The organism is Lacibacter cauensis (assembly GCF_007830055.1).
In the GTDB taxonomy this organism is placed as follows: domain Bacteria; phylum Bacteroidota; class Bacteroidia; order Chitinophagales; family Chitinophagaceae; genus Lacibacter; species Lacibacter cauensis.
Window position 1 is genome coordinate 172158 of record NZ_VLLE01000005.1, and the last position, 57671, is coordinate 229828.

Consider the following 57671-nt stretch of genomic DNA (forward strand, 5'->3'; position numbering starts at 1 on the left):
ATTTCCTTTTCTTGAACAAAACAGGTTGATCAGCCTTTTAATTGAACGGAAGAAGGGTGCACATAATCTGCAGGATGAAAAAGTATTGGCTGCCGGTATTTTTGAAGCATTGCATAACTGTTTGCAAAGTATTATCTGGATCAAAGAGCATCGCAGGAGTATTGGTACAAGCCTTGCAGAAACATTTTTGCTTACACGTATGGAGCAGCATGTAGAGCGTATGCTGTTAATTTTAGATGCAGTTGATAACGATAAACGTTTTGATATTGACAGGTTCATTACTTACTTTATAACTGTTGTTCGTAATCAAAACAGGAAAAACAGTTTGGGTGAATTTTTGTCGCAGAATATGGGCTTGTTGGCTTACCAGATTTCTGAACACGGAGGGAAAAAAGGGGAGACATTTATAACCAAAACAAGGGCAGAGTTCAACCGGATATTTTTAAGTGCAATGGGAGGGGGCTTTATCATTTCCTTTATTGCCATCACCAAAAACCTGCTCGGTAAAATAACATTGGCTCCCTTTTGGCAGGGAGTTGCTTACAGTACTAACTATAGTCTTGGTTTTTTAGTAATACAGTCTACCGGTTCAACACTCGCAACCAAACAGCCGGCGTTTACAGCATCATCTGTTGCAAGCTCGCTCGACAGCTCAAAAATTAAAGGACGGCCCGATCTGGATAATCTCGCCGTAACCGTTGCACAGGTTTCAAGAAGCCAGATTGCATCCTTCATTGGTAACCTCATTATTGTTTTTCCGTTAACCTACCTGCTTGCCATGTTATTTTACAAAGTAACAGGTGTTATGATTGCTGAGGGCGATGCAGCTGTGGCATTATTACAGGCGCAACATCCGTTTAAAAGCCTGGCTTTGTTATTTGCATGCTTTACAGGTTTCTTTTTGTTTTTAAGCGGATTGATTGCAGGTTGGGTAGAAAATTATGTGGTGTATGCACAATTGCCGCAACGCATTCAACAGCATCCTGCTTTGCACCATAGCCTCGGAAAAAAACAATTGAACTGGCTGGCAAGTAAAGTTGAAAATAATCTGGGCTCAATTGCAGGTAGTGTGTCGCTTGGTTTCTTTTTAGGCATGGCTTCGTTTATTGGAAAAATATTTGGTATCCCCTTCGATATACGGCACATCACAATTTCTGCAGGTAATACTGCTATTGGTTTTTTTGGAATGGATAAACCTGTAGATTGGGGCTACATGGGCATCATTATTCTTGGTGTAGCGTTGATTGGTTTCCTTAACTTCTTTGTAAGTTTTGGTTTTGCATTTTTTGTGGCAGTTAAATCGAGAGGTATTAAGCTGAAAGATTATCCGGAGTTTTTAGGTATACTGTGGCGATACTTTAAAAAGAATCCGCTGGACTTTTTGCGACCTCCCAAAAAATAATTTCAAATATTTTTTCATTTTTTTTTGGCTGTATAAATCGTCCCCTTATCTTTGCACTCCCAATCAAGGAAGCATAGCTCAGTTGGTTCAGAGCATCTGCCTTACAAGCAGAGGGTCCGCGGTTCGAGCCCGTGTGCTTCCACAGAAAGCCTTCGAAATTTCGAAGGCTTTTTTTATGTCCTTATCTTTCTGCAAGCAGGAGAATTCAACTAAATACGAAAGGATAATTACTTGAAGTAAAATTGTTGTAGGTACAGCTTAAGTTTCGTTTATTATGATAGCCGGTAACGAATTGCCAGCGCTTGCAATTGCTGCGAAATGTTTTCTGTAAGCATACCTCCATGATAGCAGATGAGTTGTTTTGCAGGATAAGATGCCAGTTTATCTATGCTGTTTACTGCTTCCTCTAAATCGAGTGTAAACTGCGGATTGGCAATATTTAGTTCTCCTTTTTCAATTACAACCGCATCTGAAGTTATGATCGTTTGTATGGAAGGGATGTAGAACGAAATATGTCCCGGCATATGCCCGGGTGTGTGAATAATTTCTACACCGGGTAATAAAGGCCATGGGCCTTGTAACGGAACCGTTTCATCTACTTCAACAGGCGCAATGGCTTGGTGTGCCGCAATAAATGCGCTTGCCCAAGCTTTGTATTCAGGCGGCATCCTGTCAAACATATCTTCTGCCTGTTGTTGCCGCAATGATTTTTTTGAACCATTAATGTAGGGTTTTTCAATTGCAGTTGCATAGACCTTTAAAGAAGGAAGCAATTCTTTTAATTCTTTCAATGCACCGAGGTGATCAATGTCGTGATGTGTAATAAGGATGCCTGTTAATTGAGAAAAGGCTAAGTGTTTTTCTGTAAAAGCAGTTTTCAGTTGTGTTAAAGCGCCTGCATAGCCGCAATCAATTAAAATAAGTTGTTGCTTTGTTTGCAAAACAACCGGGTGCAGCAATTGCTCAACGTTGTTTTGCAAAACAGGAACTGTAAGTGTATGGAGTTGCATATTGTAAAACTGTGCATGTAAAATAGCAGTTTTTTAGATATGTTAAATGCTGTTCGCTGTTTCTGTTTTGTATGTATTATTGTTACGGATCAATCAACATGACTGACTTAACGCAAATTTCTGCAATGGAGCTCACGCCCTTTTTTGAGCTTACACCTGACCTTGTTTGTATTGCCGGTAAAGATGGGTACTTAAAAAAAGTAAATCAATCGGTAATTGATAAACTGGGTTATACCAAAGAAGAATTACTGTGCCGACCTGTAAATGAATTTATACATCCCGACGACAGGAGTACTACTGCTGCAGAACGAGAGAAATTAATTAAGGGTCAGCCGCTCCTTAATTTTCAAAACAGATATATCACAAAAGAGGGTGCAGTCATCTGGCTCGAATGGACTTCGATCTATTTCTCAGCCGAAGATGTGGTGTTTGCTATAGCAAAAGATATCACTGTACGGAAAATGGCTGAGCTTGATGTTGAAGCAAAGTATCACAGGGTTAAAAGCCTCGTTGGCCATTTTAAAGGTAATATTGAGCGGGAGCGTAAATACCTGTCTGTTGCCTTACACGAAGAGCTGGCGCAGTTATTAGCTGTGTTGAAAATTGATATTGAATGGATCAGAAATAAAGCACTAAACTTACCAGAGCCGGTAACAAACAGGTTGGAACATGCAGTAGCAGTAACTGATTTGCTGATGCAGACCATTCAACGGATTTCTTTTTCGATCAGCCCGGGTATGTTACAGGATCTGGGATTGGTAGAAACGTTACGATGGCATTGCAATGAGTTCAGCATTATCAGCCCCGTTGGTTGCAGTGTGGTTGGCAGCTTTGATGAAAGCAGTTTAACGAAAGAAGTACAACTCGATCTGTTTCGCATATGCCAGGAAGCATTACACAATGTCATCTATCATTCAGAAGCAACCACTGCTACCGTAACGATTACAGAAAGCGATAATGCAATTCTTATAAGTGTAACTGATAACGGAAAAGGGTTTGATGTACAGCAGCATTTGCGAGGGCCGGGATTACAGATCATGCAGGAAAGGGCCGCATCCATTAATGCCGTACTTGCACTTGAAAGTAAGCCGGGTAATGGAACCGTTGTAAACGTTACTGTAAAGAAATAGCGTTGCTGTTATTTTTTAAACTGAGCCGACAGGTCTTTAATCCGGATGTTGCGAAAGTCGATCGGTTGCCCCTCGCTTTGCAACGCAATAAAGCCACTGCTCAATAATTTCCCATCCTGTTTGATTTTAGGATCGAAACGGTTAACGACGCCGCCACCAATTTGTGGTTTTGAATATTGCAGTACCGTATCACCGTTGATAATATGCGTAATCAATGAATCGCCTAACACAATCAATTCTGCACTTACCCATTGCTCGCCATCATATGTTTTAGAAGAAGAGTTGATGCAGTGCGATGGCACAATCGTTCCCTTCTGTACCACCTCTGTGCCCGGCGAACACATATTTCCTGTTGGTCTTGGTTTGCCATCGCCTAGTCCACCGAGGAACTGCATCTCTACCGAAATGGGCCAGTCTTGTTCTTTCGGCATGGTATGCGGATCCTGCGAATGAAACATTACACCGCTGTTGCGCAGGGTATAAGAAGGTGCTGTTTTGAACCATTCGCCTACGAAACGATATTCGAGTTTCAAATGGTAATAAGAATAAGGCATTTTATAATAAAGATGACCAAACTGCTCATTGAATTGATCGTACTGGTCGTAACGCACTTTGATCATATTATCTTCTACACGAAAAGTATTGCCAAAATTTACACCAACACCGTGATGGTGAATTTTAACGATCCAGTCGTTGATGTCTTTACCGTTGAAAAGTGAAACCCAATCGCCCGATTTGTTGGATTGTTTTGAAGAACGGCAGCTACACATAATTGATGCAGCAACAAGTATGGAGAAGAGTAAATAGCGACGCATGTGTTGATGTATGAATTTCGAAGATAGTGGAAAGAAGCTAATCGTATATGGCCATACGATTGCACAGGTAACCGGTATTCAGCTTTTGTTTAATTGCCGGGTCTGTCCTGGTAGCCCCAATGTTGGTCTTCGGTAAACTCTTTTCCCTTGTAGTTGCCATAGCGGAGAATACTCCACATTAAGGTTATAACTACAATTGGCGAGCATAAAAAAAGCAAATGCACAAGGTTGATGAAAACATTGAGCTGAATGAAGATGACAAAGACCAGCAGGTAAAGACTGGCAAAAAGGGTCATATAGTTTGGATGTTTCAGCATAAACAATAGCTGTGTAACAGTACTTGCCTTGTTTGAAAGCTACCGAATAGTGTTTAACTTACCGATATAAAATTACGCAATGAAACCTTTATCATTTATTTTTCTGTTACTGCTTTCGTTACAGAGTTGTGAAAAAGAAAAGGCAAACGAAAACGAGCAGTTGTTGGGATCCTGGTTACGCACAGGAGCTACGGGCACAGAGCCTGCTGCAATCTTGATTTTTTCTAAAAATAACGGGCAATATAAGTTAGACTTTACCAGTACAGGTTCTCCGGGGCCGGGCTATCCGGCAACAGCATCTACCAACTATTCACTCTCAAAAGGGGTGTTATCGTTTGGCAATTATGTAGCACCTGCGAGTGGTATGATTATAGCCGACAGTTTTAAGTGGGTTGCGAAAGGAAAAGAATTTGAAATCAAACTACGTCACCTGTTGTTTTACATGTCGGCAGATTATACTGTTCGCTATACAAAAGCAAATTAACAATCGGGTTATTGGTAAAAACGAAAAGCCCTGCAATTGCAGGGCTTTTCGTTTTATTGTGGGGAGTTTTATTTCTTAAAACTTTTACTCACCACCAATTCTTTACTTCCGGCTGCGTAGCTGTAAAAACCTTCGCCAGTTTTAACACCTAACTTGCCTGCAGTAACCATGTTTACCAGCAACGGACAAGGCGCATATTTCGGATTGCCAAATCCATCCTGCAGCACACGCAAAATAGCAAGGCAAACATCCAAACCAATAAAGTCGGCTAACTGCAAAGGACCCATCGGGTGCGCCATCCCTAATTTCATTACTGTATCAATTTCTTCCACGCCGGCAACACCTTCGTATAAACTATAAATTGCTTCATTGATCATGGGCATTAAAATACGGTTGGCAATAAAGCCCGGATAGTCGTTTACAACACAAGGCACTTTACCAAGCTGTTTGCTAAGCTCAACAATTGTATCAGTTACTTCCGGTTTTGTAGCATAACCGTTGATGATTTCTACCAGTTTCATTACAGGAACTGGGTTCATGAAATGCATACCGATGACCATGCCCGGACGTTTTGTTACCGCTGCAATTTTTGTAATGGAAATAGACGATGTGTTGCTTGCAAGAATACAATTGGCAGGTGCGGCTTTATCAATCTCTTCAAAAATATCCAGCTTCAGCTCAATATTTTCTGTGGCAGCTTCCACTACTAATTCGGCATCGGTAACACCATCAAGCAGATCGTGTGTGGTGGTAATGTTCTTTAATGTGCTTTGTTTTTGTTCTTCGGTAAGTACGCCTTTTGCAACCTGGCGGTCTAAATTTTTTGTAATGGTTTCTTTGGCTTTTACCAACTGACCGGGATTAACATCAATCAGCTTTACAGTAAAACCGTTTTGGGCAAATACGTGTGCAATACCATTACCCATGGTACCTGCACCTACTACAGCAATCTGTTTCATTTCTATGCTTTTTTATTGCGTGCAATATAAGCAAAGCACATTGTTGATTGAATGACATGAATTGGAAAAAATGCTGATGGAAGACAAAGTAATTTGCCACGAAGTCGCAAAGGCACTATGGACACAAAGAAAACACCATGAACATTGCGTAGACAACGAACTTGACACACCGAGAAGCAGATACATACAAAAAGATGCACTTCGTTTCTTCGTTGTGCATCGTTATCTCTTCGTGTCTTCGTGGCAGGAAATTACTTTTTACTCTTAAAATCTCCCCGTTTCCAAGCCTGTATAAATTCGTTCCAGGCTACCGGGTTAAAGATGTTTTGCGGACGGTACTGGCCACTGTAGAATTGCTGTTGCGAAGCCTGCCGTTGTACATAACGTGAGTTTTCACTGCCATCTCTCGGCAGCGATTGCATCAATATTCTCGATTGTGCCGTTTTTGTATTCTGGCGGGCTATTTCAATTTTATCGGCAGGCACATCTGCATTCACAAACTCCCGTTCAAACTGTTCACGTCTTGGTCTTGCTTTAATAATGGTTGCAGGCAAATAAACCGTATCAACAACCATCAGCTGAATAACACTAAACGAGTTGCCTTCAATGTTTGCCGGTATCAGCACTTCTTTTGGTTTAAAACCAACGTAGGTAAAGTCGATGATATCACCTTTCATTACCACAATGCTGAACACACCTTGTTCGTTGGTGTAGGTGCCCCTGTTTTGGTTACGCACTTTTACCGTTACGGCGGGGAGGCCACGCAGGCTGTCGGCCGTCATCACCACACCATACAATTGCACAACCGAGTCTTTAAACGATTCAAATTGGGCTTTTACAGCCATGGGGGCAAACAATCCGGTCAGGAATATAAGGAGTAGAAATTTCTTCATCTGCTTCAAAAATAAGCTGAAAACATGATTTGCCTCATCTGTTGAAACCGATCTATGGTTAATTTTGCGCTTCGATCCACTTTTTTAACAAATACTACTACACATGACAAAGGAACAAGTGCTGCAGGCATTGAGTAATGTACAGGAGCCCGACCTTGGTAAAGACCTGGTTACGCTGAATATGATCAAAGACATTGAAATCGATGGCAATAAAGTGTCGTTTACGATTGTATTAACCACTCCGGCCTGCCCGATGAAGGATATGATGGGCCATGCAGCTACCAATGCTGTTCAGTTATTGGTGAATAAAGATGCAGTGGTGATTGTGAACTTTACATCGAACACAAGCAGTAACCGGAAAGATCCGAAATCGGTACTTCCCAATGTAAAAAATATTATTGCGGTTGTAAGTGGTAAAGGCGGTGTGGGTAAGAGCACCGTAAGTGCAAACCTCGCATTGGCACTGGCACAAAACGGCGCAAAAGTTGGTTTGATGGATGCTGATATTTACGGACCAAGCGTACCTATTATGTTTGGCGTTAGAGGCGAGCGTCCGAAAATGACAGAAGTAAACGGCAAAGCCATGATTGTGCCAATGGAAAAATATGGCATTAAATTCATGAGCATTGGTTTATTGGTGAACGAAAAAGATGCCATTGTTTGGCGTGGACCCATGGCCAGCAGTGCCATTCGTCAGTTTGTAACCGATGTGTTGTGGGAAGACCTGGATTATCTTGTAATTGACATGCCTCCCGGCACCGGTGATATTCATTTAACCTTGGTACAAACTGTTCCTGTAACCGGCGCAATTGTGGTTACCACTCCACAGGATATTGCTTTGGCTGATGCGAAGAAAGCGGTTGCCATGTTTGGTCAGGCACAGATAAAAGTGCCGATTATTGGTTTGGTGGAGAATATGGCTTACTTCACACCGGCTGAATTGCCAAATAACAAGTATTACATTTTTGGTAAAGACGGCGGTAAGCGTTTGGCTGATGAGTTTGATATGAATTTCCTCGGACAAATTCCGATTGTGCAAAGCATTCGTGAAGGTGGTGATAACGGCAAGCCTGTGATGGCAACCGATGAAGCCATAACTAAAAAAGCATTTGAAGAATTTACAGCAGCAGCTGTAAGAAGCATTTCGATGCGTAATGCAGAAATGCCTGCAACACAGTTGCTCGAAATTGTTTCGTAAACGAATTTGATAGTTTATACAATGGCGGACTTTTCGGTCCGCCATTTTTTTTGGCACGATAATTTTATAACAGCAGCTGACAGGATTTTATTCAATCAATTTAAAACACATTGTATGGAAATTATTGTCACGCTGTTAATTGGTGCCATAGCCGGTTGGCTTGGCGCACAAATTTTTAAAGGCCACGGACTTGGTTTACTTGGAAATATTGTTGTAGGTATTCTTGGCAGTATTGTTGGTTACTGGGTGTTGGGAAAGCTAGGAGTAAGCTTTGGTGCCGGCTGGATAGGGGCTATTTTAACAGGTGCACTCGGCGCCGTTATAATACTTGCAATTATTAACCTGGTGTTTCGAAGTGCAAAGTAACCATAGCGGTTAGTAGTTGATGGCGGACATACTTGTCCGCCATTTTTTTTATAACAAACTCTGGTTTAGGCAGAAGCTTACCTTTGAGGCATGTACAGTTCAGCACAGTTCAAAGAAGAAGACCAGCAACAGGTGATTGCGTTTATGAAACAGCATCCGTTTGCGATGTTGATTGGTAACAGCAATGGCCGTGCAGTTGCCACACAGGTTCCGTTGATGATTGAAGAGCGGGAGGGGAAGTTGCTGTTGCTCGGGCATATTACACGCAAACAGGATCATCAGTTGGTGTTTGAAGAAAATGCAGAAGCACTGGTTGTTTTTACCGGTGCACATGCGTATGTAAGTGCTACATGGTACGAAAACCCGCAAATGGTAAGTACCTGGAACTACAGCAGCGTGCATGTACGTGGAAAGCTGTTATTTTTAAATGAAGAAGGGTTGATTGATGCCTTGCGCAAACTATCGCTGCATTATGAAAAACAGAATACACAATCTTCAACCATCTACGATAATTTGCCGGCAGAGTACGCAGCAAAAATGCTGAAAGCAATTGTTGGGTTTGAAATAGAAGTTACATCGATTGATCATGTGTTTAAGCTGAGCCAGAACAGAGATGAAAAAAGTTACGATAACATCATCAGTCATTTGAAAGGAGAAGGAAGCGAAGCGGCGGCAGTAGCAAAGACTATGGAAGAACGGAAAGATAAAGTATTTAAGCAATGAAAAGCTGTTATAGGTTTATCCTTGTTATATTATTAAGCAGTTGTTCAAATATGAAGACGATTACAAACACCCCTTCAAGGGATGGGGGCTTCGATAAACAAGGTCATCGTGGCTGCAGAGGTTTGATGCCGGAGAATACCATTCCTGCTATGCTGCATGCATTGGAGTTGAATGTTACAACGCTGGAGCTGGATGTGGTGATTACAAAAGACAAACAAGTGGTGTTGTCGCATGAACCGTTCTTTAATCATGAAATTGCAACAAAGCCTGATGGAGCTTTGGTAACAGAGGCAGAAGAGAAGAGTTTGAATATCTTTCATATGCCCTATGATGAGGTAAAACGCTTTGATGTAGGATTACGGCCACATCCCCGTTTTCCTCAGCAGCAAAAAAACGCAGCTTATAAACCGTTGCTCCGTGATTTGTTTGATAGTATTGCCGTTTATCTGCAATCGCATAAACGTCCGCAACCTTATTTCAACATCGAAACAAAATGTTTACCTGTAACAGATGACATCTTTCATCCAAAGCCGGAAGAATTTGTTGAACTGCTGATGGCGGTGATCAGAGAAAAGAAAATGGAGCAGTGGGTTATTATCCAGTCGTTCGATTTTCGTACACTGCAATATCTGCATCAGCATTATCCCAACATCAAAACAGCGATGCTTATTGAAGATGACGATCAACGTGGAATAGAAAAGCAAATAGAGTCGTTGGGTTTTATGCCAACCATCTACAGTCCGCATTATTCGTTGGTGAATAAACAATTAATCAGTTATTGTCATCAGCGAAAGATCAAAGTAATTCCGTGGACAGTAAATACAAAAGAAGAAATAGAACAATTGAAAACAATGGGTGTTGATGGTATTATCAGCGATTACCCGAATTTATTTTAAATCCGTCTGACGCCCTCGTCTGACGGATTCATTAGTTATATAAATTGGTCCGAAGAGGGCGTCAGACCAAAGGACAAATATGAACTTTCAACCAACGCTTGCATTTGCACAACAACTCGATGAACAGGATGCATTAAAAAGCTTCCGCAGCGAGTTTCTTATTCCAACTGAAAACGGAAGCCAGCAATACTATTTTTTGGGCAATTCGTTAGGTCTGCAACCCAAACGCACAAAGGACAAACTACAAACCATTCTGGATGATTGGGCAAAGCAGGGAGTAGAATCATTTTTCCATGCTGAGCAACCGTGGATGGATTATCATGATCGCTTAACAGGTCCGTTGAGTAAAATTGTCGGCTGTTTACCCCACGAAGTAACGGTGATGAATAACCTTAGCGTAAACCTGCATTTGATGCTGGTGAGTTTTTATCGTCCGCAAGGGAAGCGTTGCAAAATTTTGTGCGAGGCCAAAGCTTTTCCCAGCGATCAGTACATGATGGAAACACATGTACGCAATCATGGGTACGATCCTGCCGATGCCATCGTAGAAATTGCTCCACGCCCCGGCGAGCATACACTTCGTAACGAAGATATTCTGCAAAAGATCGTTGAGCTGCGTGATGAGCTGGCATTGGTTTTATTCGGCGGGATTAACTATTACAGCGGTCAGGTATTTGACATGCAAACCATTACCCAGCTGGCACAAAAGGCCGGTGCAAAAGTTGGGTTCGATCTGGCACATGCTGCCGGTAATATTGAAGTGGAGCTGCATAACTGGAATATTGATTTTGCCTGCTGGTGCAATTACAAATATCTCAACGGTGGTCCGGGCGCCATTGCTGCAGCGTATATTCATGAACGTTATCATAACGATGCTTCGTTGCAACGTTTTGCCGGTTGGTGGGGGTATGAAAAAGCTACTCGTTTTCAAATGGAGAAAGGCTTCAAACCTATTCAAACAGCAGAAGGCTGGCAGTTAGGTACGCCGCCGTTGTTGTTGTATGCATCGTTGCTGGCATCGCTGGAAGTGTTTGAGGAAGCAGGATGGAGCAACATCAACACAAAGCGGAAACAGTTAACGGCTTATCTCTGGTATATACTCGATGAAGTGAACAAGGCGCAAACAAAGCCAATTATTGAATTCACCACTCCTCGTGCCGAAGCAGAGCATGGCTGCCAGGTAAGTATGAATATGCTGCAACGTGGAAAGGAAATTTATACAGCATTAATGAATGCCGGCTATTTTGTTGACTGGCGGGAGCCTTCGGTGATTCGGTTGGCGCCAGTACCTTTGTACAATACGTTTGAAGAAGTGTGGAAGTTTGGGGAGGAGTTGAAGAAGATTGTAAGTCAGTAAAACAGATAGTCCGTAAGTCCGAAAGACGGAAAGTTAGAAGGCTTTATTCTCTTCGTTTTGCGGAGTGATTCTTCCGGACTTTCCGACTACAGACTTCCGACTTTCTTTTATCTTCGCCGCATGACAAGGCAGCAACTCGTAGAACAGATTCAGCAAAAGCAATCGTATTTATGTGTAGGGTTAGATACCGATCTTACGAAAATTCCTAAGCATTTACAATCGCATCCAGATGCGATCTATGAATTTAATAAAGCGATCATTGATGCTACATTGCCGCATTGTGTAAGTTACAAAATCAATACTGCGTTTTACGAAGCAATGGGTTTGAAGGGTTGGGAGGCGATGGAGCGTACTGTGAATTATATTCCTGATACACATTTTAAAATTGCCGATGCCAAGCGTGGCGATATCGGTAACACCTCTACACAATATGCCCGTGCTTTTTTTGAAGCCATGAATTTTGATGCCGTTACTGTAGCCCCTTATATGGGCGAAGACAGTGTGCGGCCTTTCCTGGAGTATGAAGGCAAGTGGGCCATTGTACTTGGATTGACTTCAAATAAAGGTGCCAGTGATTTTGAATTAAAACAACTGGTGAGCAGTAATGGCGAAGAACATTTGCGTGCTGAGTTTTTGTATGAGCGTGTATTACGTACCGTTGCAAAATGGGGCACTCCTGATAACTTAATGTTTGTTGTTGGTGCTACACAGCCCGAAGAGTTTATTAATATCCGCAGTATAATTCCCGATCATTTCCTGTTAGTGCCTGGCGTAGGTGCACAGGGCGGCAGCTTGAAAGATATTTCAGAGAAGGCAATGAATAATGATTGCGGACTTCTTGTAAATGCAAGTCGTGCAGTCATCTATGCATCGGGTAAAGAGGATTTTGCAACTGAAGCAAAAGCCATTGCAGAGCAGTACCAGTTTGAGATGAAGAGTTATCTCTGTTGATTTAAATCTTGTTAAAATATCATTCGTCTCTATTCGTTGGTTTGCAGATAAGATTTCCGTTGTTATCTTGTTTGCAAATACAACGTATGAAATACATTCTTCCTTTGCTGCTGTTGATTTTCTGCAACAATACATTTGCACAATCAGCTGAAACTATTTTAAAAGAGGCATCAGTAAAAGCAAAAGCAGAAAACAAAAAGATCATTGTTCTTTTTCATGCAAGCTGGTGTGGCTGGTGTAAGAAAATGGATATTTCAATGAACGATCCGGTATGTAAAAAGTACTTCGACGACAATTTTATTACCGTTCATCTTACGGTAGATGAGTCTGAAGGGAAAAAACATCTTGAAACACCAGGAGCTGACCTTATTAAGAAAAAATACAAAGGTGAAACAGCCGGTCTTCCGTTCTGGCTTATACTTAATGCCAAACAAGAATTACTGGCCGACAGCTACATGCGAAAGCCCGGTGTGTCGAAGGACGAAGCCGGTGAGAATATCGGTTGCCCTGCCAGCGAAGAAGAAGTGGCTACCTTTATTACTATACTTCAGCAAACAACAAAACTAAAAGCAGAGGAATTAGCCATTATTGCTGAGCGCTTCAAGAAAAATAAATCCTGATCACTTAATAATTTTCAACATCTGTTCGGCGACAAGTTTCGCCCAGCGTGCATAATCTTTTGCAGATGGATGCAAGCCATCTGCCGCAACCAATGTTATATCAGTTGCCGCTTCTCTTGTAAACGGTGTAATGTTGATGTAATGTACCTTGTATTTCTTTGCAATGGTTTCATTGATGGCATTAAAGGTATCAATCTCTTTTGCAATTTTGCTTCTGTCCCTGTCTTTAGCAAAAGCTGTTACGCCCCAATCGGGAATACTCAGCACAATTACATGATTGGCTTTATCTCCGGCATATCCAATTGCCTGCTGCAGTAATTCTTCAAACTGTTGTGCGTATTCTTGTTCACTTCTGCCACGGTATTGGTTGTTAACACCAATCAGCAGTGTAACAAAGTCAAACGGTACAGCCAATCGTGTACGGCTGAGTTGTTCCTGCAGTTCATCGGTTGTCCATCCTGTTTTGGCAACAATTCCCGGTTCGTCGATGTTGATCTTTTCTTTTCGTAACAAATCCACTACCTGGTGCGGAAAGTTTTTGTTTTCAGGAACACTTTCGCCAATGGTATAACTATCGCCAAGGGCGAGATAAGTATATTTTTTTTGTGTATCGTTGGTAGACATTTTACTGCTGTTGCATGAACTGGTGAAAACTAAAAATAAAATAACAGAATAAACGAATTGCATATTGAATAGTATAAGATCGTAAAATAATGATGGACATTGTTTGCATAGCCTGTTTTAGTTTGCAGGAATTCCCGTTTTAAAACTGCCGCTGCCCATGGTCCACCACGGACGAATATCGTAGGTTAAACGACCAGCAGCAACTGCAGGATCTGTTTTCACTAATGCTTCAATTTCTTCTTTTGTTTTACAGCCAGGAGCCGATGCATCAAAGATGAATAAGCCAACCCAGTCGCCTTCATCACCAAATGGTCCGGCTACTTTCAACTTTCCTTCTTTGTGCAGGCGTGCCATATTGGCCATGTGGCCTTGCTGTATTTTAGCCGCAGTAACAGAATCCTGCGAACGGTTTGCACCTTTCAACAACATCACAAACCAGTAAGGTTGAATTTTTTCTTTTGGTTGTTCAGTTGTTTGTTGTGCAAATGCCGAAAGCGATAAAAGCAGCAAGCCAAAGAATAGTAATTGTTTCATACTTGAAGTTTAACAGGCTGAAAAAGTACAACTTTTTCCCTTGTGTGTGCCAGCCCATACGTACATTTGTTAACCTTAAATGAATGATGTTGCTATGTCAGTAAAACAAGATCTCTTCCAGAGCCCCGATTATTTTTTAGTGGATGAACTGTTGACCGATGAACATAAAATGATTCGTGATGCAGTACGTACGTATGTGAAAAAAGAAATTTCTCCCATCATTGAAGACTATGCACAAAAGGCTGAGTTTCCACAGCAAATTGTACAGCAAATGGGCGAGTTAGGCTGCTTTGGTCCCACTGTTCCTGTTGAATATGGCGGTGGTGGTTTAGACTATATCAGTTATGGATTGATGATGCAGGAACTGGAGCGTGGGGATAGTGGTGTGCGTTCAACTGCAAGTGTGCAGGGGAGTCTCGTGATGTACCCCATTTATGCTTACGGCAACGAAGAACAACGCAAAAAATATTTACCCAAGCTTGCAAGTGGTGAGTGGCTGGGCTGTTTCGGATTAACAGAGCCCAATCATGGCAGTGATCCCAGCAGTATGCTCACGAATATTAAAGATGCAGGCGATCATGTTATCCTCAACGGTGCAAAAATGTGGATCAGCAATGCACCTTTTTCGCAGGTAGCTGTTGTATGGGCAAAAGATGAAGAAGGTATTGTGCGTGGTGTAATTGTAGAACGTGGTATGGAAGGATTTTCTACACCAACTACACATGGTAAATGGAGTTTGCGTGCAAGTGCAACGGGTGAGTTAGTGTTCGATAACGTAAAAGTGCCGAAAGAAAATATTCTGCCGAATGTGCAGGGATTAAAAGGTCCGCTTGGTTGTTTAACCAAGGCACGTTACGGTATTGCATGGGGTGTGTTAGGCGCTGCCATGGATTGTTACGATACAGCATTGCGTTACAGCAAACAACGTATTCAATTTGGAAAACCTATTGGCGCTTTTCAGCTGCAGCAAAAAAAGCTGGCAGAAATGATTACTGAAATTACAAAAGCACAATTACTCAACTGGCGTTTAGGTGTATTGATGAGTGAAGGCAGAGCAACACCGCAACAGGTGAGCATGGCCAAGCGTAACAGCTGCGAAATTGCTACGAATATTTGCAGAGATGCACGGCAGATGCTCGGTGGTATGGGTATAACCGGTGAATATTCGATTATGCGCCACATGATGAATCTTGAAAGCGTAATTACCTACGAAGGCACACACGATGTACATCTGCTCATTACAGGTATGGATGTAACAGGTTTCAATGCCTTTAAATAAGCATCAACTTTTTTAAATGAGAAGGACATCTCCTAGAGATGTCCTTTTTTTATGTCCTGTTTTTTTCGAACTGACTGATTATTAGACGAAATTAAATTTCGGCAAGGCAACCATTTTTTTGTGGCATCCATCTTGCAAGTGTTCCGCAGGAAAAGTTTATCCTGCCTGTACTCCCTGTAAACTAACTGAGTGTTAACCCCGATTTTCTGAATTTTAAAACCTATTCGTATGGTAACAGTTATTATTCCGGTATTGAATGAAGCAGAAACAATTGCGAGTGTAGTGAAGTTCGCATTTGCAAATAAACATGTAACGGAAGTTATTGTAGTGGATGATAAATCGTTTGATGATACAGTATCAATAGCAACGGCTGCCGGAGCAAAAGTAATTACGAGTACTAAATTAGGAAAAGGTGCATCTATGAAAGAGGGGATGCTTTGTGCATCGAATGATATTTTAATTTTTCTTGACGGTGATATTAACCCTTATCCGCCAAATACTATTTGTAATCTTACCGATCCGATCATAAACGACACACACGATTTTGTAAAAGCAACATTTGAGCGAAATGCAGGTCGTGTTACGGAGCTTGTTGCAAAACCGTTACTCAATATTTTGTTTCCCGATTTGTCGGAGTTTGAACAACCACTGAGTGGTATGATAGCGGGAAGAAAAAAGTTTTTTGAACAGATTGATTTTTATGATGACTACGGTGTTGATATCGGTATTCTCATCGATATGTATCTTCAAAAAGCACGCATTACAGAAGTAAATATCGGCTACATCGATAATAAGAGCAAACCCTGGCAAGCGCTTGGTAAAATGAGTAAAGAAGTATCACGTGCCATTATTCAAAAAGCCATGCAGCAGAATAAACCAAATGCAACACTGGAAGAGCTGCAGTCTTTTTCTGAAATACGTGATCAGATGGAGTTTGCTATCCGTGAGAGTTTAAAGGGGCTCGATAAGATTGCTATTTTTGATATGGACGGAACAATTCTGCGTGGGCGTTTTATTGATACCTGTGCGAGATTGTATGGTTTTGAAAAGGAATTGCTCAACATTCGTGCAGCAGGTGCAGACACTGCCAGTACAACAAAAAATATTGCAAAGCTGCTGAAAGGGCTTGATCTGTCGCAGGTACTTGCCGTTGCAGATGGTATTCCGTTAGTGCACGATGCGAAAGATGTTGTAACAGAATTAAAAAAGCGAGGTTATGTTGTAGGTATCATCAGCGATAGTTACGATGTTGTTACCAATCATATCAAAACAAAAATTGGTGCCGATTTTTCTCTCGCCAATGAGCTGGAATTTTCAAAAAGTGTGGCAACAGGCGAAGTAAAACTGCCTTCTTTCTTTTTTAATCATACAGAATCGATTTGCAAGCATGCCATGTGCAAAACAAATGCAGTACAGCATATTCTGAAACATTACAACATCGATATCAACAATGCTATTGCAGTAGGTGATGGAGAAAACGATTTGTGTATGATCAAGCATGTAGGTGTTGGTGTATCTTTTTGTTCATCGAATGAATTATTGAATTACCTTGCCGACCGGCAAATTACCACTCCGGGTTTTCAAGAAATACTGGAATTTGCCTGATGTTCATGTCGCTAAGGAATGTTATTCGAAATATTAACCGTTACAGAGTTGCACGCATCAGCGATCGTAATTTTTTACTCATTGCCAGTATTATTGTAGGTGTGGCAATGGGTTTTGTTGCAGTGTTGCTTAAGAAAACCGTGCATGCTGTGCAGCATTTTCTTGGAGGATTTTTCCAGGACAATTCGTGGCAATATCTTTTTTATCTGCTTCCTCTCATTGGCATCTTACTCACTGTTTTTTATGTGCAGAAGATTCGCAAAGGAAAAATAGGAAGCGGTATCAGCAACATCATTCAGTCGGTATCAAAACGTCATGGAAACGTATCGCCCGATAATATGTATACGCATATGGTGGGTAGTGCAATTACTGTTGGCTTTGGTGGTTCGGTTGGTTTGGAAGCACCCATTGTTACCACAGGATCTGCTGTAGGTTCCAATATTGCCCGCATTTTTCTGTTAAGTCATAAAGAGCGGGTTGTTTTATTGGCATGCGGTGCAGCTGCGGGTATTGCAGCTGTTTTTAATACGCCGGTTGCCGGAGTGCTGTTTGCTATGGAAGTGTTGATTGCAGAATTTTCAATTCCTACATTTATTCCTATTCTCATTGCTTCGGCAAGTGGTGCCGTTGTTTCCAGACTTATGTACGACGAGCATTTGTTTTATTTGCTTACGAAAGACTGGCGCATTGACGCTATACCGTTTTACCTCTTGCTTGGTGGTTTATGTGGTTTACTGTCCGTTTATTTTATGCGGATGTATTTTTGGTCGGAGAAGAAATTTGCTGCGGTTAAAAATGTTTTGCCAAAAGCAATAATCGGAGGGTTAATGCTGGGGCTTTTGATATTCTGTTTCCCGGTGTTGTATGGCGAAGGTTATTCAACCATTGCTGCTTTGTTTCAGAACAATTCACACAAGTTACTCAACAATACTTTTTATGCAGAGTGGGTGAGTAATCCGTATGTTTTTCTATTGATCATCATCGGTATTATTTTCTTTAAAGTAATTGCATCCTCATTAACACTGCATGCAGGTGGTAATGGCGGTGTGTTTGCGCCAACCTTGTTTACCGGCGCAGTAACCGGTTTTGGGTTCGCCTATTTTTTTAACGCAACAGGATGGAAGGAGTTACTCACTGTAAATTTTGTTGCAGCAGGTATGGCAGGAATTTTAAGCGGTGTTGTGCATGCGCCATTAACAGCTATCTTCTTAATTGCAGAAGTTACCGGAGGTTATACATTGTTTGTTCCGCTGATGATTGTTTCTGCAGTAAGCTATTTCATCAGCAGGGCATTTGAACCATACTCCATTTATACTGAAAAACTGGCACAGAAAGGATTCAAAATTGATGACAGGGAACTGGTGCTGTTGAATAATATTAAACCGGAATCGATTATCGATCGCAAATACATTGCTTTAAAGTTCGATGATCCTTTCCGTAAACTCAGCAATGCATTTCTTATTACCGATCAAACAGTTTTTCCGGTGTTGAATGAAGAGCAGAAGCTTACAGCTTTAGTGTATATCGATGATGTAAAATCGGTGCTGTTGCGTGAAGATTTATTTGATAAAACTTCGGTAGCAGATGTAAGTGTAAAACCACAGTACAGCATTTCGGCTAAGGATGATATTCAAAAGATCATGCGATTGTTTGATATATCAGGATTATGGCATATTCCCGTAATTAATGCCGACGGTGCATTTATTGGTTTTGCCGATAAACGCATTTTGCTTGGACTCCTGCGAGAAACGCTTAACACACATCATCTGTCGGAGCAGCTATAAAAAGAGTTGCAGTTTTGTTTCGTCAAACGCAGTAAGGGATTGCAGTTTTAAATCGGCAGCACTCCATTTTGGATGATCATAATCTGCTGCTGCAGGAATAATAACACATTTCATGCGGGCTGCTTTTGCTGCAATCATACCATTAAACGAATCTTCAAAAGCAATACACTCCATTCCGGCAGCGCCTAATGCACCTGCGCAATTGAGGTACACTTCGGGATGTGGTTTGCCAAACGGCAGTTTTTCTGCAGATGTAATTGCGTCGAAACTGTTTTCTAGTTGTAGCTTTTTTAATACCACTTCTACCAATGACAAGGGCGAAGAAGTTGCAAGGCCAACCTTTAAACCAAACGAGCGGATAAACGGAATAATACTGTCGGCTCCGGAAAAAGCAGAACCCTTTGCATCAATTTTCGCAATTGCTTTTTGTATAATTGTTTCAACTGCCGCTGGTGCATGTTGCATTGGAAGATTGAAATAATGAAACCAATGCTCTATCCATTCTTCGGTGCGTAAACCGGTAGAGCTGTGGTATTGTTCTGTGGTTAAGTTAATGACGAATTCCTGTAAGGTTTCACTTCCTGCCTCCTGCCATAATGGTTCACTGTCAATGAGTAAACCATCCATATCAAAAATTGCTGCCTTTAATTTCATGCCTTTTGCTTAAAGTAGTTCTGTCGAACATATGGGTAACTAAACTTCTCTGCAAATTTCTGCATGGGCAACATGCGTCGCCATTTTGTGCAGATTATTTACTTTTGAGTTGTTGTTATATGGCGCAAAAGTAGGGGCAAATTAACTTTGTAGTAATATGTCGACAACTGAAAATTAATGTTTGCCAGTATTACCAAATTGTTATCTTGCACATCCCTCATAGGGTCGTCAATCAACTTTAACCATGTCAACTTTTGTAGAAAGACTGAGGAAACTTAACCTTACCCGCAGGGTTATTTATGGTGTTCTGGGCGTAATTACGTACCCGGGCATTGCACTCATAAACAGGTTAAAAATTACCGGCGCAGAAAATTTAAAAAATTTGCCCGGCCGCAATGTATTGTTTGTAAGTAATCATCAAACTTATTTTGCAGACGTAATTACTTTCCTGCACATTTTCTTCGCAGCAAAATGGGGGCGTTATAAAGGATTGGGTATTCCTTATTATCTCCTTAATCCCAAGACGAATATCTATTACGTAGCAGCGGCAGAAACCATGAAAGATACATGGCTCACCCGTTTGTTTGCAAAAGCAGGTGCCATTACTGTTAAACGTACATGGCGTGCAGAAGGTAAAGAAGTACAACGTGGACTTGATCCCGGCGATACAAGAAATATTGCCCGTGCACTGAACGACAGCTGGGTAATAACTTTTCCGCAGGGTACAACCAAGCCGTTTGCTCCCGGCCGCAAAGGAACTGCGTACATCATTAAACAAAATCAGCCTATTGTTGTGCCAATCGTTATTAACGGGTTCTGGCGTGCATTCAATAAAAAAGGATTGAAGTTTAAAAAGCGAGGAAGTATTCTTTCTGTAAATATTAAAGAACCACTCAATATCGACTATAATGCACCTGTGGAAGAAATACTGGACCAGGTGATGGATTCGATTGAACAGAGTAAAAAGTATATGCTCAAAGGACGGCATCATCTTATGAGCATTATCGATAAATAGGAGCTGCTAAAATTAATTTGAAGGATGAACTGAAGTTCATCCTTTTTTTATGGTAATACCGAAGGTCTGTACTACTCTTAGCACTTGCGAAACCTGTTTTATTCATTAACTTTAAAACAGCCAAAACCCACTGCATGTACCACAAAGTCAGGAAAAAAGTTCATGTTTTGCTGCATCCCGAATTAGGAGAAACAAAATGGGACAAGATCATTAACGGCTTCATTATTTTTTTAATTATTGCCAACGTAATCGTGGTGATACTTGAAACAGTACAGCCTTTACACGAAAAATATTTTATTTTTTTTAAGTATTTCGATCTGATATCTGTTATCATTTTTACTATTGAATACCTGTTACGGTTGTGGAGTTGCATACACGAAACAAGATTTGAGCATTCGTTCTACGGCCGTATTAAATATGTTTTTTCGGTTGATGGTATTATTGATCTGCTGGCAATTCTTCCGTTTTATATTCATAGCATTATCGGACTCGATTTGCGTGTGTTGCGGATTCTTCGTTTATTACGTTTTTTGCGTTTGTTCAGGCTTACTGCTTACATGAAATCTGCACGGATGGTGCGAAATGTATTTGTAAAACGGGCAAGCGAATTAAAGTTGAGCGTTGTGTTGATTCTTTTTCTTGTAATCATTGCATCGAGCATTATGTATTTTACCGAGCACCAAACACAGCCAAAAGTATTTACAAGCATACCCGCTACATTATGGTGGGCCTTTGTTACACTTACATCGGTAGGTTATGGCGATATGGTTCCCGTAACCACTTTAGGAAAAATAATGACAGCCGTAATTATGCTTTGCGGCGTAGCCATTTTTGCTTTGCCTGCGGGTATTATTACAGCTGGGTTTTTAGAAGAGATGCAGAAAATGCGGCAAAAGAAAACAATCAAATGTCCGAACTGCGGCCATAGTTTTCATCATGAGCATGTAGATTAAGCGCTGCTCTTTCTTTTATCTTTACAACATACCTTGTGTATTGCTGATGTACTTTATTAGAACCTTCATCATCCTCTTTCTCTTACTGCAATTGAGCAGTAGTCTTTATGCGCAAAACTTTTTTATTTATGGTGTTGTGGTAGACGGCGATACGCAACAACCGCTTGCCAATGCAAGTATATTTATCAATAATTCAACCAGTGGCACGGTTACCAACACTGCAGGCGAATTTAAATTAGGGCCCTTTGTACCCGGAGAGTATGAGGTTGTTGCTTCTTTTGTTGGCTATCACAAAATACTCTATGTAGCAAACCTGCATGCTGCTTCGCTTAAGATTTCATTTCAAATGGGGAGAAAGGAACAGCAGATGCGTGAGCTGCTCATTTTGCCAAGTGAAACAAGAATGCGTTATCTCGAAATTTTTAAACGCACGTTGTTAGGACAAACTGCAGCAGCTGAAAGGGCGAAAATTAAAAACCTCAAAGACGTTCAGTTTACAACAGGACAAAACAGCAGCGAAATAATTGCTTACTGCGATACTACACTGGTGGTAGATAATCCCGAGCTTGGCTATGTGATTAATTTTGATTTGGTTGATTTTTATTTCAACCGTACCACGGGCGAATCGAGATTTTTCGGGTACACCCGTTTTGTTGATAAGGATACAGAAGGCGAAACCAAACGGAAATGGGCACGCAGGCGAAAACAAACATACGATGGCAGTTCAATGCATTTTTTCAGAAGCCTGGTAAACAAAAACCTCAAACAGGAAGGGTTTACAATGCAGAATGTTTACCGGAAAGAATTAAAGCGTGAACCAGGCGAAACAATAACTTTACGCAGCAACGGCACGAGCAGTATAGAGGTAGCTGTGCCTGTTACAGAAGATAGTGTCCTGCATTTGTACAAAGATTCGGGATACCGCATTTACCAATTGAAGGTAGCCCATTGGTTACGTGTACTGTATAACAAAAACACAAACCTTAAAAATGAAGTAACACGAAACAGAATCATTACCGGGCAAATGCGGGATGGTACTGTTTCAGGAATACGACCTGTTAAACCGCCTGTTCCTATACTGATCGATTATCGTGGACGTTTGTTAACAGCCATGTCGTTTTACCACGACGGTATATGGATGTATGAACGGCTGGCAAATATGCTGCCGGAAGATTATGTGCCGGAGTGAGGTTATTAGCCTTCATCAGCAAACAATGCTTTCAATTCTGCTGCATCATTTGGCTTCATCTTTCCGCCAAGAATCAAACGCAACTGACGGCGGCGCAATGCACCATCAAACAACCTGATCTCTTCTTCTGTTTCAGGAATTAATTGTGGTACAGGTTTGGGCTTGCGGTTCGGATCGAGGGCGACAAATGTGTAATAGGCCTCATTGCTTTTGTAGCGGTATTGTTGCACTGTATCTTCTCCCCAAACTTTCATGTGTACTTCCATGGAGCTGTTAAAAGCTCTTGAAACCTTTGCTTCAATATGAACAACATTACCCAGCTTAATCGGGTTCTCAAACGAAATATTATCAACGCTTGCTGTAACAACAGGTGAGTTACAATGTTTGCCTGCAGCCAGTGCCGAAGCAATATCCATCCAGTACATTAAACGACCACCCATCAGGTTTCCAAATACATTGGTATCGTTCGGCAGTACCAATTCTGTCATTACAATAAACGATTCTTTTGCTGTTTTGCTGTTCATTTCAAAAACTGTTTTTGCCTTCCGGCGCTGAGTCGCAAAGTAAACGAAGATTTGTTATTGATTCTCCGTTTCTGCTTTGCATGTGCTAAAAAAATCCCTCTCACAGGGAGAGGGATAATGTTATCAGATAACCAACATCGCATCTCCATAACTGAAGAAACGGTATTTATCTTTAATTGCTTTTTTGTATGCTTCCATTGTTAATTCATAACCGGCAAATGCACAGGTCATAATCAACAGGCTTGTTTTAGGCAGGTGGAAGTTTGTTACCAATGAATCGGCAATATTAAAGTTGTAAGGTGGGTGGATGAAAATATTGGTCCAGCCTTCACTTGGTTTTAATAGTTGCTGTGCGGTAAATGATGTTTCCAGTGCACGCATAGTTGTTGTGCCGATAGAGCAGATACGGTGTTTGCCTTCTTTTGCTTTGTTTACGATTTTGCAGGCAAACTCATCAATCTTGTAATACTCAGCATCCATTTTATGTTTGCTCAGGTCTTCCACTTCAATCGGACGGAAGGTACCTAAACCAGTGTGCAATGTAACTTCTGCAAAACGCACACCTTGAATTTCCAAGCGCTTAATTAATTCCTGGCTAAAGTGCATACCAGCTGTTGGAGCTGCAACCGCACCTTCGTGTTTTGCAAACACGGTTTGGTAACGCTCACGATCTTCTTCATCGGGTTTGCGTTTGATGTATTTGGGTAATGGCGTTTCGCCCATGTTGTACAACACCGTGCGGAACTCTTCATCAGTACCATCAAAAAGAAAACGGATGGTACGGCCACGTGATGTGGTATTGTCAATTACTTCTGCAACCAGGTCTTCTGTATCGCCGAAGTATAATTTGTTACCAACACGGATCTTTCTTGCGGGATCAACAATTACATCCCACAAACGGTTTTGCTTGTTTAATTCACGAAGAAGAAATACTTCGATTTTAGCACCTGTTTTTTCTTTACGGCCATACATACGGGCAGGGAATACTTTGGTGTTGTTAACAACAAAAGCATCCTTGTCGTCGAAGTATTCCATAATGTCACGGAATGTTCTGTTTTCAATTTGACCGGTTTTGCGGTGAACCACCATCAGGCGACTGTCTTCACGTTTCTTTGTGGGGGTTTGGGCAATAAGATTAAGGGGAAGATCGAAGGTAAACTGAGATAACTTCATACTACGTTTTAATAAATTTTGGTAACGGTGCAAACGCAGCTGTGAGATGAGTACTCGGGAGTGACTCTCCAAACCCCGTCTTACGGCACCGGGTTTGAACCTGTTACTTTTTGATGCGTGCAAAGGTAAGGGAAATGGCTGAAAACAGGGGAAACTTATCCACAGGGAGATAGCCATGGTAGCGTACCAGCCTCTGGTAACCTTTGCTCTTTTTACTGCTTACAACTATAATCCACGGCCGGGAATGGCTTCGAGTAGTTGCCGGGTGTATGCTTGTTGCGGATTGAAATAAATATCGTCGGCACTGCCTGATTCTTCGATCTCTCCTTTGTTCATGACAATAATCCGGTCGCAGATGTAGCGTACCACCGCTAAGTCGTGCGAAATAAAAATGGAGGTGAAGTTGAATTCCTGTTTCAGATCGTTGAGGAGGTTGAGCACCTGTGCCTGTACGCTTACATCCAATGCAGAAACCGATTCGTCCCAAACAATAAACGATGGGTGAAGAGCCAACGCTCTTGCAATAACAATGCGTTGCCGTTGACCCCCGCTGAACTCATGCGGATAACGTTTAAAATGATCGGCAGTGAGATTCACCTTCTCCAGTAAATCAATGGTTCGTTCTTTTGCCTGCTTTTTCGATGCAGCCAAACAGTGTACCAGCATGGGTTCGGTAATGGCATCGCCAATGCTGATGCGTGGATTAAGCGATGAATAAGGATCCTGGAAAACGATCTGCAGATCTTTGCGCTGCGGTTTAAATGCAGCAGCATTTTTTTGCAGAATGTCTTCGCCATTTAATACAATGCTACCTGATGTTGCATCAACCAAACGTAAAATGGCTCTGCCCAATGTGGTCTTGCCACATCCACTTTCGCCAACCAGGCCAACCGTTTCGCCGGCGAATACATCAAAACTTACATTATTCACCGCTTTGATAAAGGAAGTTGGTTTGCCGAACAGTTTTTTCTGCTCCGGGAACCAAACGTTGAGGTGTTGAATTTGAAGGAGCGGAGTTGAGGATTCGGCGTTTTTTTTACTAATTGCTATCGGCTGATGGCTATCGGCTTTACTTTCCACTTCTAAAAAATCACTCACTACCGGCAAGCGTTTCCCTTTTGGATGCAGTGCAGGCCGGCAGGCGAGCAATGCTTTGGTGTAGGGGTGTTGCGGGTTCTGGAAAATTTCGGCTGTAGCTCCCTGTTCAACAACTTCGCCTTTGTACATCACTACAATTCTGTCGGCAATATCGTGTACAACAGCAAGGTCGTGTGTAATAAACAGTACGCCCATGCCGGTTTCCTGTTGCAATTCTTTTATCAGCTGCAGAATGGTGTTTTGCACTGTTACATCAAGAGCTGTTGTAGGTTCATCTGCAATTAACAACGATGGATTGCAACTCATGGCCATTGCAATCATTACCCGTTGTTTTTGCCCGCCACTCAACTGGTGCGGATAGCGCTGAAGCATGGCTTCCGGATTGGGTAGTTTAACTTTTTCAAACAAGGCCAATGTGCGTAAACGGGCTTCTTCTTTATGCAGCTTTTGGTGTAGCTGAATAGCTTCCATGACCTGCGCTCCACAGGTAAATACCGGGTTAAGCGATGTCATCGGCTCCTGGAAGATCATTGCAATTTCATTGCCACGGATTGTTTGCAACTGCGAAGGGGAAGCATGTAACAGATCGATTGTAGTACCATCTTTGCGTGTAAAAAGAATACTTCCTTTCGGATACGTTGCGGGCGGCTGTGGCAGTAAACGTAATGCTGTAAGCGAGGTAACCGATTTACCCGAACCCGATTCGCCAACCACTGCAACAGTTTCTCCTTTACCGATGCTGAAAGAAATGCCGTTAACAGCTTTGGTAAAACCATCTTCTGTTGTAAACGCAACTTCTAGTTCCTGTATGGAAAGTAAAGCATTGCTCATTCTTCAAAACGAAGATGCTTAACCGTATTGCCGTTGTTGATGAGTTGTTTTAACGAATCGATACCGATTTTGATATGCTTCTCAACGAAGTTGGTCGTTACTTTCTTATCGCTCTCTTCTGTTTTAACACCTTCGGGTGTCATCGGACTATCGCTTACTAGTAACAAGGCACCAGTTGGAATATGATTGGCAAAGCCTACCATGAATACAGTTGCTGTTTCCATATCAATGGCCATTGCTCTTACTTTTTCCAGGTATGCTTTAAACTCCTCGTCGTGTTCCCAAACACGGCGGTTGGTGGTGTAAACAGTACCTGTCCAGTAATCACTGTCGTAATCACGGATGGTTGTTGATACGGCTTTTTGCAGAGCGAATGAAGGCAGCGCAGGAACTTCTGTTGGGAAGTAGTCACGGCTGGTACCTTCTCCACGTATGGCAGCAATTGGCAGAATCAGATCGCCGATTTTATTTTTTGCTTTCAGTCCGCCACATTTTCCCAAGAACAATACTGCTTTTGGTTGAATAGCTGATAACAGATCCATAACTGTTGCTGCAGTGGCGCTGCCCATACCGAAGTTGATGATGGTGATGCCATCAGCAGTGGCACATTGCATGGGTTTGTCTTTACCAATTACTTCAACCTTGTTCCATTCTGCAAACAAATTCACGTAATTGCTGAAGTTGGTTAAAAGAATGTATTTGCCAAAATCTTCTAATTGCTGTCCGGTATAACGGGGCAGCCAGTTCTGTACTATTTCTTCTTTCGTCTTCATGCTTTCATTTTTTTAAATTCTGCTAAATTAATCATTTACTTTGACGCATGATACAGGTAACGTTTCCGCAACCGGCATTCCGTATGAAAGAAGAGGAGGGCAAAGAGTTGATTTTTGATGAAATCCGTAAACAATGGGTACGGCTTACACCGGAGGAATGGGTGCGGCAAAACCTGCTTCAATATCTCATTCAAACAAAAAAATATCCCGCTTCATTTATTGGTGTTGAAAAAGAAATCAGTTTGGGCGAATTAAAAAAGCGGTTTGATGTATTGATCTTCGATCGACATCATCAACCATGGATGATGATCGAGTGCAAGGCAATGGATGTGGAGTTGTCGGAAAAAGTAGTTGAACAGGTTGTACGTTATAACATGTCAGTATCTGTTCCTTTTCTTGTCGTCAGTAACGGTTCGTACACCTATGCATGGGCTAAAAAAGAAAACCGGCTCATCAGCTTAGCTGAATTGCCGGAATTTGAATAAGACTTTATGCATGTTCTCCTGCGGTATATAAGGGTCTGTTTTTCGAGAAAGCTGATAAGGTGTTTTTCAGTACAGGTTAGCAACGGCCTTAGAACACAAATCTATTACCACCGCTATCATTCAAAAAAGGTGTTTTAACGGGTTTTTGGTTTTGCAGACAAACGGCTGTGTGTTTATTAAAATATTTTATATCCGCACTTTTTAGTGTGGGTGTAATCCTTATCTATCTTTGTTTTTTCAAGCTGACTTTTCTTCAATCTTCAACCTTTTATATGGATGTAGAAGTCCTTTCCCGCATACAGTTTGCATTTACCGTCGCCTTTCATTATATCTATCCGCCTTTAAGTATTGGGTTAGGGTTGCTGCTTGTAATTATGGAAGGGATGTATTTAAAAACAGGCAGAAAAATCTATGAAGATGCAACCCGTTTCTGGATAAAAATTTTCGCTCTCATCTTTGGTATTGGCGTGGCAACGGGTATTATCATGGAGTTTGAGTTTGGTACAAACTGGGCAACTTATTCAAAATATGTGGGTGATATTTTTGGCAGCGCACTTGCAGCCGAAGGCATTTTTGCTTTTGCATTGGAGTCGGGCTTTTTAGGTATTCTCATCTTTGGCTGGAACAGGGTTAGTTCAAAAGTTCATTTCTTTTCAACTATCATGGTGTTTTTTGGCTCCTTGTTTTCTGCCATCTGGATCGTGGTGGCCAACTCATGGCAACAAACTCCGGCAGGTTATCATATTGTTGGCGAAGGTATGAACGCCCGTGCCGAGATTACCGATTTCTGGGCAATGGTATTTAACCCTTCCAGTGTAGATCGTTTAACACATGTTTGGATCGGTGCTTTTCTTTCGGGTGCTTTTCTGGTGCTGAGTGTAAATGCATATTATATTCTTCGCAAACGTCATCTCGAAATTGCAAGACCATCGTTTAAACTTGCGTTGATTGTTGCCACAGCCTGTTCGTTGTTGCAGTTGGTAGCAGGTCATCACAGTGCAGATGGTGTGGCTAAAAACCAACCGGCAAAACTTGCTGCTCTTGAAGGCCATTACGATACTTTGGCAAGAGCCGATATGTTTTTGTTGGGCTATGTGAACAACAAAACACAAGAGGTGCGTGGTTTAAAAATTCCTGGTGGATTATCGCTTCTTCTATATGGAAATTTTCATGAACCGGTGAAAGGGTTAAACGCTTTCCCTGCAGATGAGCGGCCAAAACAGATCAATGCCATTTTTCAGGTTTATCATATCATGGTTGCCTGTGGTATTGCAATGATTGCATTAACACTGTTTGCTGTGTGGCAATGGCGGCGTAACCGTTTGTTTGAAACAAAATGGTTGCTTTGGCTTTTTGTGTTTAGTGTGTTACTGCCGCAAATTGCCAATCAGGCAGGTTGGTTTGCAGCCGAAATGGGCAGACAGCCGTGGGTGGTTTACGGTTTATTAAAAACATCGGATGCATTATCGAAAACAGTAACTGCCAACCAGGTACTTTTTTCGCTCATCATGTTTACAATAGTGTATCTGTTGTTGCTGGTTTTGTTTTTGTATTTACTCAATCGAAAAATAAAACACGGACCAGTAAGTGATCATGTACAGGAAGAGTTAGAAGAAAGCAGCAAACGTAATAACCCAATTATGCAGCAATAATTATGGAAACATTTCTCGGTTTGGATTACAATGTGTGGTGGTTTCTTGTTTTTGGAGGCGTCATCAGCGGTTATGCCATACTCGATGGTTTCGATTTGGGGGCCGGTGCCCTGCACTTACTGCTCAAGAAAGAACAAAGCAGGCGGATTGCCATGAATGCGATTGGCCCTGTATGGGATGGCAACGAAGTATGGCTGGTTATTGGCGGTGGTGCTTTGTTTGCCGGTTTCCCTGTTGCATATGCAGCCATTTTTTCTGCTTTTTATGTTCCGTTTATGATTTTTATGATGGGGTTGATTTTTCGTGCTGTCGCAATTGAGTTTAGAAGTAAAGAACCCATGTTGTGGTGGCGTAAAACATGGGATGTTGTTTACAACATAGCGTGTATTGTGATTGCACTTTCGCTCGGGTTGATGTTGGGCAACGTAGCCTATGGCATTCCGTTAAATGCCGATAAAGAATTTGCAGGCAACTGGATGTCGTTTTTTCATCCCTTTCCAATTATGGTGGCTATTACTACATTGGCTTTGTTTCTGATGCATGGAGCTATTTATCTTACCATGAGAACAGAAAACAGGCTGTATACAAAAATGCATCTGTTGGCTAACAACTTTACCGTATTCTTTGTGTTGAGCTTTGTTATTACAACATTGTATACACTGCTGTACATACCGCATCTGAGCGATCAATTCAAACAATCACCCGGGTTGTTTTTGTTGCCGGTGTTGATGATATTGGCGATTGCAAATATTCCCAGGCAGATTAAGAAAGGCATGTACCGTTATGCGTTTCTCAGCTCGGCAATAACCATTGCCTTGTTGCTGATTATGGTTGCAGTAGAAATTTTTCCATACCTGTTATACGCAAGTAATAATATCGATAACAGCATTACTATCCATAACGCAGCAGCGTCGGCCAAAACAATGAAAATACTGCTCATTATTGCATTGATAGGTACTCCGTTGGTAGCTATGTACACAGCATTTGTGTTCTGGACCTTTAAAGGAAAGGTTAAGCTCGACGACATGAGTTACTGATGCAGGCATAGCAATGAAGCAACTGCATCAGCAGTATTTTTTATTGCTCAATCTTGTGCATGCTTAATCGTTATGATCGAAATGCAGGTGTTGCTTGTATGCGCCAGCTGCAATATGCAACGCAAATGCAGCAATAGCAGTATCCTTCAATAAATTAATCAACGCCATCTGCCGCATTTCGGGCGCTCCTGCGTTCATTGAATTGGGCAGATGAATAGTTAATACAAAAACGATTAGCATGGCTGCCAGTACATAGCCCGCAACTTTTACAAAATTGTTTGTAATAAACGATAAGCCTGCAAGTATAAATGCGGTACCTACTACGTAAGCCCATGTTATTCCGCCGGGCAAAAAGTCCGGCACGTATACCAGAAGATCGTAGGGGTATTTGTAATGAAACAAACCGAATGCAATAAGTATTACGGAAAGTAAATAAATGGCAATGCGTGAAACGATGTGATAATGTTTCATAACAGAAATTTTAAAATGAAAAAAAATATAGTCGAAAACTTTATTTCTTTCTGATAGGTGCTGTAATGAAACCTGCTTCTTTGTATTAAGTTACGAAGAAAAAAGCCCGGAACAAACAATTAATCTGTTTATTCCGGGCTTTTTAGTGACTATAAGCAGAGCGCTAATTTTTCCAGAAGAACTTAGCTGATCACATTCGTTTTTTAATGAAATAACCGAGTGCCGGATGTATGGCATGCGCTTTTCGAAGTGCTAAATAGCTTGTAAAAAAGCCATCACATCTACGCCGTCGGCATAATCTGTTAATGCAGGTTCTTGTGCATAACCAAATGGTATGGCCTGTGTGCCGGTAACAGCCTGCACCTGTTCATTATTCAGCAAATTAGCTGTTACTTCTTCGGGTGAGTTGTAGTAACTGTAATGGAGGGTGCCGATGGGTGAAAACAGCTGCTCGTTTTCTACAAGTACAATGCAATCATTCGTCATGTAATACACATTGTTCATTAAATAAATAGCGAGCTGGTAATCGTAATTGCTGCGATACTTGTGATGATCGAACATCCACTTGTATTTCCGCAATGCATTTAACAGCGGAACAAAATCGTAGTTACGTGGCACATACAGTTTGGTAACGTTGCGGCAACCCAAACCAAAGTACAGCATTACATCATCTGCCAGTAATGAAAGTTGTTCTTCCGTTTCGTTACCGGTAAGCAACGCAACAGAGGTCCTGTTTTTACGGATGATGGAAGGGTAGCGGCCAAAATAATACTCAAAATAGCGGGCACTGTTATCGCTGCCGGTTGCAATGTACGCATCACAATCCTTCAGCATACTGCTGAATTGAATATGATTGGCTGTGTCAGGATTCCATTCTGTCATCTTCTGTACTAGATGTTTCAGCAATACCTCATCTTTCGAAGAAAGTTTGCATAATTGTTTGTGGCCGCTTACAAAAACCGTAAGCAAATCATGAAACCCAACCATCGGAATATTTCCCGCCATTACAATACCAACAGTCTTCGGCAATACATTGTCATCAAGATGATAGGAATCAACCCAGTTACGTAGTTTCGTCAGCTGTAAAAAGTTTTCAGCAATTGTAGTTGCTGCATTTTTAATAAATGCCTGTGTAAACCAGTTGTTTTGCTGTTCGGCTCTCTGGCAGGCCACTTGCCACTCGGGCGATTGCGAAGAAATATATTCACCAAGTTGCGATAAAATTTCCAGCCTTTGTTGTAAATTCATTCAAAGCTTTAGTTTACATTTGAAATGCAAAAGTAAATCAAATCTAACCCCAAAAATTTCAAAGGTTATGGCTATAAAAATTACAGAAGAATGTATCAACTGCGGGGCATGCGAACCCGAATGTCCGAACAATGCAATTTATGAAGGCGGTGTAGAATGGGCAATCGCTGATGGAACAACCGTTAAAGGATCTTATACCCTCATCGATGGTTCTGAGGTGGATGCTGCTGCCAAGCAATCACCGTTAAGCATGGATACGTATTATATTACTCCCAACAAATGCACCGAGTGTCAGGGTTTTCATGAAGAGCCGCAATGCGCTTCTGTTTGCCCGGTAGATTGCTGCGTTCCGGACGATATGTACCAGGAAACAGTAGATGCTTTGATGGCACGTAAAGAGCGCTTACACAGTTAGTCTTTTTTCAACCGATGGATGAGTTCCCGTAAGAACGATTCCGGAATACAGCGGGTGATATTTCCCGTTAAAAAAAGGTGAAGGCTTGAAAACCTTCACCTTGCTTTTTATATCTTGCAGCAATGAAGAAGTTTGCATATATCTTGCTGGCTGCAGCTGTTTTGTCTGCTTGTAATTGGGAGTTTAAAAAGCAGGAAAGCCCCGAAACACTTTCTGAACAATCTGAAAATACCGGTAACCAGCTCAACCAAATGCTTGATACGGATAAGGCTTTTTCTGCCGCCAGCGAAAAAGTTGGCATGAACAAAGCTTTTCTTGAATATGCAGCTGATGATGCCGTATTGTTGCGCCCCGGCTATATGCCTATTGTTGAAGCCGATGTGATCAAATACCTCAACGCACAGGAGGATACTTCCTTTACGATGACATGGGAACCAATTGGTGCCGACATTGCCGCATCGGCCGATATGGGTTATACCTACGGCGTTTACAAGGTTGTTACTGCCGATACAACATTGCGAGGAACCTACCTTAACGTATGGAAGAAGCAACAGGATGGTAAATGGAAATTTGTGATCGACTCGGGCAATGCAGGTGCAGAAAAGCAGGGAATGTAATATTTAGCGGCAGGGTTTTTGAATACAACATGCCCCGTAAAGAAAGCAGTAATCAGACATCAAACGAATACTTAAACAACCATCATCATGAACGGACCCAAAAAAATAGCCTTGGTTACAGGTGGCTATAGTGGCGAAGCGGTTATTTCGTATAAAAGTGCAACAACCATTTTTAATCATCTCGATAAGTCGAAATACAATGTATACGTCATTGATGTTACCAAAGATGGTTGGTATTACAAAGCTGATAACGGTGAATTATTTGCTGTTGACAAGAACGATTTCAGCATCAGCGTTAACAACCATAAAGTAACGTTCGATTGTGTATTCATCGGTATGCATGGTACACCTGGCGAAGATGGGAAGCTTCAAGGCTATTTCGATGTGCTTGGTTTACCATACACTTCGTGTAATGCTGCAACATCGGCCATTACATTCAATAAACGGTATACGGTTGCAGTTGCTGCATTTGCCGGTATCAATGTTGCCAAAAGTGTACACCTGTTTAAACAGCAGCCTTTCGATATCAACCAGTTTAACTTAAAACTGCCCGTGTTTGTAAAACCGAACAACGGCGGCAGCAGTATTGGCATGAGCAAGGTGAGTAAAACAGAAGATATTGCTGTTGCAATTGAAAAGGCATTTGCAGAAGACAACCAGGTATTGGTTGAAGAAATGATTACCGGTCGTGAATTTACCATTGGCGTATTTAAACATAAAGGTGAAATTGTTGCCATGCCAATGACGGAAGTAAAGGCCCATGCAGATATGGAGTTTTTTGATTTTATTGCCAAATACCAGGGCAAGAGTACAGAAATAACTCCTGCAGAAGCAAGTGATGAGATGTATAAAAAAGTAAGCGATACAGCAAAGAAAGTATACGCTGTATTCAATTGCAGCGGTGTTATACGAATTGATTTTATTTACAATGAAGAACGCAACGAGCCGTTTATGTTGGAAATAAATACCATTCCGGGGCAGAGCGATGCCAGCATTGTTCCGCAGCAGGTGAAAGCCATGGGATGGAAGCTTGAAGATTTTTATGCATCTTTAATTGAAGAAGCATTGGCCGATGCCGCTGTTAAATAAGTTTTAAAACAAATAACGTGTTTCAATTTATTACTAAACGTTCCTTTTTTATAAACCTGCTGGTTGCGCTGTTACTGGGGCTTGCCATCGTGTTTGTGTTTTTTCAGTTGCTCGACAGCATTACACAGCATGGCAAGTATGCGAAAGTGCCCTCTGTAAAAGGCAAAACAATTGAAGATGCTACAAAAGTGCTGGAAGCGCAGGGCTTTCGTGTAGATGTACAGGACAGTGTTTATTACGACAGTCTTCCAAAACTTTCTATTGTAAAACAATCGCCGCAACCCGAAGAACTGGTGAAGGTGAACCGTACAATTTATCTTACTATTAACCGTGCAGAAGCTCCGCTGGTTAGCTTGCCCAACTTTGTAGGGCAAACCTACCGCAGCGTTCAGTTACAATTAAATACGCTTGGATTAAAACTGGGCGATACCACCACACGCCCTGATTTTGCTGTTGGCTCTGTATTGGAGCAGCTATACAATGGAGTAGCGGTAAAGCCCGGCGCTAAAATTCCAATGGGCAGCCGCATCAGCCTTGTAATAGGCGGAGGCATTAAGCAAACCGAATCTGCTGTTCCCTTGTTGTTAGGTCTTACATTTGCCGAAGCAAAGGTTGTACTTGAAAGTAACGATTTATTACTGGGAGCCGTGGTGGTTGATGGAGCGATCGCCGACAGTGCATCGGCATTCATTATTAAACAGAATCCGCCTGTAAGAGATGATGAAGGAAGGCCGATACGTATCCGTGGCGGACAATTGATTGATGTATGGATCAGCACAGACCGTTCAAAAATGGATAGTATTCCAAAGCCCAAAGCGGTAATGGAAAAGAAACCCGAAACTGTTAACGAATATTAATATTATAAACATGAAGACAATTACAGCTGAAGAATTGAAGGCAAGAATAGATGCCGGCGAACAATTAAATATTGTAGATGTGCGTGAACCACACGAACACGAAGAGTTCAATATCGGCGGCACCTTGTATCCGCTTGGTCGTATTTTGTCGATGGATGTTGATGAACTGGAAAGCTTAAAAGATAAAGAGGTGATCTTCTATTGCCGCAGTGGTAACCGCAGCGGACAAGCTTGTATGTTTGCAGAAACAATGGGCTTTACGAATGTTGTAAATCTTACAGGAGGTATGCTTAACTGGCGCCAGGTATTTGGTTAATATAAATAACTAACTATGTGTTATAAAAAGAACGGCCGCTGTTTACAGCGGCCGTTCTTTTATTATACCATATGCTTACAGCTTAATGGCAATGCCAGCCATAAAATTGCGACCCGCCATTGGGTAGTAATAGTTTTCGGTGATAGTTTGTCCGCCGTAGATATAGCCAAAGCTGTAGCCATTGGTTTCGTACATGCGGTTAAACAGGTTGTTTAGCTGGAAGTTGAGGTTTACTTCTTTTACTTTTTTAAAGCGAAGCTGGTAGCTGAAACGTAGATCGCTTACAAAAAACGGATCAATGCTTCTTGCCTTATTGCCCGTATTGTCGAGGTACTGGCGTGATACATATTTATTCAGCAAACTGATTTCTCCGTTCTTAACCGGTATAAAGTTGAGTGTAATGCCCGCAACTGCTGATGGAGAAAAGGAGAGTGTTGTTGATGAGAACTTGTTCTCTTTCTGTCCGCCATTATCATAGTCATCAACAAATTCGGTGAAGTTGAGAATACGGTTACTGCTCAGCGTTAAATTACCGGTTGCATTAAACCAGCTGATGGGTTTTACGCCTGCCTGCAATTCCACACCTGCACGAAAACTCTTGGGTACATTGGTACGGGTATAAGCACCCACATCGTTTACTTTCCCGGTTAGCACAAGCTGGTTGTTGTAATACATATAATATCCGGTAATACTCCAGTTGTATTGTGCTTTGCGCTGTTCAATATTTACTTCAAAATCGTACAAGGTTTCGTGTTTAGGTTTTTGTGTAACACCTGCTTCAAAATCATCTCTGTTGGGTTCTTTATTACCGATGCTGAACGAGGCAAAACCTAACCATCCATTACTGTTTGCATAAGAAACTCCCAACTTCGGATTAATAAAGTTGAAGTTGCCACCTGATTGTAAGGTTGGATTTTTACGGAAACCTTTGATTGTGTGGTTTACGTTACGGTACTGCACATCTGCAAATGCTTCCCAACGGCTGTTTAAACGGCGCTGGTATTTCGTATAAAAATTAAAGTCTGTTTTAAAAGCTGTGAGGTTATACCATTTGTAATCTTTCGGCACAGCAACTTCGCTCCATACAATTTTACCATAATGTTTACCATCGTAACGGGTAAAAGCACCGCCAAATGTTAACTGATCATTGTTGTGTTTATATTGGGCTGAGAAGGTTGTGCCATAGAAATAATTATCTAACCAAAGCTGGCGGATGATGTCGGCTGTAACAGCATTCAAACCATAATCATCCAGTGATTCACCACGCTTATATTCTTCGTAATAGCCTAAGCCACGTGTTAAGAAAAATGCGGTGTTAATGTTCCAGCTTTTGTTGATCTCGTGGTTAAACAGGAGTTGGTAATGCGTCTGGCGATAATTGTCTGTTTGATTGCCATACCGGAAATAATTGTACGTACGGTTATTGTTGGGGTTGAACAGGTTGGCCGAATCTTCCGGCGTGTCATATAAATAGTAGTTGTTGTTGTAATGCTCTACAAGTTTTGTGGCATCACCTCTCAGTTTTGCTTCCGGAATACCATTCCATGCCTGGTAGGTTTTTTCTTTTCCTGTAAATGCATTCAGCCGTAGTGATGTTTTTTTGTTGATGTAAGCTGCGGATAAATAAGCCGAACGCAGATCGGATGCTCCTCTTTCAATAAAGCCGTCGCTGTTGATGAACGATACCCGGCCATCGATCGTAAAATGTTTGCCGATTAAACCAGAGCCCGCTTTAAGCGTATGCCGCCAGCTGCTGAAGCTGCCAAAACCGTTGGTGAGTTCTGCATAAGGCTTTTCGTTAAACTCGTTAGTGCTAAGGTTAAGTGTAGCGCCAAACGCACCGGCACCGTTTGAAGAAGTGCCCACACCACGTTGAATTTGGATGGAGTTTACAGACGATGTAAAGTCGGGGAGGTTCACAAAAAATAAACCCTGGCTTTCGGCATCGTTATACGGAATACCGTTCAGCGTCATATTGATTCTTGTGGCATCGGTACCACGTATGCGAATACCGGTGTAACCAATACCGTTACCTGCATCGGAGTTAATAACCACCGAAGGCGTTTGGTTAAGAATGAACGGCAGATCCTGGCCGGTATTCATCTTTTCAATTTCTTTTTTCGAAAGATCAGTTTTGGCAAACGGCATACGGTCACCCGCACGAATAGCCATCACTTCAACAGGCTTCAGAAAAAGCGGTTGTGCTTCAAGCAGCACGTTCAGTTTTGTTTCTTTGTCGGTAACGGTTACTGTTTGTTCAAAAACTTTAAAGGCAACGGTGCTGATGCGAACAGTATATGTTCCCTTTTGCCGTAGGCTGAGGTTAAATGCACCATTGCTGTTGGTTAATGTACTGCCATTGCCTGCAACCTCAACGGTAGCGCCGGAAATGGCTGTTTGATTGTTGTTTTTTTCGGTAACAATACCGCTCAGTTTGTACTGAGCAAATACCAGTTGTTGAGAAAGAATCATCAACATTCCCAGCATCAATTTTTTCATTGCAAATTCACTTTAACGGTTAAAAATTGAATTGGAAATGCTGCGTAACGGAGAGAGGAATATGCATAAAGGAACCTCCTTCCCTGCGCAGGCATTACCCTGATCAGGTTCTACGGGTTTGATCTCAGCCTCCGTGCAGGTTCCGGGCCCTGGAACCGACGGGTAAGCACCCCGGGGAATCTGTGCCGAAAGCCGGTTTACCGCTCCTTCGACGCCGCAAAGATAAATTCTTTCAGCTTTGCTGTAACATTTTCGTAACATCTTTCGTACAACTATTACACAACAGCGGTTACAGCCTTGTTTAAGCTGATACTAAAGCAAGATTGTAGCTAGATTGTAATGGCGCATTCAATTAACAGTAACCATTAAACCTTATCTAAAATTTTACAAAATGAAAAAAGTATTCAGCTTCATCGTATTAGCCGTTTTTGCTGCAGGGTTTGCTGCTGCCCAGGATGTAACCGTAATTAATGATAAAAATGCCGAACCCCGGAAGGTGAGTGCTTTTCATGGCATCAGGGTATCGAATGCATTTGACGTAATTATTAAACAGGGTAACGAAGAGGCCGTAGTGGTGAGTGCCAGCGAAGAAAAATACCGCAGCCGTATTAAAACAGAAGTGGTAGATGGTATCCTGCGTATCACATACGATAATGAAAGTATGTGGAAATGGAATGGCGAAAACAAAAAGCTGCGTGCGTATATTTCTGTAAAAGATATTGACAAGCTTGATATAAGCGGAGCGACTGATGTAAAAATTGATGGCGTTTTGAAAGGAACAAACCTGAAAGTGGACCTCAGCGGTGCTTCCAGTTTAAAAGGTGCGGTAGCTTATGAAAGTATCAGTATCGATCAGAGTGGAGCTTCCGATTCTAAGCTGTCGGGTTCGGTAAAAAACTTGGATATTGATGTAAGTGGCGCAAGCGATTTTAATTGTTTTGAACTTGTTGCGTACAATTGCAGAGCAGAGGCTTCAGGAGCATCCGATATTTTTGTTACTGTAAATAACGATTTAAAAGTAAACGCAAGTGGGGCCAGTGATGTACAATACAAGGGCACTGCTTCTATCAGCGATTTTAAAACAAGCGGAGCATCGAGCTTAAAGAAACGTACCAAATAAGTTTTCGATAATTATCAATGATGAAGAAAAAGACAGAAATAATTTCTGTCTTTTTCTTTTTTCTTTTGGGAGCTAAGTTGTTTACCCTTACCTTTGCAATCCATTCCGCGAAGTAGAGCAGCGGTAGCTCGTCGGGCTCATAACCCGAAGGTCGGGAGTTCGATCCTCCCCTTCGCAACAAAGGTCCCTCGCAAATGCGGGGGATTTTCTTTTTCAGCCAATAGCATGTAGCTTGCGGTAATAATCTTTTTTATGAAAGTAGGGTTTGTAAACATTTTTGGTAAGCCAAACGCAGGTAAAAGCACATTAATGAATGCTTTGCTGGGCGAAAAGCTTGCTATTGTTTCGCCCAAGGTGCAAACAACAAGGCATCGCATAAAAGGAATCCTTACAACCGCCGATTACCAGGTGATCTTATCAGACACACCCGGCATCATTGATCCGAAGTATAAACTGCAGGAGAAAATGATGATGAGTGTAAAGAGTGCATTGGAAGACGCAGATGTGGCTTTATTACTGGTAGATGTAAAAGATAACTGGCAGGAAAATGATGAACTGTTTGCTTCACTGAAATTAAAAGTGCCATCGATTGTTGTGTTGAATAAACTCGATACAGTTGATAAAGCTAAACTGGAAGAAGCCAGACAATATTTCGAAAGCAAGCCTTACTGCAAAAAAGTTATTACCATTTCGGCATTGTCGGGAATTAATAAAAAGCAGTTTATTAACCAGATACTACCATTGCTGCCCGAAGGCGAACCTTATTTTGAAGAAGATCAGCTAACGGACCTCAGCACCCGCTTTTTTGTTGCCGAACTCATCAGGGAAAAAATCTTCGAACTTTTTTCTGATGAAATACCTTACCACACAACTGTAATTGTTACAGCTTTTCAGGAAAAAAATACACTCATCAAAATATCGGCCGATATTATTGTGCAGCGTGAAACACAAAAAGCTATTCTGCTGGGCAACAAGGGAGTAATGATCAAAAAGCTCGGATCGATGGCCCGTGTGGAAATTGAAAAATTTGTGGATTCGAAAGTGTTTCTTGAGTTATTTATTAAAGTACGTCCCAAGTGGCGTGATACCGATCTTTTTTTGAAAGAGTACGGTTACAATGGCTGATAAACACCTGTTTTCAACAACAAACCCTGCTTTCCCTTTTATTTCAGTACCTTTGCCGACTTTATTTGTTTTATTATGGCAGGTTTTACAGTAGCAATTGTGGGCAGACCCAATGTAGGAAAGAGTACATTCTTCAATCGTTTATTGCAACAACGCAAAGCGATTGTTGATGATGTTAGCGGCGTTACGAGAGATCGCCAATATGGTATTGCCGACTGGAATGGGAAAACATTTAACCTCATTGACACGGGTGGTTTTGTTGCCGGCAGCGATGATGTGTTTGAAACAGAAATACGCAAGCAGGTAAAGATTGCATTAGACGAAGCGAATGCAGTTATTTTTATGTGCGATGCTGCTTCGGGTATTACTGACCTTGATGAATCGATGACCGATTTACTGCGCCGTACTACCAAACCTGTTTTTTTAGCAATTAACAAAGTTGACAACCACGAGCGTTTACTGGAAGCAAGTGAGTTTTATGCGCTGGGCTTTGAACATATTTTTTTCATCAGCAGTATGACAGGTAGCGGAACTGGTGAATTGCTTGATGCGGTTGCAGCTTTGATTCCTGATGAACAGGCAGCAGTTGAAGAATCAACTATTCCGAAAATTGCAATTATCGGTCAGCCCAATGTTGGTAAATCTTCGATGCTGAATGCTTTACTTGGCGAAGAGCGTACCATCGTAAGCGATATTGCAGGCACTACAAGAGATACCATTCATACCCATTACAATCTCTTCAACAAAGAATTTATACTGATCGATACAGCTGGAATTCGTCGCAAAACAAAAGTGAACGAAGACCTGGAATTTTATTCGGTGATCCGTGCTATCCGTGCAATGGATGAAGCCGATGTATGTATGCTTTTGCTCGATGCAGAAAAAGGAATTTCACAGCAGGACCTGAATATTTATTCGCTTGCAGTAAAAAAGGGAAAAGGCATTGTGTTGTTGGTGAATAAGTGGGATCTGATACAGAAAGAAACCAATACAGCACGTGATTATGAAAAAGAATTGAAGCAAAGACTTGCTCCATTTAATGATGTGCCGATTCTTTTTGTTTCAGCAAAGGAAAAAACCAGGCTCATGCAAGGTATTGAAGCAGCATTACAGGTGGTGGAGAACAGGCAGCGCAAAATTTCAACTTCCGATTTAAACGAAGTGTTGCAAAAAGCTATCCAGGCTTATCACCCGCCGGTGGTGCGTGGTATGCCTATCAGCATCAAGTATGCAACACAGTTGCCAACACCGGTTCCTTCTTTTGCGTTTTTCTGTAACCATCCCGACGATGTAAAGCAATCGTATAAAAATTATCTCGAAAATCAACTGCGTGCAGCGTTCAATTTTAAAGGAACGCCGATGCGTTTGTTCTTCCGTAAAAAATAAGAACGGTTTTTGCTTCGCTTTCAGCTCATCAACAAAATTGAAAACGTATGAAAAAATTAGTAGTTGTTTTACTGGCTGTTTCCTTTTTAACTGCATGTGGCAGCGACGAACAAAAATCGGATAACGAAAAAGCAGGAACAGGCGACAGCAATGTAATTGATAAAGCCCAGCAAGGAATGAACGAAGTGATTGATACCTTACAAAGCAAGGGCGACAAGCTGGCTGATACCTTAAAAAAGAATGTCATTGAACCTGTAAAAACAGACATTAAGAAAGCAGGCGAAAAAATTAAAGCAGCCGCAAATGAAGTGAAAGAGAAAGTGAAGCCGGAATAAAAAGTAAAATAAAATCATTGAACAAAGGGACTGAGCAATCAGTCCCTTTGTTATTTTTACCGGCAGAAACTGATAAAAATCATTTGGATTTTATTCAGAAATAAAAGTAATTTACAAATCGACTATTGATTCTTGCCTCACAAAAAAACGCATAAGAGCATAAAAGATCTTCAGCGACGGATTGCTGTTTACGAAGATGAAGCGGCTTACAAAGAGCTGTTTTTTCTTTTGTTTCCATCCCTTACCCGTTTTGCTGAAGGTATTCTGCAGTCGAAAGAAAATGCAGAAGAAATTGTTTCCGATGTATTTATTGCTGTATGGAACGATCGTGCTAAGCTGAATAAAATTGACGATCTGCAACTCTACATCTATGTTGCGGTTAAAAACAATGCCGTTCGTAAAGCCAAACAACTCAACAAAAACAGTACAGTATCGCTGGAACACATTCATGTAGAAATGGATTCGCTCTACCAGACACCCGAAGAACGGATGCTCTCTGGCGAAACAGTGGGTAAAATTGAAACCGCCATCAACAATCTTCCCAATAAAGCAAGGCTGATTTTAAAACTGGCCAAAGAAGACCGGATGAAGTACAAGGATATTGCTACGCTCCTCAATATATCGGTTAAAACGGTTGATAATCAGCTGGCCATAGCGCTAAAGAAACTGGCATCAGCCATCAGCGAACCACTTCGCAAAAAGAAATAAAAAAAAGTTGAAATCCTCTTGGGGGATTTTTTCCATTTTCTACTCCTTATCATTAACTATTCATGAGCAAAGAAAAAATCTGGCATTTATTTTCCCGTAAACTAACCGGTGAGGCTAGTCAGGATGAATTGATGGAGCTGAAGCTTTACATCGAAGATCATCCGGCTCTGCTGCACGAAATGGACGCACTTGAGCAGTTATGGATGCAGGATAATGAGCCGGATCAGGATTACCTGGAAGCTACTTATCTGTTGCATCTTGAGAAAATGAAAAAAATGGGTGTTGAACCAACAGCACCTGACGAATCATACGAAGCAGAACAACCTTTTCAAACTTCTTTCTTTAACCGTAACAGGCGCAGACTGTTGGCAGGAGTGATGTTTGTAGTAATTGTTATGGCAGCTGTTATACCATTTCTGAACAGGAAAAGTGCAGCGGGCAAGCTGGCAGAAACAACTGCTGCAATAAAGCAAAAAGTAGTAGTAACTCCCAACGGTAAAAACACCAGCTTTCAACTGCCCGATGGCTCTACTGTTTGGTTAAACGCCGGCAGTAAAATTGATTATTCGAAAATAAACGAAGCCGGTAACAGAGAAGTGTATTTAACCGGAGAAGCTTTTTTTGATGTAGTAAAAAATCCTGCACGGCCCTTCATTATCCATACATCTTCCATTGATGTAAAAGTGTTGGGTACCAAGTTTAATGTAAAAGCCTACCCGGAAGATAAAACTGTTGAAACCAGTTTGGTGCAGGGTAGTGTGGAAGTATTTGTAAAGAACAGGCCGGGCGAAAAATATTTACTTAAACCGAACCAGAAGCTTGTTTTGCTGAACGAAGAACAAACGGTTGCCAAAACGCCCTTAGCAACAACCTCAAAGAAAGATTTTAATCTGCCCATTATAGCTATTACACATTTAACCTATCCGAAAAACGATACACTGGCAACGGAAACATCGTGGACGAGAAATAAACTGTCGTTCGAGAATGAAAGCTTTGCAGAAATAGCAAAGAAGATGGAGCGTTGGTACGATGTAAAGATCATCTTCAAAAACGAAGAGCTGGAAAACGAAGAACTGAATGGCGATTTTTCGAAAGAAACGCTGCAACAGGCATTGGATGCCCTGCGGTTCACCAGCAACAGCTTCCGTTATAAGATAGAAGGAAAAACTGTTATTATTTATTAAAACCTAAACTGCAACTGATTATGACCAAACTTCAAAACTCAAGTTGAGAAAGTGTTGGAAACAAAAGCGGGAAATGTTGGCGCATTCCCCGCAAGTAGTACACTTTCTTTAACCCGGAGACCGCTTGCGATGTAAAAAAGAAAACGGTTTCCTTATTTATACTACCAAAGCTTAAAAGTATGAAAAAAAGGACTTCGATTGCTAAGGCATCCTATGCCTTAAAAAAGCCGCTATTGATTATGAAACTAACAATTTTGCTTGCTGTATTGTGTACGTTTCAGGCTACAGCTGGCCTTACTGCCCAAACAGTAACATTAAAAACCAAGGATACTGAAATAGCTACTGTGCTCAACAGTATACAAAAACAAGGCGATTTCAGATTCCTGTACAATTCAAAACTGAAAGACCTCAAACAAAAAGTATCGGTTGAATTTCAAAATGCAGATATACGGGAGGTATTGAAGCGTTTATTTGCCGGCACTAATCTTACCTTTCTTCAGTTGGATAATAACCTGGTTGCTATTCGCTCCACCAGTCCTGAAGAAAAAGATATCCGTGTAACAGGTAAAATCACAAACGAAGCCGGCGAAGGTCTTGCGGCTGTATCCATTACTGTTAAAGGAACTGCACGTGGTACCGTAACCGACATGAACGGAAACTTTGTGCTCACTGCTCCTGAAAATGCAGTACTGGTTATTTCTGCAATTGGTTATAATACCATCGAAGTAAACGTGAACAACCAACAGGTGTTAAACGTAAAACTCGAACAGGCTACCCGCCGTATGGATGAGGTAGTGGTAATTGGTTATGGTGCGGCAAGCAAGCGTGATCTTACCGGATCGATTACCAAAGTAAACGGTAAGGATATTGCCGATAAACCAAACATCAACCCTATTTCTTCTTTACAGGGTCGTGTTGCTGGTTTATACATTGTAAACAGTGGTACTCCGGGCGCTCAACCCGATATCCGTTTACGTGGTACTTCAAGCTTCGGACAGGTTCGTCCGCTTTATGTAGTGGATGGAATTTTTAACGATAACATCGACTTCTTAAATCCCAACGATATCGAATCGATTGAAGTGTTGAAAGATCCTTCATCTCTCGCCATCTTCGGTATACGTGGTGCAACAGGGGCAATCGTAATTACAACTAAGAAAGCAAAAGCAGGTCAGCTCAACATCAACTTCAGTTCAACTGCAGGTGTTAAACGCCTGGTTGACCGTATAGATATGGTTGATGCCAATGGTTTTAAAACACTGTACAATGAAGAACAAGCCAACAACGGCGTTCCAACCAATCAGCGTTTCGATTACACACCATGGACCGGTAACACCGACTGGATTGAAGCAATGACACGTACTGCATTCTTCAACACCAATAACTTAAGTGTTACTGCAAGCACAGAGAAAAACAAGTTTTACATGGGCATTGGTTATGCTATTGACGAAGGCGTGGTGAAACACGAGCGCTTAACCAAAATGTTCATCAACATCAACGATGAGTTAAAGATTTCGAAGAACATTAAAGTTGGTTTTACATTAAACAGCATGCGCCAGAAATTGCCATTCAGCCAGGCAAATGGTTTGTTGTTTGATGCAAGAAGAATTTTACCCATTACTCCTGTAAAAAATGCAGAAGGTACTTTCTACGATCTGGCTGTACAGGGTGGTCAAATTTCTAACCCGGTAATGAACCTGGAAAGCAAATGGGATAAAGAAAACAGAGTTGAATACCGCAACGTTGGTAGTGTGTATACCGAAATCAACTTCCTGCGCAACTTTACATTCCGTTCTACATTCTATGCAGATATGTCGAACCTGGAATCGAGAAACTACAATCCGTTGATTGCACGCTACAATCCGGTAATCGATTCAACATTTGTTCCTGCCAACTCGTTAACATCTGTTACACAGAACAACGAACGCTGGAGCAAGTTTCAACAGGATCATGTATTAACCTTCCGTAAAAACTTTGGTGAGCATGGTGTAACTGCAACTGCAGGTTTCACCACTTTCGAAGAAAAGTACAGAGGTTTATTTGGTTCGGTTCGTCAATCACCAACCGGTGATGCAATTCCTGATGATCCACGTTTCTGGTACATCAGCAACGGCTTTGGTGATCCGGCAACATTGCGTTCTACATCAAGCCAATGGGATCGTGCAAACGCAGCCTTCCTTGGTCGTGTGTTGTATAACTATGGTGGTAAATATTTGTTGAATGCTTCGTTCCGTCGTGATGGTTCTTCTGCATTCCCCAACAACGAATGGAATAACTTCTACTCAGTTGGTGCTGCGTGGGAAGTAACCAAAGAATCGTTCATGAATGATGTGAAGTTTATCGACTTCCTGAAGATCAAAGCATCAACTGGTACACTGGGTGTACAAAACACATTGGGTCTTGCTTATCCTGCATATCCAAACATTGTTGCTGGTAACTCAGCTGTGTTTGGCGATTTGTTGCTGCCATCGTATTCAAGAAGCTACGAGCCCGATCGTGATCTGAACTGGGAGCGTATCCGTGCATCTGAAGCCGGCTTTGAATTATACGCACTCAATAACCGCTTATTTGTTGAAGCTTCTTATTATGTAAGAACTACAAATGATCTGCTTGCGTTTGAATTCTCAAGCGTAACAGGCAGCCGTTTGGGTAACATTGGTAAAGTAAGAAATAAGGGTATTGAAGTTACATCGAGCTGGACACAACAACTGTCGAAAGATGCAACGCTTACACTTAGCGGAAATATCACAACCTTCAATAACGAAGTAATTGACCTTCCTTCTGGTGGTAAATTAACTGCAGGCGAAGAGCGTCCAAGTGTAACTGAAAAAGGTTTCCCGATTGGTTATTTCTATGGTTACGTAGTTGAAGGTGTTTACCAGAGCTATGCAGACAAACTTGGATCGCCAACGGTTGTTGGTTACGATTATCAGCCAGGCGATCTGAAGTATAAAGATGTAAATGGTGATGGTAAAATTGATGCAAGTGACCGTACAATGATCGGTAACCCAACTCCTGATTTCATGTATGGTTTATCTGTCAACTTTAAATACAAAGGCTTTGATGCTGGAGTAGATTTTCAAGGTGTATATGGTAACGAAATCTATCGCTATTGGGGTAGTTCTGAATTGCCTTTCACACGTTTCAACTTCCCGACTTTCCGTTTAAACCGTTGGACAGGTGAGGGTACATCAAACTGGGAACCCGCTGTATCAAGCCGCCCAATCAACCGTTTACCATCAACCTATGGTGTTGAAGATGGAAGCTTCTTCCGTATCAGAAACGTACAGATGGGTTATAATTTCAATGCCGAAAAACTACGTGCTGTTCATATCAAGAGCTTCCGCATTTTCCTGAATGCGCAAAACCTGAAAACATTTAAACGTAACTCAGGCTATACGCCGGAATTTGGAGGTTCACCAACTCAGTTTGGAATCGACAATGGTGATGGTCCTATTCCTGTAATCTTTACAGGTGGTATCAATGTAAACTTCTGATGACAATAATTAGTAACGATAAATTTTATAATAACATTTAAATAAGAACCTATGCGTACAGTCAAACAATTACTGTGGGTGTTGCTGATGAGTTCTTCCACACTCCTGATGTTCTCAGGGTGTTCGAAATTCCTCGATCGTAAGCCATTACAATCAACGCTTGATGATTTGAATCAAGGTGGCTTGGAAGGACAGATTTATGGTATGTATGGCGCTATCCGTAACGGCGATGTTGCGGGCCAGGCCTTTGGTGGTATTCCCTGGATGGCGTTACACAACTTCCGTTCTGATGATTCAGAAAAAGGAAGCAGCCCTGCCGATGGTGCCGATTGGGAACTCATTCACGATAACTTTCAATACGTAAAAGATCACTGGAGTGCAACCATCTACTGGGATCAGCATTACACATTGATTGCGCTTGCCAATACAGCACTGCAGATTGCAGATTCGTTAAAGCTGAACAGCCCTGCTGATCAGATCAATATTGGTGAAGCCAAATTCTTCCGTGCAATGGCTTACTTCGACCTTGTGCGTACATACGGACAAGTGCCGAAAATTGATTTCCGTATTTACAATCCGGCTGATGCAAGAAAGCCAAAAGCAAGTGTTGCTGAAATTTATGCATTGATTGATGCAGACCTGCAGGCAGCCATTGCAAGCTTGCCCGACGATTGGAAAAATGCCAGCGGTAACAACCGTTTCCCCGGCCGTTTAACCAACTATGCTGCAAAAGCATTGCGTGCAAAAACATTAATGTATCGTAATCAATGGAGCGAAGCATTGGCGCTGTGCCAGAACATCATCACATCTGGCCGCTATGCACTGGCAGATGATTATTTTAAAACCTTTGGTGATGAAGGGGAGAATAACATTGAGTCGATCTTTGAAATTCAAGCTGACCAAGGTCCACAATACGCAGGCAGTAACGAACCTTTCTCCTGGTTTGCAATTTGCCAGGGTGTACGTGGTGCAGCAGAATGGGATTTGGGTTGGGGTTGGAACACACCAACTGCTGATCTTGTAAATGCGTATGCACCGAACGACAAGCGTAAAGACGGAACCATTTTGTTCTCTGGCCAAAGCGATGGTGTATATGGCCGTACATTACCTGCATACCCCGCAGTGATACCACGTGCTTACTGGAACAAAAAAGTATATCCAAATCCTGCTACACAGTCTGCTAAAGGACAACGCCAGGCAGGATGGCGCAACCAAAAGGTATTGCGTTATGCCGATGTGTTGCTGATGGCTGCCGAAGCTGCAAATGAAATTGGCGGTGCAGGCAATCAAACACTTGCAGTTACTTATGTAAACCAGATTAGAAAAAGAGCGGGCCTTGGCGATGTAAGCTTTACAACACAGGCTGCAATGCGTACCATCGTACAAAATGAACGTCGTTTTGAAATGGCGCTGGATGGCGAACGTTTCTTCGATCTTGTTCGCTGGAATCTTGCAACAACTGTTTTAGGTCCTAAGGGTTATCAGAACAAGCACAGGTATTACCCCATACCACAGGCTGCAATTGATGCGGCAAATGGTGTGCTCATTCAAAACCCCGATTATTAATCGATGATTGTTATTGATGACATTCATGTTTAAAAAATAATTGTATGCGTATAAAAAACTTTCAAATCATATCTAAAGGAGCATTAGCCGCAATGCTCCTCCTCTCGGCTTGCCAGAAAATGAACCGTCCGGGTTTGGGTAATTATCCAAAAGATACAAACCCTCCGGGAGGCGCACTCAAATTTTATGTTGCGTTTGATGGTACTACAACCAATCCGTTAATGAATGCGGTTGACAGTATCCGTGCAAACTTTGCATCAGATAATCCGCTTGCTTCAATAGCAGGAGTAAACGGAAAAGCTGTACAGGGTGAAAATAAAAAGTTCATCAAGTATGCAAAACCAAATGACTGGGCTGATCTGTCAAGAAGCTTCACTATCTCAGCATGGTTCAAACGCAATGGTCAAACAAAAAATAACACAGGTACCAATGGTCCTGAATATATCATGAGCTTCAAAGCAAGCACCGGGCATTGGTCTGGTTCAAGCTTACTTGTATTCTTAGAAGGTGATAATGCTGCCGGCCAGGTAAAGGTGATGGTTGCTGATAAAACAGGCGACAATTGGTTTACTTGGGAAAATTCAAATGCAAGTACAATTCCAGGTTTGCTGGATAACAACTGGCACCACATGGTGTTAACATATAACAGCAGCAACAGTACAATGACCTTGTATATTGATGGTGTTGCAAATTCAAAAACACGTACATGGGGTACACATGGTGCTGTAGTATTTGATGCAGAAAAAATTACGGAAGTACGTATCGGTGCTGGTCCAGGTACTGGTTACGATACAGACGATTGGTTATCTTCTACATTTAAAGGAGGAATCGACCAGGTGAGAATGTACAGTACCGTACTTACACAAGCAGAAATTACTGCACTGTTTACAGGCAAACAATAGAAGCAGTCGTTTTTAGGTCATAATCAAGAGTGGGGCTGCATATTTATGCAGCCCCTTTTTAAACAAGTCATTTTTCTTTCACCTATTTAGCTTTTGTGCAGGTTATGTTTTTATTACGCAACGTCCGTTTCGTAGCATTACTCGTTGTTTGCGGTATCTTTTTTTCCTGCAAGGAAAACAAAACGCTTTTTACACAGGTAGATGCTGCAGCTTCAGGCATCAGCTTTCAAAACAAGCTCGAGGATAAACCGCACCACAATATTCTTTATTATCTCTATTTCTATAATGGCGGTGGTGTTGCAGCAGGCGATATCAATAATGACGGATTGGTTGATCTGTATTTTACAGCAAATACCAAAGGCAACAACAAATTGTATTTAAACAAAGGCAATTTTCAGTTTGAAGATATTACAACCAAAGCAGGCGTTGCAGGCAACAGTGATTGGTGCAGCGGCGTAACCATGGCCGATGTAAACGGCGATGGATTCCTGGATATTTATGTATCGGCAGTTGCAAAGTTTAACGATCTGAAAGGCCACAATGAATTATTCATTAACAAAGGCAATGGAACATTTACGGAGCAATCGAATCTTTATGGTCTCGATTTTTCCGGCTTATCAACACAGGCTGCTTTTTTCGATTACGATAAGGATGGAGATCTGGATTGTTTTTTAGTGAATCATTCCAAGCAGCCACATGCAAACATTGTTGATACGGTTAACCGTAATAAAAAAGATTCCATCAGCGGCAGCCGTTTATTCCGCAACGAATTAAATAAAGGCGAACAGAAATTTACGGATGTTACAGCAGAAGCAGGCATTTATCAATCCAACCTTTCTTACGGACTAGGATTAGCTGTAGCCGACATGAACAACGATGGTTGGGATGATGTGTATGTTGGCAACGATTTTCACGAAAACGATTATTACTACATCAACAATAAAAACGGTACGTTCAGCGAAAGTGGTGCAAAACATTTTGGGCATTACAGCCGCTTTAGTATGGGTAACGATGTGGCCGATTATAACAACGATGGACAGCCCGATATTATTACGGTTGACATGTTACCTCCTGATGAAAAAACATTAAAAACGTATGGCAGCGATGAGAACCCCGACATCTACAAAGTAAAGCTGCAGATGAACGGTTATCAGCATCAGTATTCACGCAACTGTTTGCAAAAAAATAATGGCAGCGCTGTTAACTTCAGCGAAGTTGGTTTAATGGCAGGCGTATCTGCAACCGACTGGAGCTGGAGTCCGTTGTTTGCCGACTTTGATAATGACGGAAAAAAAGATCTGTTTATCAGCAGCGGTATTGTAAAGCGACCGGTTGATCTTGATTATATCCGTTTTGTTTCCTCGATGCAGATGAACAAGGGATTGGATGCAACCGATCAGTACGATGCAGAAACCATCAGTAAAATGCCCGATGGCAGCAGTCATCCATTCTTCTTTAAAAACAACAATGGCCATTCGTTTAGTGATGTAAGTGTTGCATGGGGTACTGCAAACATGAAAGGTTATTTCAATGGTGCTGCTTATGCTGATCTGGATAACGATGGTGATCTGGATGTTGTAACCAACAACATCAATGCGCCTGCAACAGTTTTAAAAAACGAAACGACTGGCAAAAATTATCTCAGCATACAATTCAAAGGAGACAGTTTAAACAGGTTTGCTGTTGGAGTAAAAGCTTACCTGTTTACAAAAACGGGTATGCAATATCAACAGCTGATGTTAACAAGAGGATTTCAGTCGGCAGTAGAACCACGTTTGCATTTTGGATTGGATAGTGTGGTAACAGTTGATTCGCTTGTAATTGTTTGGCCCAATCAACAAAGCCAAACCATTAAAAATCCGGCGATAAATAAACAGCTTGTTGTTACACAAAAAGATGCAACCGGCATGTTTCAATACGATTTATTCTTTGGTACGCCTGCGCCGTATTTTAAAGATGTAACCAATGAAATTGCATGTAATTGGAAGCATACTGAAAATGATTTCGAAGATTTTAATGTGCAATATCTTATTCCGCATGCGCAAAGTACCAGAGGTCCCAAACTGGCTGTAGCAGATGTAAACGGTGATGGGTTGGATGATTTTTATGCATGCGGTGCAAAAGGCCAACCGGGTGCATTAATGTTGCAACAGCCGAATGGAATATTTCAATCAACGAATACTGCATTGTTGGCAAAAGATGCTGGTTGTGAAGATGTAGATGCTGTATTTTTTGATGCTGATGGAAATAAAACAATCGATCTGCTGGTCATCAGCGGAGGTAACCAGTTGCCGCAACATGCAGGCGATCTTGCCGATCGCTTGTACCTTAATGATGGCAAAGGAAATTTTACACGAAAGAACGATGCCTTTACCATTCAATACGAAAATAAATCCTGTGTGGCTGTTGCCGATGTAGATCATGATGGTGATATGGATTTCTTTGTAGGCAATCTTGCAAGCCCTACGGGTTATGGTTTGCTTAAACCTTCTTACCTGTATCTCAACGATGGAAAAGCGAAGTTTACCAATGCATCCATGCAGAAAATTGATTTGACTGCGTTGGGTATTGTAACCGATGCAGCGTTTGCAGATGTAAATAAAGATGGTTGGGACGATTTGCTGGTAACAGGGGAGTGGATGCCGTTGAAAGTGTTCATCAACAACAAAGGAACCTTTACGGCAACCGATGTGCCTGCCTCTACAGGTATGTGGCAGCATATAACAGTTACAGATGTAAACAATGATGGTTATGCAGATGTTTTGGCCGGCAACTGGGGGCATAACTCCAAGCTGTGGGAACGTAAAGATGGTCCGCTGAAACTGTATGTGAAAGATTTTGATAACAATGGTAAAACCGAACAGATACTGGCATACAACATTAAAGGCGAAGAGTATCCTTTTTTAGCGAAAGATGAGCTGGAACGTCCGTTGCCTTTGTTGAAAAAAGCATACCTCACTTACGGCGAAGTTGCAGGTAAAACCGTGCAGTATATTTTTTACGATTTGTTTAAAGATTACAAAGAACTGAAAGCAGAAGTGCTGGGCAACTCGGTATTCATCAACGATGGTAAAGGAGGATTTAAGCGCTACGATCTTGGTAACGAATTGCAGCTTTCGCCCATTATGAGTTTTGCAACCGTTAGTGCAGGCGGGAGTTATATAGCCGGGGGGAATTTTTACGGAGTAATTCCTTACGAAGGAAGATACGATGCATTATACCCATCGCTGTTTTCATTCAATGGCGAACAGTCTGCTGTATACGCATCGTTACAGCATATAACAGGCGAAGTGAGAGATATGCAATGGTTGCGTACTGCAGGGGGGAATAAGGTATTGGCAATTGCAAGAAATAACTCACCCTTACTTTTTATGAAAAGTATAGGTGAGTTGCAAACAATGAAATAAACAATAAATCTATTGAGTTAAATGAAACATCTAAATCGAATGAAAAGTATTTTAGTATTAGTGGCGGTAATGTCGCTGAGTTTTAATTGCGATAAACGCAAAGCAGGAGGAGGTACGCCCAATACTGCCGGTGCAGAAGTAAACTGGTGGCTTACAACAGGTAATCAAACTTCGTTATTGCAAAAGCAGCCTGTATTTACATTTAATAATGGCGGTACCGCTGTATTAACCATTGATGTAGACAGTACGCAAACCTATCAAACTATTGATGGTTTTGGTTACACGTTTACCGAAGGCAGTGCTTACCTCATCAATAAATATGGTGCTGCAGCAAAAAATAATTTACTGCAGGAGTTGTTTGGTACAGCAGATAATGCAATTGGCGTAAATTATTTACGCATTGGTATGGGCGCAACCGATCTAAGTACAAAAGTGTACAGCTACAACGATTTGCCCAATGGAGAAACCGATATTGCACTCAGTAAGTTTTCGCTGGCGCAGGATACCGTGGATGTGATTCCGTTGCTGCAACAGGTGCTTGCCATTAATCCGAATATAAAAATTATGGCTACGCCCTGGAGTGCACCAACATGGATGAAGGATAACAACAATACTGTTGGCGGAAGATTGAAGACGCAGTATTACAGTGTATATGCACAATACTTTGTAAAGTATATCCAGGCAATGAAAGCAAAGGGTATTACCATTGATGCCGTTACTATTCAAAACGAACCATTGCACGGCGGCAACAATCCCAGTATGTTGATGAATGCTGCAGAACAAGCTGATTTTATCAAGAATCATTTAGGTCCCGCTTTCAGAGAATCGAACATCACAACAAAGATTGTGTTGTACGATCATAATTGCGATCGTCCGGATTATCCGATTGCAGTATTGAATGATGCAGCTGCAAAACCATTTGTTGATGGCTCTGCATTTCATTTGTATGCAGGTGATGTGGCAGCAATGTCTACCGTACACGATGCACACCCCGACAAGAATTTATATTTCACCGAACAATGGACAGGTGCAAGCGGCAGTTTTGATGGTGATTTGAAATGGCATGTCCGTAATGTCATCATTGGTACTATGCGCAACTGGAGTAAAGTGGCGCTCAACTGGAATCTGGCGAATGATGGTAGTTATAATCCGCATACGCCTGGTGGTTGCGATCAATGTAAAGGAGCGTTGACATTGGATGGCGGTGTTATCCGTAACGTATCTTATTATATCATCGGTCATGCTTCTAAGTTTGTGCCTGCTGGTTCAAAGCGTATTGCCAGTACACAAACTGGTAATCTTTATACCGTAGCTTTTTTACGTCCTGACGGAAAGAAAGTATTGATTGCACTCAACGACGGAACAACGACTCTACGCTTTAATATTAAATACAAAGGAAGTAACGCAAATACAAGTTTGCCTGCAGGAGCAGTGGCAACTTATGTTTGGTAATAATAAAACAACGATTATGAACAGATTATTCTTTGTTGCAGCAACCTGTTTGTTTGCAGCATGTACTACAACAGAAAAGGACAAATCTTCAACTGCAGCAACAGCTGCGTTTTCAACGGACGGTAAGAAGGTGTTGGTGTATTCTACGGCCGACAGTACCGATCTGCGTTTGTCGCTCAACGATACATTAACGTTTGCCGACAAAGGGCAGCCTTTCGAAAACGAGATCATGGTTTTTGTTGATCCCGGTAAAACCTTTCAGTCGTACATGGGTGTTGGCGCTGCTTTAACCGATGCATCAGCCGAAGTGTTTGCAAAGCTTTCGAAAGAAAAGCAGCAGGAATTTTTAACGGCTCATTTCGATAAAGAAAAAGGAATCGGTTATACAATAGTACGTACCAATATTAACAGCTGCGATTTCAGCAGCGATATGTACACCTATGTGCAGGATGGCGATAAAGAACTAAAATCGTTCAACATTGAACATGATCAGAAATTTAAAATTCCGTTGATTAAAGCCGCTATGCAGGCAGCAGGCGGAAGTTTGAATTTATTTGCAAGCCCGTGGAGTCCGCCAGCCTGGATGAAAGACAATAACGATATGCTGCACGGTGGTAAACTGAAAGAAGAGTTTGCAGGCAGCTGGGCCTTGTACTATACAAAATTCATCAAGGCATATGAAGCTGCCGGTATTCCGGTGTGGGGCATCAGCATCCAGAACGAACCAATGGCCAAACAGATTTGGGAGAGTTGTATTTACACAGCGGAAGAAGAAAAGAATTTCCTGGTGAAACATCTTGGCCCTACAATGGAGAAAGAAGGATTGAATGATAAGAAGATCATCATGTGGGATCATAACAGGGATTTGATTTATCAACGTGCAACTACTTATTTCAACGATCCGGAAGTAAAGAAATATGCATGGGGTATTGGCTTGCATTGGTACGAAGACTGGAGCGGTGGTGATCAGATGTTTGATAATGTACGTCGTGTACACGAATCATTTCCTGATATGCCGATCCTGTTTACTGAAGGTTGTAATGGTCCCTTCAAAATGGAAAACGTTTACCAATGGAAATTGGGCGAGCGTTATGGCCGCAGCATGATCAACGATTTTAATAATGGAATGACGGGCTTCACCGACTGGAATATTCTGCTCGATGAAACAGGTGGTCCCAATCATGTAAAGAATTTCTGTTTTGCACCCGTACATGCCGATACACGTACCGGCGAACTGATTTATACCAATGCGTATTACTATATCGGACATTTTTCAAAATTCATACAGCCAGGTGCCAAACGCATCAGTGCAGCGCCGAGCAGAAGTCAGCTTTTGTCAACTGCGTTTCAAAATCCCGATGGAAGTATTGCAGTCGTCGTAATGAATCAAAGTGATAAACCAACTGATTTTATGTTGTGGATTAATGGTAAAGCTGCTACAACAAAAGCGCTGGCACATTCCATCAACACCTATCTCATTCAATAAAGAACGGTTTTTGCTGTAAAAACAATATGAAGATCCTCGTACGATATTGCTTGTGTTTTTTACTGTTGACGATTGCATCCTGTAAAAAGAAAGCAGCACCGCCTGTTCCGGAGCCACCGAAGCAGGTGACGTTAAAATCCATTCAGTTAAACGGTGTTGATTTCAGCAGCCTGCGGTATGGCGTTAATCTGCAGCCGACCATTCGGTTACAGTTTACGCAACCGTTAAAGCCTTCCACTATTGCAACTGCAATTAAGTTGTACAATGCATCGGGTACTGAAACCGGTATTACAACCAGTTTGCAAAACAACGATTCGGTTTTACTTGTACAACCATCTGCAGCGCTTGCAAGTGTAGCCCGTTACCAGTTTAAAATTGAAAACGGCTTGCAATCGGCAAGTGGTGGTCTCTTCATTGGTACGGTAGATAATACCTTTATTACACAAATCGATTCTTCAAGAAAGTTCCCTGCTATCAGCGATGATGAGTTATTGACCAAAGTACAGCAGCAAACCTTTAAGTACTTTTGGGATTTTGCACACCCAACAAGTGGTCTTGCAAGAGAACGTAATACAAGCGGCGATCTCGTTACATCCGGAGGCTCAGGATTCGGCGTGATGGCAATTGTAACGGGGATCAACCGTAATTTCATTACAAGAGCACAAGGCTTGCAACGTATGCAAACCATTGTTGATTTTCTGAAAACAAAAGCGCAAAAATTTCATGGTGCATTTTCGCATTGGTTAAATGGTAATACCGGAAACGTGATTGCGTTTAGTGCAAAAGATGATGGGGCTGATTTAGTGGAAACATCGTTGCTGATGATGGGTCTGTTAACTGCACGGCAATACTTTAATGGCGGTGATGTTGCAGAAACAAATCTTCGCAACGACATTACGGCTTTGTACAATGCGGTAGAGTGGAGTTGGTTCAGGAAGAGTAATGAACAACAGTTGTATTGGCACTGGAGTCCGAATTATGCATGGGATATGAACTTGCCCATCCGTGGCTGGAACGAATGTTTAATTACATATGTGCTTGCTGCTTCTTCTGCAACTTATGGTATTCCAAAAACAGTATATGATAATGGCTGGGCCAGAAACGGTGCTGCAGGTTTTGTAAATGGTGCGCAATACTTCAATATTACATTGCCGTTGGGCAGCGCTTATGGCGGACCGTTATTTCTTTCGCATTATTCATTCATGGGTATCAACCCGAATGGCTTAAGTGATGCGTATGCCAACTACGAAACGCAAACAAGAAATCATTCACGCATCAATTACCAGTTTTGTGTAACAAATCCCAACGGTAATTATGGTTACAGCGATTCCATCTGGGGATTAACGGCCAGCGATATTCCCAACGGTTATACAGCCAGTTCTCCTTCGAACGATGTGAGCGTAATTGCCCCAACAGCAGCTATTTCATCGTTACCCTACACGCCAACAGAAAGTATGAAGGCGCTGAAGTTTTTTTACTATGTGTTGGGCGATAAATTATTTAAAGAGTATGGATTTATTGATGCGTTCTCGTTGAAACAAACCTGGTTTGCATCTTCTTTTCTGGCCATTGACCAGGGACCTATTATTGTCATGATCGAAAACCACCGCAGCGGTTTGTTGTGGAATTTATTCACCAGCTGTCCCGAAGTAAAAAGCGGTAT

General features: G+C 41.7%; 53 protein-coding genes, 2 tRNA genes and 1 riboswitch (2 of these 56 cut by a window edge). Of the genes, 39 read left to right on the forward strand and 16 right to left on the reverse strand.

Features of this window, described 5'->3' with window-relative positions; all coding sequences use genetic code 11:
- Nucleotides 1-1402 carry the 3' portion of a transporter-like protein gene (locus IQ13_RS14445; protein WP_144887101.1) on the forward strand. 605 nt of this gene lie to the left of the window's left edge, so the window shows 1402 of its 2007 coding nt (coding positions 606-2007); the start codon falls outside the window, past its left edge; its stop codon occupies nt 1400-1402.
- A 67-nt stretch (nt 1403-1469) separates the two neighbouring features.
- Nucleotides 1470-1544 (forward strand) — tRNA-Val (locus IQ13_RS14450).
- A 130-nt stretch (nt 1545-1674) separates the two neighbouring features.
- On the opposite strand, the gene IQ13_RS14455 is transcribed toward IQ13_RS14450, so the two are convergent.
- Nucleotides 1675-2412 carry an MBL fold metallo-hydrolase gene (locus IQ13_RS14455; RefSeq protein WP_144887102.1) on the reverse strand — a complete coding sequence of 246 codons (738 nt, stop codon included), beginning with the start codon at nt 2410-2412 and terminating at the stop codon, nt 1675-1677.
- A 98-nt stretch (nt 2413-2510) separates the two neighbouring features.
- Between IQ13_RS14455 and IQ13_RS14460 the strand changes: the two genes are divergently transcribed.
- Nucleotides 2511-3542 carry a PAS domain-containing sensor histidine kinase gene (locus IQ13_RS14460; protein WP_158637404.1) on the forward strand — a complete coding sequence of 344 codons (1032 nt, stop codon included), beginning with the start codon at nt 2511-2513 and terminating at the stop codon, nt 3540-3542.
- An 8-nt stretch (nt 3543-3550) separates the two neighbouring features.
- Here the strand turns inward: IQ13_RS14460 and IQ13_RS14465 are convergent, their stop codons facing one another.
- Nucleotides 3551-4357, reverse strand: a complete 807-nt coding sequence (locus IQ13_RS14465; RefSeq protein WP_144887104.1) for a 3-keto-disaccharide hydrolase — start codon at nt 4355-4357, stop codon at nt 3551-3553.
- A gap of 89 nt (nt 4358-4446) precedes the next feature.
- On the reverse strand, nt 4447-4674 hold the full coding sequence (locus IQ13_RS14470; RefSeq protein WP_199758277.1) for a hypothetical protein: 228 nt from the start codon (nt 4672-4674) through the stop codon (nt 4447-4449).
- A gap of 79 nt (nt 4675-4753) precedes the next feature.
- On the opposite strand from IQ13_RS14470, the gene IQ13_RS14475 reads away from it, so the two are divergent.
- Nucleotides 4754-5158: a hypothetical protein gene (locus IQ13_RS14475; RefSeq protein ID WP_144887105.1), complete on the forward strand. Its 405-nt coding sequence runs from the start codon at nt 4754-4756 to the stop codon at nt 5156-5158.
- 68 nt (nt 5159-5226) lie between these two features.
- Here the strand turns inward: IQ13_RS14475 and IQ13_RS14480 are convergent, their stop codons facing one another.
- Nucleotides 5227-6117: a 3-hydroxyacyl-CoA dehydrogenase family protein gene (locus IQ13_RS14480; RefSeq protein ID WP_144887106.1), complete on the reverse strand. Its 891-nt coding sequence runs from the start codon at nt 6115-6117 to the stop codon at nt 5227-5229.
- 251 nt (nt 6118-6368) lie between these two features.
- Nucleotides 6369-7010, reverse strand: a complete 642-nt coding sequence (locus IQ13_RS14485) for a carboxypeptidase-like regulatory domain-containing protein (protein ID WP_144887107.1) — start codon at nt 7008-7010, stop codon at nt 6369-6371.
- 103 nt (nt 7011-7113) lie between these two features.
- On the opposite strand from IQ13_RS14485, the gene IQ13_RS14490 reads away from it, so the two are divergent.
- The 7 genes from IQ13_RS14490 to IQ13_RS14520 all read left to right on the forward strand — a co-directional run bounded on the left by IQ13_RS14490 (nt 7114) and on the right by IQ13_RS14520 (nt 13121).
- Nucleotides 7114-8208, forward strand: a complete 1095-nt coding sequence (locus IQ13_RS14490) for an Mrp/NBP35 family ATP-binding protein (protein ID WP_144887108.1) — start codon at nt 7114-7116, stop codon at nt 8206-8208.
- A gap of 114 nt (nt 8209-8322) precedes the next feature.
- The gene (locus IQ13_RS14495; RefSeq protein WP_144887109.1) at nt 8323-8574 is read left to right on the forward strand and encodes a GlsB/YeaQ/YmgE family stress response membrane protein; all 252 of its coding nucleotides are present in this window, start codon (nt 8323-8325) and stop codon (nt 8572-8574) included.
- 90 nt (nt 8575-8664) lie between these two features.
- Nucleotides 8665-9297 (forward strand): FMN-binding negative transcriptional regulator, encoded by a 633-nt coding sequence (locus tag IQ13_RS14500; RefSeq protein WP_144887110.1) that lies wholly within the window; start codon nt 8665-8667, stop codon nt 9295-9297.
- A gap of 50 nt (nt 9298-9347) precedes the next feature.
- Nucleotides 9348-10193, forward strand: a complete 846-nt coding sequence (locus tag IQ13_RS14505) for a glycerophosphodiester phosphodiesterase (RefSeq protein WP_242009560.1) — start codon at nt 9348-9350, stop codon at nt 10191-10193.
- A gap of 79 nt (nt 10194-10272) precedes the next feature.
- Nucleotides 10273-11550, forward strand: a complete 1278-nt coding sequence (gene kynU, locus IQ13_RS14510) for a kynureninase (RefSeq protein ID WP_144887112.1) — start codon at nt 10273-10275, stop codon at nt 11548-11550.
- Between the two features lie 120 nt (nt 11551-11670).
- A complete protein-coding gene (pyrF, locus tag IQ13_RS14515; RefSeq protein ID WP_144887113.1) occupies nt 11671-12501 on the forward strand; it encodes an orotidine-5'-phosphate decarboxylase in 831 nt (276 codons plus the stop codon).
- An 86-nt stretch (nt 12502-12587) separates the two neighbouring features.
- Nucleotides 12588-13121 (forward strand): thioredoxin family protein, encoded by a 534-nt coding sequence (locus IQ13_RS14520; protein ID WP_144887114.1) that lies wholly within the window; start codon nt 12588-12590, stop codon nt 13119-13121.
- Here the strand turns inward: IQ13_RS14520 and IQ13_RS14525 are convergent, their stop codons facing one another.
- Both IQ13_RS14525 and IQ13_RS14530 read right to left on the reverse strand, forming a co-directional pair.
- Entirely contained in the window at nt 13122-13745 is a 624-nt protein-coding gene (locus tag IQ13_RS14525) for an SGNH/GDSL hydrolase family protein (protein WP_144887115.1), read from the reverse strand. It lies immediately after the preceding gene.
- A 117-nt stretch (nt 13746-13862) separates the two neighbouring features.
- Nucleotides 13863-14279 (reverse strand): YciI family protein, encoded by a 417-nt coding sequence (locus tag IQ13_RS14530; RefSeq protein WP_144887116.1) that lies wholly within the window; start codon nt 14277-14279, stop codon nt 13863-13865.
- A 94-nt stretch (nt 14280-14373) separates the two neighbouring features.
- Here IQ13_RS14530 and IQ13_RS14535 point away from each other — a divergent pair, with 94 nt between their 5' ends.
- The 3 genes from IQ13_RS14535 to IQ13_RS14545 all read left to right on the forward strand — a co-directional run bounded on the left by IQ13_RS14535 (nt 14374) and on the right by IQ13_RS14545 (nt 18947).
- The gene (locus IQ13_RS14535) at nt 14374-15558 is read left to right on the forward strand and encodes an acyl-CoA dehydrogenase family protein (RefSeq protein WP_144887117.1); all 1185 of its coding nucleotides are present in this window, start codon (nt 14374-14376) and stop codon (nt 15556-15558) included.
- Between the two features lie 228 nt (nt 15559-15786).
- Nucleotides 15787-17163: an HAD-IB family phosphatase gene (locus IQ13_RS14540; protein WP_144887118.1), complete on the forward strand. Its 1377-nt coding sequence runs from the start codon at nt 15787-15789 to the stop codon at nt 17161-17163.
- A gap of 5 nt (nt 17164-17168) precedes the next feature.
- On the forward strand, nt 17169-18947 hold the full coding sequence (locus tag IQ13_RS14545) for a chloride channel protein (protein ID WP_158637405.1): 1779 nt from the start codon (nt 17169-17171) through the stop codon (nt 18945-18947).
- Here the strand turns inward: IQ13_RS14545 and hxpB are convergent.
- Entirely contained in the window at nt 18942-19601 is a 660-nt protein-coding gene (gene hxpB / locus IQ13_RS14550; protein WP_144887120.1) for a hexitol phosphatase HxpB, read from the reverse strand. The two genes, IQ13_RS14545 and hxpB, sit on opposite strands and share 6 nt — an antisense overlap.
- Before the next feature lie 244 nt (nt 19602-19845).
- On the opposite strand from hxpB, the gene IQ13_RS14555 reads away from it, so the two are divergent.
- From IQ13_RS14555 to IQ13_RS14565, 3 genes are all read left to right on the forward strand, one after another.
- Nucleotides 19846-20616: a lysophospholipid acyltransferase family protein gene (locus tag IQ13_RS14555; RefSeq protein ID WP_144887121.1), complete on the forward strand. Its 771-nt coding sequence runs from the start codon at nt 19846-19848 to the stop codon at nt 20614-20616.
- A 134-nt stretch (nt 20617-20750) separates the two neighbouring features.
- The gene (locus tag IQ13_RS14560) at nt 20751-21569 is read left to right on the forward strand and encodes an ion transporter (protein ID WP_144887122.1); all 819 of its coding nucleotides are present in this window, start codon (nt 20751-20753) and stop codon (nt 21567-21569) included.
- A 46-nt stretch (nt 21570-21615) separates the two neighbouring features.
- Nucleotides 21616-22758 carry a carboxypeptidase-like regulatory domain-containing protein gene (locus IQ13_RS14565; protein ID WP_144887123.1) on the forward strand — a complete coding sequence of 381 codons (1143 nt, stop codon included), beginning with the start codon at nt 21616-21618 and terminating at the stop codon, nt 22756-22758.
- A gap of 5 nt (nt 22759-22763) precedes the next feature.
- On the opposite strand, the gene IQ13_RS14570 is transcribed toward IQ13_RS14565, so the two are convergent.
- The 4 genes from IQ13_RS14570 to IQ13_RS14585 all read right to left on the reverse strand — a co-directional run bounded on the left by IQ13_RS14570 (nt 22764) and on the right by IQ13_RS14585 (nt 27157).
- On the reverse strand, nt 22764-23282 hold the full coding sequence (locus tag IQ13_RS14570; protein WP_144887124.1) for an acyl-CoA thioesterase: 519 nt from the start codon (nt 23280-23282) through the stop codon (nt 22764-22766).
- Nucleotides 23283-23405: 123 nt separating this feature from the next.
- Nucleotides 23406-24455, reverse strand: a complete 1050-nt coding sequence (gene queA, locus IQ13_RS14575; RefSeq protein ID WP_144887125.1) for a tRNA preQ1(34) S-adenosylmethionine ribosyltransferase-isomerase QueA — start codon at nt 24453-24455, stop codon at nt 23406-23408.
- 225 nt (nt 24456-24680) lie between these two features.
- Nucleotides 24681-26384, reverse strand: coding sequence for an ABC transporter ATP-binding protein (locus tag IQ13_RS14580; protein ID WP_144887126.1), 1704 nt, complete (start codon nt 26382-26384; stop codon nt 24681-24683).
- Nucleotides 26381-27157 carry an AMP nucleosidase gene (locus tag IQ13_RS14585; protein ID WP_144887127.1) on the reverse strand — a complete coding sequence of 259 codons (777 nt, stop codon included), beginning with the start codon at nt 27155-27157 and terminating at the stop codon, nt 26381-26383. Before IQ13_RS14585 ends, IQ13_RS14580 begins: the two co-directional genes overlap by 4 nt.
- Nucleotides 27158-27204: 47 nt before the next feature.
- Here IQ13_RS14585 and IQ13_RS14590 point away from each other — a divergent pair, with 47 nt between their 5' ends.
- The 3 genes from IQ13_RS14590 to cydB all read left to right on the forward strand — a co-directional run bounded on the left by IQ13_RS14590 (nt 27205) and on the right by cydB (nt 30331).
- Nucleotides 27205-27642, forward strand: a complete 438-nt coding sequence (locus tag IQ13_RS14590; RefSeq protein WP_144887128.1) for a type I restriction enzyme HsdR N-terminal domain-containing protein — start codon at nt 27205-27207, stop codon at nt 27640-27642.
- Nucleotides 27643-27914: 272 nt separating this feature from the next.
- A complete protein-coding gene (locus IQ13_RS14595) occupies nt 27915-29294 on the forward strand; it encodes a cytochrome ubiquinol oxidase subunit I (protein ID WP_144887129.1) in 1380 nt (459 codons plus the stop codon).
- Between the two features lie 2 nt (nt 29295-29296).
- Nucleotides 29297-30331, forward strand: coding sequence for a cytochrome d ubiquinol oxidase subunit II (cydB, locus tag IQ13_RS14600; protein ID WP_144887130.1), 1035 nt, complete (start codon nt 29297-29299; stop codon nt 30329-30331).
- Between the two features lie 63 nt (nt 30332-30394).
- Here cydB and IQ13_RS14605 read toward each other — a convergent pair whose 3' ends face one another.
- Complete coding sequence (locus IQ13_RS14605) at nt 30395-30802, reverse strand: DoxX family protein (protein WP_144887131.1); 408 nt, start codon at nt 30800-30802, stop codon at nt 30395-30397.
- Between the two features lie 252 nt (nt 30803-31054).
- Nucleotides 31055-32050 carry an acyl-CoA reductase gene (locus IQ13_RS14610; protein WP_144887132.1) on the reverse strand — a complete coding sequence of 332 codons (996 nt, stop codon included), beginning with the start codon at nt 32048-32050 and terminating at the stop codon, nt 31055-31057.
- 67 nt (nt 32051-32117) lie between these two features.
- On the opposite strand from IQ13_RS14610, the gene IQ13_RS14615 reads away from it, so the two are divergent.
- Nucleotides 32118-32465, forward strand: a complete 348-nt coding sequence (locus IQ13_RS14615) for a 4Fe-4S dicluster domain-containing protein (RefSeq protein WP_144887133.1) — start codon at nt 32118-32120, stop codon at nt 32463-32465.
- A gap of 67 nt (nt 32466-32532) precedes the next feature.
- Here the strand turns inward: IQ13_RS14615 and IQ13_RS21615 are convergent, their stop codons facing one another.
- On the reverse strand, nt 32533-32766 hold the full coding sequence (locus IQ13_RS21615; protein WP_242009561.1) for a hypothetical protein: 234 nt from the start codon (nt 32764-32766) through the stop codon (nt 32533-32535).
- Here IQ13_RS21615 and IQ13_RS21620 point away from each other — a divergent pair.
- The 4 genes from IQ13_RS21620 to IQ13_RS14635 all read left to right on the forward strand — a co-directional run bounded on the left by IQ13_RS21620 (nt 32765) and on the right by IQ13_RS14635 (nt 35344).
- Entirely contained in the window at nt 32765-33082 is a 318-nt protein-coding gene (locus tag IQ13_RS21620) for a YybH family protein (protein WP_242009562.1), read from the forward strand. The genes IQ13_RS21615 and IQ13_RS21620 overlap by 2 nt on opposite strands.
- A gap of 87 nt (nt 33083-33169) precedes the next feature.
- Entirely contained in the window at nt 33170-34171 is a 1002-nt protein-coding gene (locus tag IQ13_RS14625) for a D-alanine--D-alanine ligase (protein WP_144887135.1), read from the forward strand.
- A 17-nt stretch (nt 34172-34188) separates the two neighbouring features.
- Nucleotides 34189-35028 carry a PASTA domain-containing protein gene (locus IQ13_RS14630; protein WP_144887136.1) on the forward strand — a complete coding sequence of 280 codons (840 nt, stop codon included), beginning with the start codon at nt 34189-34191 and terminating at the stop codon, nt 35026-35028.
- Nucleotides 35029-35038: 10 nt separating this feature from the next.
- Nucleotides 35039-35344, forward strand: coding sequence for a rhodanese-like domain-containing protein (locus IQ13_RS14635; RefSeq protein ID WP_144887137.1), 306 nt, complete (start codon nt 35039-35041; stop codon nt 35342-35344).
- Nucleotides 35345-35419: 75 nt separating this feature from the next.
- On the opposite strand, the gene IQ13_RS14640 is transcribed toward IQ13_RS14635, so the two are convergent.
- A complete protein-coding gene (locus tag IQ13_RS14640) occupies nt 35420-37843 on the reverse strand; it encodes a TonB-dependent receptor (RefSeq protein WP_144887138.1) in 2424 nt (807 codons plus the stop codon).
- 63 nt (nt 37844-37906) lie between these two features.
- Nucleotides 37907-38027, reverse strand: a riboswitch (TPP riboswitch).
- Between the two features lie 207 nt (nt 38028-38234).
- On the opposite strand from IQ13_RS14640, the gene IQ13_RS14645 reads away from it, so the two are divergent.
- The 14 genes from IQ13_RS14645 to IQ13_RS14710 form a co-directional block, all read left to right on the forward strand.
- The gene (locus tag IQ13_RS14645) at nt 38235-38963 is read left to right on the forward strand and encodes a head GIN domain-containing protein (RefSeq protein ID WP_144887139.1); all 729 of its coding nucleotides are present in this window, start codon (nt 38235-38237) and stop codon (nt 38961-38963) included.
- 106 nt (nt 38964-39069) lie between these two features.
- A tRNA-Met gene (locus IQ13_RS14650) sits at nt 39070-39141 on the forward strand.
- Nucleotides 39142-39215: 74 nt separating this feature from the next.
- Nucleotides 39216-40088: a GTPase Era gene (gene era / locus IQ13_RS14655; RefSeq protein ID WP_144887140.1), complete on the forward strand. Its 873-nt coding sequence runs from the start codon at nt 39216-39218 to the stop codon at nt 40086-40088.
- 75 nt (nt 40089-40163) lie between these two features.
- On the forward strand, nt 40164-41474 hold the full coding sequence (der, locus tag IQ13_RS14660; RefSeq protein WP_144887141.1) for a ribosome biogenesis GTPase Der: 1311 nt from the start codon (nt 40164-40166) through the stop codon (nt 41472-41474).
- Nucleotides 41475-41521: 47 nt separating this feature from the next.
- Complete coding sequence (locus tag IQ13_RS14665) at nt 41522-41809, forward strand: hypothetical protein (protein ID WP_144887142.1); 288 nt, start codon at nt 41522-41524, stop codon at nt 41807-41809.
- A 132-nt stretch (nt 41810-41941) separates the two neighbouring features.
- Nucleotides 41942-42517, forward strand: coding sequence for an RNA polymerase sigma-70 factor (locus IQ13_RS14670; RefSeq protein ID WP_144887143.1), 576 nt, complete (start codon nt 41942-41944; stop codon nt 42515-42517).
- Nucleotides 42518-42579: 62 nt separating this feature from the next.
- Entirely contained in the window at nt 42580-43701 is a 1122-nt protein-coding gene (locus IQ13_RS14675; protein WP_144887144.1) for a FecR family protein, read from the forward strand.
- Nucleotides 43702-43940: 239 nt separating this feature from the next.
- Nucleotides 43941-47195, forward strand: coding sequence for a TonB-dependent receptor (locus IQ13_RS14680; RefSeq protein WP_158637406.1), 3255 nt, complete (start codon nt 43941-43943; stop codon nt 47193-47195).
- A gap of 51 nt (nt 47196-47246) precedes the next feature.
- Entirely contained in the window at nt 47247-48761 is a 1515-nt protein-coding gene (locus IQ13_RS14685) for a RagB/SusD family nutrient uptake outer membrane protein (protein ID WP_144887146.1), read from the forward strand.
- A gap of 44 nt (nt 48762-48805) precedes the next feature.
- Nucleotides 48806-49663, forward strand: coding sequence for a LamG domain-containing protein (locus IQ13_RS14690; RefSeq protein ID WP_144887147.1), 858 nt, complete (start codon nt 48806-48808; stop codon nt 49661-49663).
- A 104-nt stretch (nt 49664-49767) separates the two neighbouring features.
- Nucleotides 49768-53070: a VCBS repeat-containing protein gene (locus tag IQ13_RS14695; protein ID WP_144887148.1), complete on the forward strand. Its 3303-nt coding sequence runs from the start codon at nt 49768-49770 to the stop codon at nt 53068-53070.
- A 39-nt stretch (nt 53071-53109) separates the two neighbouring features.
- Entirely contained in the window at nt 53110-54522 is a 1413-nt protein-coding gene (locus IQ13_RS14700; RefSeq protein ID WP_199758278.1) for a glycoside hydrolase family 30 protein, read from the forward strand.
- A gap of 16 nt (nt 54523-54538) precedes the next feature.
- Nucleotides 54539-56008: a glycoside hydrolase family 30 protein gene (locus tag IQ13_RS14705; RefSeq protein ID WP_144887150.1), complete on the forward strand. Its 1470-nt coding sequence runs from the start codon at nt 54539-54541 to the stop codon at nt 56006-56008.
- A gap of 26 nt (nt 56009-56034) precedes the next feature.
- Nucleotides 56035-57671: the 5' portion of a glucoamylase family protein gene (locus tag IQ13_RS14710; RefSeq protein ID WP_144887151.1), read on the forward strand. The gene runs 34 nt beyond the window's last position; only the first 1637 of its 1671 coding nucleotides appear in the window; its start codon is at nt 56035-56037; its stop codon lies beyond the right edge, outside the window.

What these genes read in the sequence shown, in the direction of transcription:
- IQ13_RS14455 (WP_144887102.1), bottom strand. Translation starts at nt 2,412, where the DNA reads ATGCAACTCCATACACTTACAGTTCCTGTTTTGCAAAACAACGTTGAG.
- IQ13_RS14460 (WP_158637404.1), top strand. Translation starts at nt 2,511, where the DNA reads ATGACTGACTTAACGCAAATTTCTGCAATGGAGCTCACGCCCTTTTTT.
- IQ13_RS14465 (WP_144887104.1), bottom strand. Translation starts at nt 4,357, where the DNA reads ATGCGTCGCTATTTACTCTTCTCCATACTTGTTGCTGCATCAATTATG.
- IQ13_RS14470 (WP_199758277.1), bottom strand. Translation starts at nt 4,674, where the DNA reads ATGCTGAAACATCCAAACTATATGACCCTTTTTGCCAGTCTTTACCTG.
- IQ13_RS14475 (WP_144887105.1), top strand. Translation starts at nt 4,754, where the DNA reads ATGAAACCTTTATCATTTATTTTTCTGTTACTGCTTTCGTTACAGAGT.
- IQ13_RS14480 (WP_144887106.1), bottom strand. Translation starts at nt 6,117, where the DNA reads ATGAAACAGATTGCTGTAGTAGGTGCAGGTACCATGGGTAATGGTATT.
- IQ13_RS14485 (WP_144887107.1), bottom strand. Translation starts at nt 7,010, where the DNA reads ATGAAGAAATTTCTACTCCTTATATTCCTGACCGGATTGTTTGCCCCC.
- IQ13_RS14490 (WP_144887108.1), top strand. Translation starts at nt 7,114, where the DNA reads ATGACAAAGGAACAAGTGCTGCAGGCATTGAGTAATGTACAGGAGCCC.
- IQ13_RS14495 (WP_144887109.1), top strand. Translation starts at nt 8,323, where the DNA reads ATGGAAATTATTGTCACGCTGTTAATTGGTGCCATAGCCGGTTGGCTT.
- IQ13_RS14500 (WP_144887110.1), top strand. Translation starts at nt 8,665, where the DNA reads ATGTACAGTTCAGCACAGTTCAAAGAAGAAGACCAGCAACAGGTGATT.
- IQ13_RS14505 (WP_242009560.1), top strand. Translation starts at nt 9,348, where the DNA reads ATGAAGACGATTACAAACACCCCTTCAAGGGATGGGGGCTTCGATAAA.
- kynU (WP_144887112.1), top strand. Translation starts at nt 10,273, where the DNA reads ATGAACTTTCAACCAACGCTTGCATTTGCACAACAACTCGATGAACAG.
- pyrF (WP_144887113.1), top strand. Translation starts at nt 11,671, where the DNA reads ATGACAAGGCAGCAACTCGTAGAACAGATTCAGCAAAAGCAATCGTAT.
- IQ13_RS14520 (WP_144887114.1), top strand. Translation starts at nt 12,588, where the DNA reads ATGAAATACATTCTTCCTTTGCTGCTGTTGATTTTCTGCAACAATACA.
- IQ13_RS14525 (WP_144887115.1), bottom strand. Translation starts at nt 13,745, where the DNA reads ATGTCTACCAACGATACACAAAAAAAATATACTTATCTCGCCCTTGGC.
- IQ13_RS14530 (WP_144887116.1), bottom strand. Translation starts at nt 14,279, where the DNA reads ATGAAACAATTACTATTCTTTGGCTTGCTGCTTTTATCGCTTTCGGCA.
- IQ13_RS14535 (WP_144887117.1), top strand. Translation starts at nt 14,374, where the DNA reads ATGTCAGTAAAACAAGATCTCTTCCAGAGCCCCGATTATTTTTTAGTG.
- IQ13_RS14540 (WP_144887118.1), top strand. Translation starts at nt 15,787, where the DNA reads ATGGTAACAGTTATTATTCCGGTATTGAATGAAGCAGAAACAATTGCG.
- IQ13_RS14545 (WP_158637405.1), top strand. Translation starts at nt 17,169, where the DNA reads ATGTCGCTAAGGAATGTTATTCGAAATATTAACCGTTACAGAGTTGCA.
- hxpB (WP_144887120.1), bottom strand. Translation starts at nt 19,601, where the DNA reads ATGAAATTAAAGGCAGCAATTTTTGATATGGATGGTTTACTCATTGAC.
- IQ13_RS14555 (WP_144887121.1), top strand. Translation starts at nt 19,846, where the DNA reads ATGTCAACTTTTGTAGAAAGACTGAGGAAACTTAACCTTACCCGCAGG.
- IQ13_RS14560 (WP_144887122.1), top strand. Translation starts at nt 20,751, where the DNA reads ATGTACCACAAAGTCAGGAAAAAAGTTCATGTTTTGCTGCATCCCGAA.
- IQ13_RS14565 (WP_144887123.1), top strand. Translation starts at nt 21,616, where the DNA reads ATGTACTTTATTAGAACCTTCATCATCCTCTTTCTCTTACTGCAATTG.
- IQ13_RS14570 (WP_144887124.1), bottom strand. Translation starts at nt 23,282, where the DNA reads ATGAACAGCAAAACAGCAAAAGAATCGTTTATTGTAATGACAGAATTG.
- queA (WP_144887125.1), bottom strand. Translation starts at nt 24,455, where the DNA reads ATGAAGTTATCTCAGTTTACCTTCGATCTTCCCCTTAATCTTATTGCC.
- IQ13_RS14580 (WP_144887126.1), bottom strand. Translation starts at nt 26,384, where the DNA reads ATGAGCAATGCTTTACTTTCCATACAGGAACTAGAAGTTGCGTTTACA.
- IQ13_RS14585 (WP_144887127.1), bottom strand. Translation starts at nt 27,157, where the DNA reads ATGAAGACGAAAGAAGAAATAGTACAGAACTGGCTGCCCCGTTATACC.
- IQ13_RS14590 (WP_144887128.1), top strand. Translation starts at nt 27,205, where the DNA reads ATGATACAGGTAACGTTTCCGCAACCGGCATTCCGTATGAAAGAAGAG.
- IQ13_RS14595 (WP_144887129.1), top strand. Translation starts at nt 27,915, where the DNA reads ATGGATGTAGAAGTCCTTTCCCGCATACAGTTTGCATTTACCGTCGCC.
- cydB (WP_144887130.1), top strand. Translation starts at nt 29,297, where the DNA reads ATGGAAACATTTCTCGGTTTGGATTACAATGTGTGGTGGTTTCTTGTT.
- IQ13_RS14605 (WP_144887131.1), bottom strand. Translation starts at nt 30,802, where the DNA reads ATGAAACATTATCACATCGTTTCACGCATTGCCATTTATTTACTTTCC.
- IQ13_RS14610 (WP_144887132.1), bottom strand. Translation starts at nt 32,050, where the DNA reads ATGAATTTACAACAAAGGCTGGAAATTTTATCGCAACTTGGTGAATAT.
- IQ13_RS14615 (WP_144887133.1), top strand. Translation starts at nt 32,118, where the DNA reads ATGGCTATAAAAATTACAGAAGAATGTATCAACTGCGGGGCATGCGAA.
- IQ13_RS21620 (WP_242009562.1), top strand. Translation starts at nt 32,765, where the DNA reads ATGAACAAAGCTTTTCTTGAATATGCAGCTGATGATGCCGTATTGTTG.
- IQ13_RS21615 (WP_242009561.1), bottom strand. Translation starts at nt 32,766, where the DNA reads ATGCCAACTTTTTCGCTGGCGGCAGAAAAAGCCTTATCCGTATCAAGC.
- IQ13_RS14625 (WP_144887135.1), top strand. Translation starts at nt 33,170, where the DNA reads ATGAACGGACCCAAAAAAATAGCCTTGGTTACAGGTGGCTATAGTGGC.
- IQ13_RS14635 (WP_144887137.1), top strand. Translation starts at nt 35,039, where the DNA reads ATGAAGACAATTACAGCTGAAGAATTGAAGGCAAGAATAGATGCCGGC.
- IQ13_RS14640 (WP_144887138.1), bottom strand. Translation starts at nt 37,843, where the DNA reads ATGAAAAAATTGATGCTGGGAATGTTGATGATTCTTTCTCAACAACTG.
- IQ13_RS14645 (WP_144887139.1), top strand. Translation starts at nt 38,235, where the DNA reads ATGAAAAAAGTATTCAGCTTCATCGTATTAGCCGTTTTTGCTGCAGGG.
- era (WP_144887140.1), top strand. Translation starts at nt 39,216, where the DNA reads ATGAAAGTAGGGTTTGTAAACATTTTTGGTAAGCCAAACGCAGGTAAA.
- der (WP_144887141.1), top strand. Translation starts at nt 40,164, where the DNA reads ATGGCAGGTTTTACAGTAGCAATTGTGGGCAGACCCAATGTAGGAAAG.
- IQ13_RS14665 (WP_144887142.1), top strand. Translation starts at nt 41,522, where the DNA reads ATGAAAAAATTAGTAGTTGTTTTACTGGCTGTTTCCTTTTTAACTGCA.
- IQ13_RS14675 (WP_144887144.1), top strand. Translation starts at nt 42,580, where the DNA reads ATGAGCAAAGAAAAAATCTGGCATTTATTTTCCCGTAAACTAACCGGT.
- IQ13_RS14680 (WP_158637406.1), top strand. Translation starts at nt 43,941, where the DNA reads ATGAAACTAACAATTTTGCTTGCTGTATTGTGTACGTTTCAGGCTACA.
- IQ13_RS14685 (WP_144887146.1), top strand. Translation starts at nt 47,247, where the DNA reads ATGCGTACAGTCAAACAATTACTGTGGGTGTTGCTGATGAGTTCTTCC.
- IQ13_RS14690 (WP_144887147.1), top strand. Translation starts at nt 48,806, where the DNA reads ATGCGTATAAAAAACTTTCAAATCATATCTAAAGGAGCATTAGCCGCA.
- IQ13_RS14695 (WP_144887148.1), top strand. Translation starts at nt 49,768, where the DNA reads ATGTTTTTATTACGCAACGTCCGTTTCGTAGCATTACTCGTTGTTTGC.
- IQ13_RS14700 (WP_199758278.1), top strand. Translation starts at nt 53,110, where the DNA reads ATGAAAAGTATTTTAGTATTAGTGGCGGTAATGTCGCTGAGTTTTAAT.
- IQ13_RS14705 (WP_144887150.1), top strand. Translation starts at nt 54,539, where the DNA reads ATGAACAGATTATTCTTTGTTGCAGCAACCTGTTTGTTTGCAGCATGT.